This is a genomic window from Pseudomonas sp. GX19020, from assembly GCF_023371075.1.
Classification (GTDB): domain Bacteria; phylum Pseudomonadota; class Alphaproteobacteria; order Rhodobacterales; family Rhodobacteraceae; genus Pseudogemmobacter.
The window spans coordinates 229,856-278,273 of the sequence record NZ_JAMCCR010000005.1; the positions used below are offsets into that span (position 1 = coordinate 229,856).

Sequence of the window (48,418 nt, forward strand, 5' to 3'; positions counted from 1 at the left end):
CGCCGGGATGACACTGCTTGTCACCGCCATCTCGGTCGCGATCGGGACCGTGGTCGGGGTGATCTGCGGCATCTTCCGCTTTCAGGTCGGGCCCTGGTGGGCCATTCCGGTGACCTTCGTGCTGGATGTGTGCCGTTCGGTGCCGCTTCTGATCCAGCTCTCGCTGGCCTTCGCCTTTGTCACGGCGGTGCTGAAACTGCGGGTCTCGGGCTTCTCGGTCGCCTGCGGGGTTCTGTCGCTTTATACAGCCGCCTATTGTTCGGAAATCGTGCGCGGCGCACTGGAGTCGGTGCCGCCGAATACGCGGCGCGCCGGGCGCTCGCTCGGGATGAGCTGGCTGCAGGATATGCGCTATATCGCGCTGCCGCTGGCCAGCCGGGTCGCCCTTCCGTCCTGGATCGGGCTTTCGCTTGGCGTTATGAAAGACTCGGCGCTGATCTATGTGGTCAATGTGTCCGAACTGATGAAAAGCACCAAAGATCTGATCACCCGCCTGCAGGAGCCGCTTTTCCTGCTGCTGCTCTGCGGTGTGTTCTACTTTGTGATCAGCTTCCCCGTCGCCCGCTTCGGCAGCTATCTTGAAAAACGGTGGTCCAATGATTGAGATTGAAAAAGTTCGCAAAAGCTTTGGTCCGCTGGAAGTGCTCAAGGGCATCGACCTGACGGTGGCCAAAGGCGAGGTTCTGACCGTGATCGGCGGGTCGGGGTCGGGGAAATCGACGCTGCTGACCTGTATCAACGGGCTGGAGCCGATTGATTCCGGGCGTATCCTCGTGGACGGTGTCGAGGTTCACGCAAAATCCACGAATCTCAACAAGCTGCGCCAGAAGATCGGCATCGTGTTCCAGCAATGGAATGCCTTTCCGCATCTGACCGTGCTGGAAAACGTCATGCTGGCGCCGCGCAAGGTGCTGGGCCGTTCCAAAGCCGAGGCCGAGGCCGAGGCGGAAAAGCAGCTGAAACATGTGGGTCTTGGCGAAAAGCTCTCGGTCTATCCGGCGCGGCTTTCGGGCGGGCAGCAGCAGCGTATGGCGATTGCCCGGGCGCTGGCGATGGGGCCGTCCTATATGCTGTTCGATGAGGTCACTTCGGCGCTGGATCCGATGCTGGTGGGCGAGGTGCTCGACACGCTGCGGATGCTGGCTTCCGAGGGTATGACGATGATCTGTGTCACCCATGAGATGAAATTTGCGCGCGAGGTTTCCGACCGCGTGGCCTTCTTCCATCAGGGGATCATGGCCGAGATCGCGCCGCCCGAAGAGCTGTTCGGGGCGCCCAAAACCACCGAGTTGCAGAAGTTCCTCGCCGCCACTCATTAAGGCAGACGTAAAATGCAGAACGAGACCGATGTGATTGTCATCGGGGCGGGCGTCGTGGGTCTTTCCGCGGCGCTGGCCATTCAGGCGCGGGGCCTGCGCGTCACGGTCATTGACCGCGAAGGTCCGGCGGCGGGGGCATCGGCGGGGAATGCCGGGGCTTTCGCCTTTACCGATATTCTGCCGCTGGCAAGCCCCGGGATCCTGAAGAAGGCGCCGAAATGGCTGCTCGACCCTTTGGGGCCTTTGTCGGTGCCGCCGTCTTATGCGTTGAAGATCGCGCCCTGGATGTTCCGGTTCTGGCGTGCCTGTTCGCCCGCGCGGGTGAAACAGTCGACGGTCGCACAGACCGCGCTGATGGATCTGTCAAAGGCCGAGCTTGAGCCGTTTCTGACCCTTTCCGGCACGCTGTCGATGCTGGAGAAGAAGGGCAATCTTCAGGTCTATGAAAGCCGGTCCGAGCTTGATGCGAGCCTGCCCGGCTGGCGCGCGCGCGAAGAACACGGGATCGAATTCCGCCATATGGATGCGGGCGAGATGGCGGCAGTTCAGCCCGGTCTCGCGCCCCGTTTCACCCATGGCACCTTTACGCCGGGCTGGTATTCCATCTCGGATCCGAAGCTTTACACCCTGGCGCTGGCCGACCGGTTTCGCGCCAATGGCGGTGTGCTGGAGCGCGACGAGGTCACCGGGATCAGGCCTCTGACTGAAGGCGCCGAAGTGCTTTCGCACGGGAAGATACGCCATGCCGGGCATGTCGTGCTGGCGGCGGGGGCGCATTCGCATCTGATCGCGCGTTCGGTGGGCGACCATATCCCGCTGGAAACCGAGCGCGGCTATAACACCACCCTGCCGCGCGGGGCGTTCGATCTGAAGACCCAGGTGACCTTTGGCGGTCATGGTTTCGTGGTCTCGCGCCTTTCCACTGGCATTCGTGTCGGCGGTGCGGTGGAACTGGGCGGGTTGCACCGGCCGCCGAATTTCAGACGATCAGAGGCGATGCTTAAAAAAGCCCAGGCCTTCCTGCCCGGGCTGAAGCCCGAGGGCGGCGTGCAATGGATGGGCTTTCGCCCGTCCCTGCCGGACAGCCTGCCGGCGATTGGTCGCTCGAAGAATTCTGCCCGCGTTATTCACGCATTCGGTCATGGCCATCTCGGGCTGACGCAATCGGCCGGCACCGCCCGGCTGGTTGCCGACCTTGTGACTGGAAACGCACCCGCCCTCGACATATCTGCCTTCTCTCCCCAACGCTTCTGAGGCTCATGATGAGTGTTCATACTTTCTCCTGCCTGGATGGTCATACCTGTGGCAATCCGGTGCGTCTGGTCTCGGGCGGCGGCCCGCGTCTGATCGGCAAGGACATGCTTGAGAAGCGCGCGCATTTTCTGCGCGAATTCGACTGGATCCGCACCGGCCTGATGTTCGAGCCGCGGGGCCATGACATGATGTCGGGCTCGATCCTTTATCCGCCGACCCGTGATGATTGCGATGTGGCGGTCCTGTTTATCGAGACCTCGGGCTGTCTGCCGATGTGCGGCCATGGCACGATCGGCACGATCACCATGGGGATCGAGAACGGGTTGATCCAGCCGCGCTCGCCTGGTCAGCTGTCGATCGATGCGCCGGCGGGCAAGGTTGATATCTCTTACCGCCAGGAGGGCCGTTTCGTTGAAGAGGTGCGGCTGACCAATGTGCCGGGCTTCCTTTATGCCGAGGGTCTGACGGCAGAGGTCGAGGGACTGGGCGAGATCGTGGTCGATGTGGCCTATGGCGGCAATTTCTACGCCATTGTCGAGCCGCAGAAGAATTTCCGCGATATGGCCGATTTCACCGCCGGAGAGCTGATCGGCTTCTCGCCGAAGCTGCGCGCTGCGCTGAACGCGAAATATGAATTCGTGCATCCCGGCGACGCGCGGATCAGCGGGCTGTCGCATATCCTCTGGACCGGGGTGCCGACGGTCGAGGGCGCACATGCCCGCAATGCCGTATTCTATGGCGACAAGGCGATTGACCGCTCGCCCTGTGGCACCGGGACGTCGGCCCGGATGGCGCAGCTGGCGGCAAAGGGCCGCCTGAGCGTCGGCGATGAATTCTGGCATGAGAGCATCATCGGCTCGATCTTCAAGGGTCGGGTCGAGGCGACCTCTGACGCGGTACCGGGAAAATCGGCGATCATCCCGTCGATTGGCGGCTGGGCGCGGCAGACCGGGATCAACACGATCTTCATTGATGAGCGTGATCCCTATGCCCATGGGTTTGTGGTGAAATGATGGGCTCGCGGTTCATTCTTGAGGGCACGGCGAAGGGTCGCGTTCTGGCATCCGATGAGCCGCTGAGCTTCTGGGGCGGGGTCGATCCCGCGACCTCAAAGGTGATCGATGCGCATCACCCGCTGCATGGCGAGACGCTTGCCGGGCGGGTGCTGGTGATGCCGGGGACACGGGGCTCCTGCACCGGGTCAGGGGTGCTTCTGGATATGGCGCTGAACGGGCTTGCGCCCGCGGCACTGGTGTTTCGCGAGCCGGAAGATGTGGTGACGCTGGGCGCGATGATTGCGGCCGAGATGTTCGGCGTGGCGCTGCCTGTCCTGCGGCTGGAGCGCGCGGCCTTCGACATAGTCTCGCATCTGGAGGAGGTGGCCGTCATTCCCGGGGCCATCGAGGCCCCGGGAATGACCCTGCCGGTCGCCTCTGCCGCGGGATCGGCGCTGGCCCTGACGGCGGCAGATCTGGCCATGCTTTCGGGCGCGGAAGGCGAGGCCGTGTCGCAGGCGATGCGCATCCTTGTTGCGATGGCGGCAAATCAGGGCGCGACCCGGCTGATCGATGTGACCCAGGGCCATATCGATGGCTGCATCTATGCGAGCCCGGCCAATCTGACTTTCGCAGCAAAGATGGCGGATTTGGGGGCACGGGTGCGGGTGCCAACGACGATGAATGCGATTTCGGTCGACCGCGAGAACTGGCGTGCCCAGGGGGTGCCGGATCTGTTCGGCACCCCGGCGCAGCGGCTGGCCGATGCCTATGTGGCGATGGGCTGTCGGCCAAGCTTCACCTGCGCACCCTATCTGCTGGAAAGCGCTCCGGCCGAAGGCGAAGCCATTGGCTGGTCGGAAAGCAATGCGGTGATCTTTGCCAATTCCGTGCTGGGGGCGCGTACGGCGAAACACCCGGATTTCCTCGACCTTTTCATTGCGATGACCGGGCGCGCGCCGCTGGCCGGCGTCTGTCTGGACGAGAACCGGGCGGCGCAGCGCGTCATCGACGTGGCGGCGATCTCTGGCGCGGATGATCTCTTCTGGCCTTTGCTGGGCTGGCTTGCGGGCCGCGCCTCGCCAGACCGGATCCCCCTGCTCAGAGGTGTGGGCGCGGCATCGCGCGAGCAGTTACAGGCGCTGTGCGCGGCCTTTGGCACCACCTCGGCCGCGCCGATGCTGCATGTCGAAGGGGTCACGCCCGAAGCGCATCTTGTCGCACCCGATGCCGACGCGGCCCGGATCAGCCGCACTGATTTCACCCGCGCCTGGGAGGAGCTGAACCAGGGCGGCGAAGAGATCGACCTTGTCGCCATCGGCAGCCCACATGCCTCGCGCGAGGAATGCCGCGCCTTCGCAAGCGCGCTGAACGGTGGGCGGGTGCAGGTGCCGACCATCATCACTGCCGGGCGCAGTATTATTGCCGATCTGCAGGGCGAGGGCACGCTCGCGACCCTCGAAGCCGCCGGTGTGCAGGTGCTTCCTGACCTCTGCTGGTGCTCGATCTCCGAGCCGGTCTTCCCGCTCGCGACCCGCACGCTGATGACCAATTCCGGCAAGTACGCCCATTATGGGCCGGGACTTTCGGGCCGGCAGATCCGGTTTGACAGTCTGAGAACCTGTGCCGCTGCCGCCCTTACCGGCCATGCCGCCAAAACCCTTCCCTCCTGGCTTTCCTGAGGTTCCCCATGCGCTCGATCAAGACCATCCATGTGATTTCCGCCCATGCCGAGGGTGAGGTGGGCGATGTCATCGTGGGCGGGGTCCGCCCGCCGCCGGGTGACACGATCTGGGCCCAGTCGCGCTGGATCGCCGAAGATGAGACGCTCAGGAATTTCGTGCTGAACGAGCCGCGCGGCGGCGTCTTCCGCCATGTGAACCTGCTTGTGCCGCCAAAAGACCCGCGCGCCGATGCCGCCTTTATCATCATGGAGCCCGAGGACACGCCGCCGATGTCCGGCTCCAATTCGATCTGCGTTTCGACCGTGCTGCTTGATGGCGGCATCATCCCGATGGTCGAGCCGGAAACGCGCATGGTGCTGGAGGCGCCGGGCGGCCTCGTCCATGTCCGCGCCGAATGCCGCAATGGCAAGGCGGAGCGGATCTTTGTCGAAAACCTGCCCTCTTTCGCGGAACGGCTGGATGCGAAGCTTGAGGTCGAGGGCCTTGGCACATTGACGGTCGATACCGCCTGGGGCGGCGACAGTTTCGTTTTTGTCGATCCCAAAGCGCTAGGTTTCAGCCTGACGCCCGACGAGGCGCATGATATCGCGAGGCTCGGGGTAAGGATCTCGGAGGCCGGCACCGAGCAGCTGGGCTTCCGCCACCCGACCAATCCGGACTGGACGCATTATTCCTTCTGCCTCTTCGCGGGCGAGGTGACGCGGCAGGGGAATGAACTCCGCGCCGGTGCTGCCGTGGCGATCCGGCCCGGCAAGGTTGACCGCTCGCCGACCGGGACCGCGCTTTCCGCGCGGATGGCGGTGCTGCATGCGCGCGGCCAGATGTCTGAGGCCGACCGTCTGACCACTGTCTCGCTGATCGGGTCGGAATTTCAGGGCCGCATCCTTGGCACCTCCGATCTGGCGGGGACGCCGGCGATCCGGCCGGAAATCTCGGGGCGCGGCTGGGTTACCGGCATCCATCAGCATATGCTGGACCCGACCGATCCCTGGCCCGGCGGCTACCGGCTTTCCGACACCTGGGGTGCGCGCTGATCCCATAGCCCGGGCACGAGCCTCTGGGGCGCTTTGTCATTGAAACGTGCAGGGTTTGCCCATAATCAGGCAATGTCGGTTTCCGCAAGGAATTGAAAGGGAATCCGTTATCCCCCCGCCTGGGGGGATGAACCGGAACTGCCCCCGCAACTGTAGGCGGCGAGGATCCGCGCGACAAAGCCACTGTGGGAGAGCCCATGGGAAGGCTGCGCAGACCCTGTGACCCGCCAGTCAGGAGACCTGCCGACTCCTGTAACCAACTTGACCCGGACGGGGCGTCCGGGGAGGCGAGATATGATTTTGACCCGCAGATGCGCCACCGCATCCCGTGCCGCCAGCCTGCGCCAGTCGCGCCGGGCCAGCTTTGTGCGTCGCGGTTTTCACGCTCTCCATCCGCTCCATCCCCCATTCCACTCGGAGATCCCGGATGCGATATTTTCCCAATACCCGTTTCTCAATGGCCGCCTCACTGGCCGCGCTCTGCTTTGGCATGCCTGCTCTGGCCGAGACCGGCTATCCGCTCAAGCTGCAGAATTGCGGGCTTGAGCTGAGCTTTGACAAGGCGCCGGAAAGTGCTGTGACCGTTGGTCAGGCGACGACCGAGATCCTTTACACGCTGGGGCTTGGCGACAAGGTCGCGGGCACTTCGGTCTGGTTCACCGAAGTCCTGCCGGAGTTCAAAGATCTGAACGACGGCATCGAGCGGCTGGCCGATAATGACCCTTCATTCGAAAGCGTCGTCGCCAAACGCCCGGGTATCGTGACCGTGCAATATGAATGGCATGTCGGCCCGCAAGGCATCGTGGCAACGCGCGAGCAATTCGCCGATCTCGGCATTCCGGCCTATGTCCTGCCGTCCGACTGCATCGGGAAGGACAATACAGCAGGCTCGGACGGCACGCGGCTGGAGCCCTATACGATGGAGGGGATCTATCTCGGCATCGAAGAGCTGGGGACGATTTTCAACATCACCGACAAGGGCGCAGAGGTGGTCGCGGACCTGAAAGCGCGCGAGGCAGCGGCGGTCGCGGCGGCGAAGGCGCTTGATCTGAAAGAGGCCTCGGCGGTGTTCTGGTTCTCGTCGGCCGAAATGGATATCGACCCCTATGTTGCCGGAAACGGTGGGGCCCCGGCCTGGATGATGTCGTCTCTGGGGCTGAAGAACGTGGTCGAAAGCCCCGAGGAATGGCCGGTTGTGTCCTGGGAAACCATCGCGCGGGCCAATCCCGATGTGATCGTGATCGCCCGTATGGACCGCCGCCGGTTCGAAGCGGATGATCATGAAAAGAAACTGGAATTCCTGAAATCCGATCCGGTGGTAAGCCAGATGGAGGCCGTGAAGAATGGCCGCATCGTGATCATCGACGCCCATGCAATGGACCCGTCGATCCGCAATATCGCGGCGCTGGAAGAGCTGGCGGCGGCGCTGCCGGCCTTTGATCTGAAATGATCCGCCGGAAATGAAACGACCGGCCACCCCTGTTGCGCTTGCCGCCCATGTCGCTCTGCGCGCCATGGCGGGGGTGGCTGTTCTTGCGCTCGCCATTCTGACGGGCGTGATCCTTGGCGAGACGCCGCTGCCCTGGTCGACGGTCTGGGCGGCATTGGCGAATAATCTCTGGGCGGCGGGGCTGCCGGTCGATCCGATTGATCAGGGCATCATCTGGGCCTACCGCGTGCCAAGGACGCTGGTTGCCGCCGGATGCGGCGCGGGGCTGGCGCTGGCAGGTGTGGTGTTGCAGGCGCTGGTCAGAAACGCGCTGGCCGATCCTTATCTGCTGGGCGTCTCGGCAGGGGCCTCGACCGGGGCGGTGGCGGTGACGATCATGGGCGTCGGTGCCGGTGCCATCGGGATCTCGGGGGGTGCCTTTCTGGGGGCGGCTCTGGCCTTTGGGCTTGTTGCGGCCCTGGCCCGCGCGGCGGGCGGCGGCCCTGCACAGATGGTGCTTGCGGGCATTGCCGGATCGCAGCTTTTCAACGCGCTGACCTCTTTCTTCATCGCGAAATCCGCCAATGCCGAACAGGCGCGCGGCATCATGTTCTGGCTTTTGGGCAATCTTTCCGGCGTGCGCTGGCCCGATGTCACACTGGCTCTGCCGGTCGCGGTTGCCGGGTTCCTCGCCTGTCTCTGGCATGCGCGTGCGCTGGATGCGTTTTCCTTTGGCTCGGACGCCGCCTCATCGCTGGGGATCGCGGTGCGCCGCGTGCAGATCGTGCTGATCGGTGCGGTGACCCTGATGACCGCGACGATGGTCAGCCTTGTTGGCTCCATCGGTTTTGTCGGTCTGGTGATCCCCCATGCGGCGCGGTTCCTTGTGGGACCGCGTCACGGGCGGCTGATCCCGGCGGCGGCCCTGACCGGGGCCGTGTTCCTGATCGCGGCCGACGTGGTCTCGCGCATGCTGATCCCGGGCCAGGTGGTGCCGATTGGTGTGGTCACGGCGCTGGTCGGCGCGCCCGGCTTTGCGCTGATCCTGATCCGGGGGAGGGTGCGCGGATGAAGATCGCGGCGCATGAACTTGGCTGGGCCGCGCGCGGGCGCAACATCGTCGAGGGCATCACGCTTGAGGTTGCCAGTGGCGAGACGCTCGGGCTGATCGGGCCGAACGGATCCGGGAAATCGACGCTGCTCAAGCTCTTCGCCGGGATCGCGGCGCGGCCGCGCGGCACGGTCAGCCTGGACGGCACGGCCCTGTCGCGCATGAACCGGCGCGATATCGCGCGGCGCATCGCCTTTGTCGAACAGCAGGCCCAGACGACCGAGGCGCTGAGCGTGCGTGACGCGGTGGAGCTGGGCCGCACGCCCTGGCTCTCGCCGCTGGCGCCTTTTGGAGCGCAGGATGCTGCGATCTGTGCCGAGGCGCTGGCGCGCGTCGGCATGGCTGAAATGGCGGCGCGGTCCTGGACCACGCTTTCGGGCGGCGAGCGTCAGCGTGTCCATATCGCCCGGGCTCTCGCGCAGCGCCCGCAGGTCATGCTGCTGGACGAGCCGACCAATCATCTTGATATCCATCATCAGCTTTCCCTGTTGCGGCTGGTCTCCGACCTGCCGGTGACGGTGGTGATCGCGCTGCATGATCTGAACCAGGCGCTAGGCTGCGACCGGCTGGCGGTGCTGGAGGGGGGCAGGCTTGCCGCCCTTGGCCCGCCGCGCGAAGTGCTCAGCGCCGACCGCCTTGCCCGCATTTTCCGCGTCGGTGCCAGGACGCTGACCGACCCGACCGACGGTGTCACGCAATTCCGTTTCCACTGCCTTGAGGATCAGCCATGAAATCCGCTCTTGCCGCCCTTTTTCTGATGATCGCCACGCCCGCGCTGGCCGAAACGCATGAGGTGGAGATGTATAACCGGTCGGAAAACGGCCCGATGATCTATGAGCCATCCTATCTGAAAATCGCCCCGGGCGATTCCGTGCGCTTTATCCCGACCCAGCCGAGCCATAATGCCGCGACCATTGATGATATGATCCCCGAAGGCGCCACGCCGTTCAGATCGAAGATCAATGAGGATTTCACCGTCACCTTCGATGTGCCGGGCGCTTACGGGATCAAATGTTCGCCGCATGTGGCGATGGGGATGGTGATGCTGATCCATGTCGGCGATGTGGCGGAAACCGTATTGCCCGAGACCCTGCCCACACGGGCGCGTGAACGGTTTGACCTGATCCTGTCCGGGATTGCGGAGTGATCAATCACGATCTCGCCGAAGACATCCGTGACTACTGGTCGCGCCGTTCCGAGACATTTGACCAGGCCTTCGGCCATGCGATAGCGCCAGGGGCCGAGGCCGCCGCCTGGGCGCAGCCGATGCGCGATCACCTGCCGCCCGCGCCGGCGCGGGTTATGGAACTGGCCTGCGGCACCGGCGAGGTGACGCGGCTGATCCATGATCTGGGCCATGAGGTCACGGCGCTGGATTTTTCCGAGGCGATGCTCGCGGTTGCGCGCGCGAAACATGCGGGCAAGCCGCGGCTGCGCTTTGTGCTGGCCGATGCGCAGGTTACGATGGAGCCCGATGCCAGTCAGGATGCGATCCTGTGCCGACACCTGGTCTGGACGCTGACCCGGCCGGAAGAGGGTTTTGCTGACTGGTTTCGGGTGCTGAAACCCGGCGGGCGGCTTCTGGTCTATGATGGTGACTGGGCAAAGCCCGCGCGTTCGGGCCACTGGCCGGCGCGGTTGCTGGCGCTCTGGGACCGGATCTCGCCCGATCCGTTTTATGACGGCGCGATGGGCGCGCGCCATGCCGCGATCATGGCGGGGCTGCCTTTCGGCAGCGGCCTGCGCTTTGAAATGCTGGTGCCACTGCTGGAAAAGGCGGGGTTCACCGCCATCATGCGCCATTCGCATGAGCCGATTGCCCGGGCGCAACGGCGGGTCAACGGGCTGCGCAACCGGCTCAGAACCCGGGTTTACGACCGCTTTATCCTGACGGCGCAAAAGCCCGGCTGAGAGCGGCAGGGTCAGCCCTGGGGGTAAAGCCGTTCCGACCGGTCGAGATGCTTTTGCATCCGCTCCGCCGCGAGATCGGGGTTCTGGGCCGCGATCGCATCGGTGATCGCCTCATGTTCCGCAAGCGTCACCGTCTCATGCCCCGACCAGTGCAGAAGCGTGTCGTGATGTTTGAAGAGCCAGCCCAGCATGGCATGGGACAGCGCGGTGATTACCGGATTGCCAAGGATCGCCGCCAGCGCCGTGTGAAAATCGATATCGGCGCGCATGAAAGCCGCCGTATCGCCAAGTGCCGCACGCTGCAGGCCGACCAGCCCGCGCAGGCGTTCCACATCTGCAGGCGTCGCCTTTGTGGCGGTCATCCGGACCAGCCCGGTCTCGAACAGTTTTCGCGCATCGCGCAGATGCCCGAGATTGCCCGGCTCTGCCGCGATCAGAAGGCTCGCGATATCATTGATCTGATGCAGTGCCAGATCCGGGTTCAGCGGATTGACGCGGCTGCGTTCGCCATGGGAGATCGTGATCAGCCCCTGGGTGTGCAGCTGCTGCAAAGCCTCGCGCACGGCGGGGCGGCCGACACCCATCCGCGCCATCATGTCACGCTCGGAGGGCAGGGCGTCGCCGGGGCGCAACTGACCCGAGGCGATCATGGCGCGCAGTTGCTCGACCACCGAATCCGACAGCTTGCGCCGTGCGACCGGCGCGAGAGACAGATCGGAAGACCGCGGTTCTGGCTTCATCTCGGCCCTTACATTGCGATTTGGCGGCCGGATGTTCCGACGCAGTGGCATGATGATATAATGACCCGGGCGGCAGGGAAAGCACAGCCTGGTCAGGCCGCGCAAAACGGGTGACAAAACCTGCTGCCCGATGCATGTCAGAAGCGGTTTCGCGACGCGTGCCGGAACTGAGAACAGCGAAATGGCATTCGCCCATCGCAGCAGCGCTGGCGGCAGGCGGGCTAACGAGCCCGACCGCTCTGCGCTGCGCGGGATATGGGCATCACCCCGGCCATGCCGAAACCGCTTCTGACTGTCTGGAACCGGCGGGCGCCGACCAGTCACTGGATGTGAAAAGGCCGTGGCGGCGTTAAAAGCCAAGGGCGCGCGTCAGGACGAAATGCTGCCGGCTGATTTCCGGCCCCGGGGCTGGTATGAAAGCCTTGTCGTTGGCGACCGGTTCCAGGTCAGGCGCATCCATGTCCATCCGGGCAAGGTGCCGATGGTGTTGATCGAACGGAAGGTCGGCAGCGGCGCGGCGCCTGACATCAGTGTTGCGGTGCGCTGCTTTCGCCAAAGCCATGCATACGCCGCGACCATTGCATGGCCACCATAAAGCCCTTGGTCGAAGGCAGCATCACCAGCGCCAGGGGAATCACCGTCAGCGTCACGATCAGGCCGACAATGCCGGGCGTCAGGTCGGTATAGCTGAACAGACCATGGATCATGAACCCGGCGATATGGCAGATGATCAGCATGGTGATATAGGCGGGGCCGTCGTCGGCCCTTTGATGCCAGAGCTCTTCGCCACAGGCCGGGCATTGCCGTACCACTTTGAGATATGACGAGAAAATCGCGCCCTCGCCGCAGGCCGGGCAGCGGCACATCAGGCCACGGCGGATCGCCTGTTTCAGTGGGCGTTCAGGAAGCTCTGCGGCGGAATGCGACGTATCGGTCATGCTGTCCTCGGGTCACGGAAGCCTGCGGGCGCTGCTATTGGCCCGTTGCCAATGATGTAGGGCAGTTTCACTATAAAGACAAGATGTCCGCAATGTATGGGTCTGCGACGGAATGACCCATATATTTAATCCAGATTGTGCGGGCTGCGGCGCTTTGAGAGCCGTTGATAAGTGTCGCGATGTCTGTTCTCCATCCTGAGATGGAAGAGCGAACTGCGCGCGGGCGCGGGGGCAGGGGAAGGGCGCCTGAGACCGGGAAGGCGCCGCCAGGCGCGCCAGAGGCGGCGCAAAAGCTCAGACACGCTGGCTCCAGAGCTGGCCATAACGCTCCATCTCCCGGTGCAAAAGGGCGCCGTGGCGGTCATACCAGTCGGTCACCGAGGTGAATTCACGAATATGCGCCTTGCCGCCGGATATTTCGACCACAGGCCAGTTTCCGACCAGGGCATTGGAAATGCCGAACAGGTCGTCGCCCCACCAGCGCGCGGGGCCGAAGACATGACGCAGCCCCCGGCCCGATTTCATTGCCGACAGCACGGCATCCGGCGCGGTGCTGTCAGCGGCCTCGGCCGCCGCCCTCCACAGATCCAGAATAGCGGCATATTGCCAGGAGACCGAACTCCACTGACCTGGAAATCGGGTCTCATATTCGGCATGAAACCGCGCCGGGTCGCGAAAATTCACCTCGGGGGCTGCAAGGGCGGGGTCGTCGAAATCGGGAAACTGGAAGATCGCGCCTTCCAGGAATTCGGGCGAGGTATGGGCGATGATGCGGTCGTGGAAATCCAGCGTGCAGGAGAGGATCTGGCCGCGAAACCCCTGGCGGAAAAGCTGTTCGCAGATCGGCAGAATGTAATCGGGATAACAGGTGTCAAGGCAGACGATCTCTGGTTTTCCCGACAGCATCCGGCGCACCAGCGGCTCAAAATCGCTGGTGGCGGGGTCGAAAAAAAACGGCTCATCAGTCATGCGAATCCCGGCGGCGGCAAAGGCGGCCAGGTATGTTGCGATTGAAGGCAGGCCGAACACATCATCCTGGGCGCAGATCGCGGCAGAGCGAAGCCCGGGGCGGTTGCGCGCCAGCCAGTCGACGCCGGTGACATTATAGATCGGGTGAACCTCGGCAGGGGCGATGAGCGTTGTGGTCTCGGGGCTGAGATCCGAGGGCAGCAGGGTCGAGGCGAGCATCCCTGTCTCCTGCACCAGGGGCGCGGCACCGGGCCAGGTGTCGCCACCCAGCATCATGAGAAAGCTGACGCCATCGCGCCGGATCAGCTTTTGTGCGCCGATTCTGGCGCGGGCCGGGTCATATTCATCATCGAAAGCCAGGATTTCGACTGGCAGCTGGCGCCCGCCAATGCGGATACCGCCCGCCGCGTTGATCCATTCCGCCCAGAGTCGGCTGCCATCCAGACCCGGTTGGCCCCAGGCGGCGACCGGGCCGCTCAGGGGGCCAAGAAAGCCGACCTTTACCCGGTCTTCAGCGGCCCCGGCGGCGCGCGGCCAGAACCCGGCCGTCAGCGCGCTGACGGCAGCGCCCAGGGTGGCGGTGAGGATGTTGCGGCGGTTTGCGCCGCCAGGGCGGGGGCTTTTCAGCATGGCTGTCCGTTTCGGGGCTGCCGGTATCAGGGCCAACGCCCGGTCTTAAGTCAAGTAATTTCACGCTCAGGAAACTGGGTGCTGGCTATGCTGCTGAATTGCCTTGCAGGGCCTATTCCGGCTCAGACGAAAACACCGGTGCGAAATCGGCAGGGGCGAGGGTCGCATCAGCATCATAGCTGCGGATTGTCTCTGGCGTCACGGTTACGATGGCCGGGCCAGCATGGCGGATGTCAAGCTTCCCCTCAATCGCGCGGACCGCCATTTCCACCGCCAGCCGCCCCTGTAAAACCGGGAAATCCGAGGGGGCGGCCAGGATCTTGCCGCGCAGGATGCCGCGATGCACGGCATGGGTCATGTAATCCGAGAGGATGCCGATATCGTCGCGCCCGCGCGCGCGCAGGATCGACACCGCCGCCTCGGCCATCGGGCCGGAGCCGACGAGGTAATCGGGCCAGGGTGTGGCCTCCAGCACATCCTCGATGAGAAGCACCTGCTCTTCGCGCCCGGTATCGCCGTGCCGCACCTCGGTGATCCGGGCCGAACTGTCTGCAAGCGCCGCGCGGAACCCCTCATCGACGAAACGTACCCAGCCTGCGCCTTCCGGCCCGGGAAACCAGGCGACCGAGACCGGGGCACTGCCTTTCGGGTGACGCGCGGCCAGCGCTTTTCCGGCGGCGGCGCCCATCTCGCGCCAGGGCACAGAGGCCTTGGCGCTGATCCCTTCGGGCGCGATGTCATTCACCGCAGCGATTACCGGCATGGTCCGGGCGATCCGGGTCAGCACCGGCGTCATCCCGTCATAAGACACTGTGCCGATGATCAGCGCATCGGCCCCGGCGGCCACGCAGGCCTCGGCCTGTTCGATCTGGCGTGTGAGATTGGGATAGCCGCCGGCCTCATACAGCGTGAAGCCGACGCCGAGGCGGCGCGCCTCTTCTGCCATGCCGTGATTGACGCTGAGCCAGTAGGAATCCTTGAGATGCGGGTAGAGGATGCATAGCTGCCAGGGCTGCGCGGCGTGATCCAGCGGCTGATAGCTGAGCGGATGGGTCGGGCTTGCGTCATCCATCGGGTGGTCATGGACCAGAAGGGACCAAGGCGTCCCGGCCGGCTCGGCGCGAAGACCGCCGAAAGACCCGCTGAGGGCAAAAATCACGCCTGTCACGGCAATGAGGGCGGCGGTCGGACGGGTCATATGCATTTTTCGGATGGCCTCGCGGCGGTTACGTGCCAGTTTCGGCGGAAATCCCGGACAGGGAAAGAGGCGATTCAGGTGATGCAGGGTGATCTGGCGACAAGGGGAAGCAAAGGAGGCAGGGGGTTGGGCTCCCGGCTTCTGACGGCCTTTCTTGTCATCACCGGCCTGCCGCTGGCGGCGGCGCTGATCGGCTGGCTTGAACTCAGCGGCACCATCCGCGCCCAGGAAGAGGCGAGCGAGCGCACGATTCCGGCTTTGGCCGGGCTGCGCGGATTTGCCGAATCCAGCGCGCGGATCGTGGCACTGGCCCCTGAACTGGCCCTGGTGCAGACCGAGGCCGAGCGGCGCGAGCGTACCGCCTGGCTCTTTGACCAGGTGGATGTGCTGAACAGGCGGCTGGCGCCCTACAGAAACAGCGACCGCGAAGCGATCGCCGGGCTTGAGATCGCGATCCGCGATCTGCGCGGTGCGATTGGCGTGCTGGATCTGGTGGTGCAACGCCGCATTCTCGCGCGGCTCACGCTGCGTCAGCATATCGGCGAGGGCATTGCCGCCGCTGCCGAGCTTGGCGGCATTGCCGATACGATGGTCGCCAATGCCGAAGCCGCCGCATCCGCGACGATTTCCAGCCTTTACGAGATCGGCCCCACCAGCGGGGAAGCGGGATTTGCCGCGCTCGACAAGCTGATCGAGGTCGATCTTTTCCAGCTGAGCCTGATGTTCGAGATGCGCGCCCATGCCTCTGAACTGGGGCTGTTGCTCAACCGCCTCGCCACCGTGCCGGACCGGCCTTCAGGCGCGACCGAAGAGCTTGCGGGGCTGCGCCGGGCGATGGAAGAACGCCTCGCTATCGTCTCGCGCCGGGTGCAGACGATTGCCGATCCGGTACGCGCCAACCGGGCGCTGGCGCTTTTGACGGTGATCCGCGCCGGGGCGCCGCGTACGCCCGGCGCCAGGGCGCGCGGCGCGCCGGATATACTGGATGCGACAGCTGCGGTTCTGACGCTGGAGGGCCGCATCGCCTCGGCCGGGGATAATGTGATCGAGGCGGTGGGCCGGATCGACAAGAGCACCGGGGTGCTGGCAGCCTCTGTGAGCGCACGGGCGACCGAGGCCGGGACGGGCGTCCTGTCGGCGATCCGCTATGCGCAAAGCCTGCAGGCCTGGGGGGCGGTGACGGCGCTGATCACCTCGCTTGCGGTGTTCTGGTTCTATGTGCGCGGCAATATCTCGCGCCGGCTCGACCGGTTGTCTTTGTCGATGACGCGGCTGGCGGGGGGGGCGATCGGCGAGGAAATCCAGCCCCGGGGCCAGGATGAGATTGCGGGGATGGAGCGTGCGGTGGCGGTGTTCCGCGCCCAGGCGATCCATAATGACGCGCTGGAGGAAGAGCGGGCGCGCCACCTCGATGAATTGCACCGGCACCGCAACGAATTGCGCGATCTGGTCGATGAGCGGACCCATGCCCTGCGCGAAGAGGTCGCGGCGCATGACATCGCCCGGGAAAAAGCCGAAGCTGCGGATCGCGCGAAATCCGAATTCCTCGCGATGATGAGCCATGAGATCCGCACGCCGATGAACGGGATGCAGGGGATGATCCGCTCGCTGCCGCGCGACGGGCTGACGCCGCAGCAGCTTGATCAGCTTTCGGCGCTGGAGCTGTCGGGCGAGCGGATGATGGGGATCCTCGGCGATATTCTCGACTTCATCCGGCCCGACCGCGATGAGGCGCGGGCGGCCAGCGCCGATTTCTCGCTGTCTGAACTGGTCGCGGATGCGGAATGGCTGCTCAGACCGGTGGCCGGGGAAAAGGGGCTCGCGCTGCAAATCACCCTGGCGCCGTATCTGCCCGGGCACGTGACCGGGGATCGCGGGCGGTTGCGGCAGATCCTTGTGAACCTTCTCTCAAATGCGATCCGCTACACGCCGGGGGGCCATGTGGCGCTGGCCGTGACCGCGACCCCGGCCGGGCCTGGCCGGGTGATGCTGCGGTTTCGGGTCAGCGATACCGGCCCCGGCATCGCGTCCGAGGCCCGTGAGCGGATCTTCGAGCCGTTCGAGCGTGGCGAGACGCCCGCTGCACGGCAATTCGGTGGCACCGGGCTGGGTCTTGCGATCTGCCGGCGCTTTGCCGCGCAGATGGGCGGGCGGCTCTGGCTGGAAGATGCGGCCCCTCCCGGCGCGGTTTTCGTGCTGGAACTGGAGTTGCCGGTCGCAGCCGCGCCGGCGCCGGCGCCCGTGGTGGCCCCGGTTGATCTGCGGCCGCTTTCCCTGCTGGTGGTCGAGGATCACCCGGTCAACCGCATGGTGGTGGCGGCGATCCTGACGCCGCTCGGGCATCGGTTGCAGATGGCCGAAACCGGGCTGGCCGCGGTCGATCTGGCAGCGGCGGGTGATTACGACGCCGTGCTGATGGATGTCGATCTGCCCGATATTTCCGGCACCGAGGCGCTCAGGCGCATTCGCGCGTTGCCCGATCCCGCCCGGGCTGGCGTGCCGGTGATCGGGATCTCGGCCCATATTGCGGGCCGCGAAACCGAGGCGAGCCTTGCTGCAGGCATGGCGCTGATGCTGGCGAAACCGCTTTCACCGCAGCGGCTTATGGCGGCGCTGGCGGATGTTTGTCGTCAGGGGGATCCGGTCTTGCAGGGCGCGCTGGCAGATCTGCCGCCCGATGTGGTGGCAGATCTGGCGGGGCTGTTTCTCAGCCGACTTGATCTTGCGCTGCCCCTGATCCGCGCGGCGGTTGCGCGCGGCGATATGGCCACCCTCGCGCGCGAGGCGCATCAGCTGGCGGGCGCTGCGGCGAATTTTGATCTCGCCGCCCTGACGGGCTGTCTTCAGGAGACCGAGCGTGCAGCGCGGGAGGGGGGTGACCCGGGACCGGCGCTGGCGCGGCTTGGCGCGCTTGTGGGCCGGGCCAAAACTGCGATACGGGCGGATCTGGCGGCCTTGTCGGCTCAATCCAGCGCGGCGGTGAACAAATAGCCTTCGCCATGCGCGGTGGCGAGGATGCGGGGGCTGCGCGGGTCATCACCAAGCTTGACCCGCAGCCTTTGCACCAGCACGTCAACGCTGCGGATATTCACCCCGCTGCGGCGGGGCGAGATTGCGCTTGCCAGCCGGTCACGGTCCAGCACCAGGCCCGGCGCGGTGACAAAAACCCTGAGGAGTTCATATTCCGCACGGGTCAGGGGGATCACGGCCCCCTCCGGCCCGGTCAGCGCGCGGGTCGCAAGGTCAAAGGTAAAGCCTTCAAACCGCAGCGATTTCCGCTCCAGAAGCCGCAATGCCTGGGTGCGGCGCAGAAGGTTCTTGATCCGCGCCAGCAGCTCGCGCCGATTGAAGGGCTTGCAGACATAATCATCGGCGCCAAGTTCCAGCCCGATGATGCGGTCGACCTCATCGGTGCGGCCCGAGATCAGGATGATGCCGATCTCTGAGCGCGCGCGAAGATCGCGGGTGATCTCCAGCCCGTCGCGGCCCGAGAGGTTGATATCGACCAGCAGAAGATCGGGCGTATCGCTCGCGAGCAGATATTCCGCCTCTTCGGCGGTATCGCATTCCGAGATCCGGTAGCCGAATCCTTCGAGATAGCTGGCCAGCGTTTTGCGGGTGACCGGCTCGTCCTCGACGATCAGGATATGCGCGGGCCGGGGGCGCGGGCCTTGCGACGCTGATCGGGGGCTGGCGGTCATCTCGCTCCTGGCCGGAATAAGGGGATATTTCTTTCTGTTAACAATCTTTCACAATTTAATCCAGCCTGTTCATCCTAAAGGGCTTACCCGGTAACAACCTCTGGCTAGCCTGAGGGTCAGGAGAGGCCGAACCTCCCGACCACCGCCGCAGCGGGAAAACCCGCGCGGGCCTCACAACAGGGAAAACCACATGACCAGAACCAGCCGCCTGTCGCGGTCGGCAAGGCTTGCCCTTGCACCGATCTTTGTCGCCGCCAGCCTTGCAGGCGCGGCACAAGCCGAGGATTCCTCAGACCCGATCACCATCCCGATCCATAACTGGTCCAGCCAGATCGTCATGAGCCATGCCGTGGGCCAGATCTTCGAAGGCATGGGCAATTCCGTTGAATATGTCTCGACCGACAGCCAGGCGGTCTATGAAGCGATCCGGCTGGGCGATGCCGCGCTGGAAGTCGAGGTCTGGGAGGGTGCATTCGGCGCCTCTTTTGATGCAGCGGTGGCGAAGGGCGGCATCCATGAGGCCGGCAACCATAATGCAGTGACGCGCGAAGACTGGTGGTACCCGCTCTGGACCAAAGAAGCCTGCCCGGGCCTGCCCGACTGGGAGGCGCTGAATGCCTGCGCCGCCGTTTTCGCCACACCTGAGACCGGCGAGAAGGGACGTTTCCTGGGCGGCCCGGTCGACTGGCTGAAACATGACGCCGAAAAGGTCGATGCGCTGTCGATGAATTTCACCGTGGTCAATGCCGGCTCGGCAGCAGCACTCTGGGCGGAACTCGCAGCAGCGGAAAAGGACAAGACGCCGATCGTGCTCTTCAACTGGACCCCGAATTTCGCCGAAGCCGTCTGGCCGGGTGAGTTCGTCGAATTCCCGAAATGGGAACCGGGCTGCGACACCGATCCGGCGGTCGGTCTGCATCCGGACAAGGTCTATGATTGCGGCAACCCCGCAGACGGCTATCTGAAGATCGCCGCCTGGGATGGGATGCCCGAAAAATGGCCGGCCGCCTATGCCGTCCTGCAAAAGGTCAGCTTCACCAATCCGCAGATCGCGGAAATGGCCAAGCTGGTCGATGTCGACGGGATGGAGCCGGAAGATGCGGCGGCCGAATGGCTGAGCGCGAACGAGGCCATCTGGAAACCCTGGCTGGAATAAGCCCGCAGTCTTTGTGACCCAAGGATAGCCTCTCAGGCCCGCCCCCGTTCTGGCGTTCAGGGGCGGGCTGCTTCAGCCCGGAGACCCGTATGACTGACTTCCCGCCCCGCCCGCAACCTGTCATCTCCTGCCGCAATGTCTGGAAAGTGTTCGGACCCCGCCCCGAGGCCGCGCTGGCTGCTTTGCGCGCGGATCCTGGCGCGCGCCCTGAAGGGCATGTGACAGCGGTGCATGATGTCTCACTCGATATCATGCCAGGCGAGATGCTGGTGGTGATGGGGCTGTCGGGATCCGGGAAATCGACATTGGTCAGGTGCCTGTCGCGCCTCAATGAAATCACGGCGGGCGAGATCCTGATCGAGGGCCAGGATATCGGCAAGCTGAACGAGGCGGCGCTGATCGATCTCAGGCGCCGCAAGATGGGCATGGTGTTCCAGAGCTTTGGCCTGCTGCCGAACCGCAATGCATTGGAAAACGTGGCTTTTCCGCTGGAAATGCGCGGGCAGCCCCGGGCGGCGCGGATTGAACGCGCCCGCGAAATGCTGGCGCTGGTGGGGCTTAAGGGTCGCGAGGGCTATTTTCCGCGCGAACTGTCCGGGGGCCAGCAGCAGCGGGTCGGCATTGCGCGCTCGCTTGCGGTCGAGCCGGATATCTGGTTCCTCGACGAGCCGTTTTCGGCGCTTGATCCGCTGATCCGGCGCGAGATGCAGGATGAGTTCCTGCGCCTCAAGGGGATGCTGAAAAAGACCATCATCTTCATCACCCATGATTTCGACGAGGCGCTGCGCCTTGCCGATCGTATCGCGATCATGAAGGACGGGCGGGTCGAACAGATCGACACGCCGGACCGGATCGTTCTGCAGCCCGCGACAGACTATGTCGCGCGCTTCACCGCCGAGATCGACCGCGCGCGGGTTTTGCATGTCTCGGGCCTCGCCGGCCCGGTGGCGGGTCGCGCCATCGAGGGGCCGGCACTGCCCGGGGGCCATACGCTGCGTGATCTGGCGCGCCGGCTGGTCAATGACAGCCGCGACTGGATTCCGGTGGCGGATGGCACCGGCCGTGTCACCGGTATGCTGGAACGCCGCCACGCCCTTGATATTTTGCTGGGCGAAGCGGCATGAGCATGGTGGACCGGATCGATCTTTCGTCGTCTTCGCCCCGGCCGCGTGCCGTCTGGCTGATGCTGGGCCTTGCAGCCGTGCTGATCCTTGGCCGCGATCTTCTGCCCGCAGAGCTGCTGCGGCTGCAGGACTGGCTGGTGCTGCCCTTCGCGCATTGGATCAATGCGGGTTTTGCCTTTCTGCGCGATGATCTGGGGCTGATGCAGGTCACCCGCGCCTTTGCCGCCATGCTGGAATGGCTGCTCGATGTGACCGCGAATATCCTTTACGGCAAGAACCGCTGGCCGAGGCTTGGCCCGCTGCCCTGGTCGGTGGTGGCGATCTCGATGGCGGCGCTTGGCTGGTGGCTCGGAGGGTGGAAGCTTGCCGCGCTTGCGGGGGGGACATTCGTCTGGATCGCGGTCATGGGCCAGTGGCAATGGGCGATGGAGACGCTTTCGGTCATCGTGGTTGCGGCGCCGTTCTCGGTGCTTGCCGGGATGCTGCTTGGCATCGCCGCCTGGCGCTGGACGGGGGTGCAGCGGGTGCTGAACCCGATCCTCAATGTAGCGCAAAGCCTGCCGCATTTCGCCTATATGATCCCGGTTGTTGTTTTCATCGGGGTCGGGCCGAAAGCAGGGGCGATTGTCACCATCATCTTTTCGGTGCCGCCGATGATTCGGATGACCGAACTGGGCCTGCGCAAAGTGCCAGAAGAGGTGATCGAGGCCGGTCGTATGTCCGGTTCTACGCCCTGGCAGCTTTTGACCCGGGTGCGGATCCCGACGGCGCGCAGTGACATCCTGATCGGCGTCAACCAGGTGATTATGCAATGCCTGGCCATGGTGGTGCTCGCAAGCTTTATCGGCATGCCGGGGCTGGGGCAAAAGCTGCTGCAACTGTTGCAGGCGCTGAAGATCGGGCTTTCGGTCGAGATCGGCATCACCATCGTGCTGATCGCGGTGGTGCTTGACCGGCTGAGCCGGGCCTGGGCGAAACGCCAGCCGCTGCATCACGCAGAGGGGCTGTCCTGGGCGCGGCGTCACCCGGTTCTGCTGGTCTGGGCGGTTGCGATTGCCCTGGCCTTTGCCCTGTCGCTGGTCTTTCCGCTGCTGGCCCAGGTGCCGCGCCGCGACGCGCTGAGCATTGCGGCCCCGGTCGATGCGTTGGTCGACTGGCTGATCCGGCTGGTCGATCCGGTGACGACCTGGCTGAGGTGGTTCCTGATCACCTGGGTGCTGATCCCGCTGCGCGATGCGATCCTGTGGCTGCCCTTCAGCGCGGTGCTGCTGGCGGTCGCGGCGGCAGGCTGGGCGGTCGGCGGCTGGAGATCGGCGCTGGTCATGCTGGGTTTCATCGGCGCCATTGCCCTTTCGGGCTGGTGGGACCGGGCCATGATCACCGTCTATATGGTCGGGTTCTCGGTCTTCCTGGCGGCGCTGATCGGATTTCCGCTGGGGATCTGGGCATCGGCCTCCGAGACCCGCGCGAACCGGGTGCTGCTGGTCTGCGACTCGCTCCAGACCTTCCCGAGCTTCATCTATCTGATCCCGGTCGTGATGCTGTTCGGCGTCAATGACGTGGCCGTGGTGATGGCGGTGGTGACTTTCGCAGCCGTGCCCCTGGTGCGCTATACGATCGAGGGGCTGCGCGGTGTTGCACCGGAACTGATCGAGGCGGCGCATATGAGCGGCACGACAAGGCGACAGATGCTCTGGCATGTGCAATTGCCGATGGCGGCGCCGGTGATGCTGGTGGGGGTGAACCAGTCGGTGATGTTCTCGCTGTTCATGGTGATCATCGCGGCCTTTATCGGCACCCAGGATCTGGGCCAGGAACTGCAACGCGCGCTTTCGGCCAGCGATGTCGGCAAGGGGATGGTGCTGGGGCTGGCGGTTGCCTTCCTTGGGCTGGCGGTCGATCACCTGATCAGCCGGCAGGCTCAGCGGATGGGGAAGGGGGCCGGCGCCTGACGCCGACCCGCTTTCCGCCTGCGGCGCCGGCGGATGTCAGCCGGCGCGCCGTGACAGCGGCGCGCCGGAAAATCAGATTGTTGCGAAGCGGGCAGGGGGTCAGCTCTGGCTGCCGAACCGGCGCCAGGCCCAGGCCAGCGCCGCCATCACGGTGATGATCACCCCATAGGTCAGCACTGTCGCATCCAGCCCGATCCGGGGGATGGCAAAGCCGGCCGCGACCACTGGCAGACCAAAGGCCAGGTAGCTCAGCGTGAACAGGGCGGCAAAGAGCTTGCCGCGCTCATCCGGCGGGCAAAGCGGCACGATGGTGCGCAAAGAGGCGTAGAAGCAGGTGCCGAACCCGGTGCCTGCAAGCGTCAGCGCGATCAGGTAAAGCGGCAGCACCCGAAGCCAGATCCCGGTCAGCGTCAGCGCTGTGCCAAGCGCCAGGGCGAAGGTTCCGTAAAGCATCACCTGGCGCGGCGTGTAGCGGCGGGCAATGAAACAGGCCATTGCGCCCATGCCTGACAACAGCGTCACAACCAGCGCCTGGGTCACAAAGCTGGTGATCCCGAAAAACACCGAAATCACAGGCGCCCCCAGCGAGAGATAGAGCCCTCCGGTTGCCCAGCCGGCAATGATGGCGGGTGTGCTCTGCCAGAAGGCCGCGCGCGTTGGCACCGGAATGCCCACCTGCGGACGCAAAGACTGTAAAAGCCCGGCATGGCGCGGCGAGGTCTCGGGCATTTTCCAGACAAGCGCCGCAAATCCCAGACAGATCAGCGTGATCGCAAGAAAGACATCAAGGCGTGCGTCAATGGCATGTTCCATCACCACGCCGGCCAGCGGCGCGCCTGCTGCCATACCGGCCAGCGGGATGACCGAGTTGCAGACCTGGGCAAGGCCGGGGCGGCTCGCGGGTTCAAGATCGGTGACGGCGGCTGAGGCCGAAGTCAGCAACAGCGCACAGCCAATCCCCTGGGCCGCGCGGGCGATGAAGAGACCCGCCGGCCCGGTGGCCAAAGCAAAGCCCAGCATCGAGCCCGCCAGCAGTACGAAGCCAAAGCTCAGCACCGGCCGCCGCCCGATATGGTCCGAGGCCGAACCGCCGGTCAGCAGCGTCGCCAGCAGCACAATCGCATAGACGGCGAAAATCGCGGTCAGCGTCGTGGCCGAGAACCCCATCTCGCGTTGCAGCACCGGATAAAAGGGCGAGGGCGCGCTGGAGCTGGCCATCATCACCCCTCCCGCCAGTGCCGCAATGATAAACCCCGCGCGGCGGCGGGAGGATCTGGCAGAGCCCGGCTGGGCGGAAATGGTCATGGGAGGCTTTCGTGGAGGTCTTCAGGAGGAATGGCCAGGCGGGCCGTGATGGTTCGATATTCTTCGAACGGATTTCTACTGACAAACCCGAGACTGTTCAACTATATTCGAACCATGGCCGATCAAGACAGTTTCACACCGCTCAGTCTTTACCACCCGCCCGGCGAGGATCTGGTTCTGACCGATATCCTTTTCGCACTCAGCGACCCGGCGCGCCTCGAGATCGTGCGCCAGATCGCCAGCGGCGCGCTGGAAATGGCGCAATGCCATCTCCAGAACCCGGATGCGCCGAAATCGACCAAATCGCATCATATGAAAGTGCTGCGCGAAGCGGGGGTCATGCGCAACGAACCGGCAGGGCGCGGGCGGCTTCTGAGCCTCAGGCTTGAAGATCTCGACCGGCGGTTTCCCGGGCTGATGCGGGCGGTTCTTGCCGAAGATCCGGGCTGATCCCTGCGGCTTACGGCTCTTCCGGCGTCTGAATGGTCTTTTAAAGACGGGCAGGTCAGGCTTCGACAGTCACAAAGATTGACCACAGCCAGAGCCTGCGCCTATCGTGAGCCCATGGTCCCGGATCCAGGACGGGCCGGGAGAAACAATCGCACGGAAACCATCGGAGGGCAGGTTCGCTTTGCCCTGGATTTTCTGCCTGCGCGGCCGCCGCCATCGAAAGGGCCCGGTGCTGTGAGTAGCAATGTGCAATCCGTCAGGCACAGTGAGGATGTTCACCACCAGGCCACGCTGCTGCAGGCCTGGGAACAGGATTACATCCAGCTGCATGCCGGGGCCTTTACCGGCTCGCTCAGCACCTTCCGGCTGGGCGCGGCGCGGCTGTTTTCGGAACGGATGAATCGCTCGGTCTTGCAGACCGGTGCGCTGCCGGCTGGGCGGCTGGCCTTTGGCCTGCCGGTCAGGGCAGGGGGGCGCAGCTGCATCTGCGGCGAAGAGGTCGGCGCGAACAGTCTGCTCGTTTTTTCCGGGCGGTCGGGGTTTGAATTCCTGTCACCCGATATATTCGAATTTCTGGGCATCGAGATCGATGTGAATGGTTTTGCCGATCCGGTGTTCGAGGCGATGTTGCGTCAGCTTGATACGGTCCTGTCCTCCGGGCGCCGCAGCCTGCCGATAGCAGGCGCGCGGGCCGCAAAGCTCGGGCGGCTCCTGCACGGGATCTTGCATGAAGAGGGGCTCGATCTCAGGCTTGAGGAACTGCCCGCTGCTGCCGCCGCCTTCAGCCGCGGACTGGTGGGCTGGATCCTTGACATGTTGCAGCCAGCCGGCACCGCTGAGGCAGGACGCAGCACCATCCGGCACTGGGATACGATCAATGCGATCCGCGAGCTGGTCGCCGATGGCCAGACCTGCCCGGTCTCGGTCGCTGAGCTGACGGTGGAGCTGGGGCTGTCACGCCGCACCTTGCAGAATGCCTGCCAGGAGGTGGTCGGCCTCAGCCCGGTGCAGTATCTGCGCGCTCTGCGGCTGTCTGAGGCGCGGCGGATGCTGCAGACAGACCGCCCCGTAACCGAAGCCGCGACGCAGTTCGGCTTCTGGCATCTCGGGTATTTTTCGCGCGATTACCGGCAGATGTTCGGCGAATTGCCCTCGGTCACCCGTGCCGCTGCGGCGCAGACAGGCCGACGCCTCCCGTCAGGCCGATGACGAGGCTCGCCCCGTCCCGGGTTTCGGAACATTTTTCGCCCTGGGCCGCGCAAAAGCAGAGCTGAAGAAGCGCGCGGCGGACATGACGAGCGGTGCGCTGATCGGTTGCGCCGATCTTGAGGCGCGTATTCCGCTGCGGCATCCGTTGCGCAGGATCCGGCAGATTCCCGCGCGGACTCAGTTTCGCCATGGTTTCGCCGTGTGACGGACACAGGCAATCCCCAGCTCAGCAAAATGATCCATCGACACATAAACCAGTTTCTTGCTGATATCGCCTCAACCCAGAGAAGGGCCCGGAGAATGAGGACTCAGGGGATTATCCTGCTTCTGACAGCGGCCGTTCTCGGTGCCTGGTTCATGGCCACGAGCTGGGGCGTCTGACGGCTGACCCGGAACCTGCGGACGGGGATGGTCAGGGACGGGCTGTTGCGACGATCGGTTGAAGCTGCCGCCGATATTATCCGGGGATAAGCAGCGGCGCGGCGCGTTTGCCCCTCTTCTGGGCCTGTCGCGCCGAAAAATTGCCCGGGCGCTGGTGGGACGAGCGCGCGCCCTTCATCGCGGAGAAAGGCGCGCAGCTCCTGGCCGGATCACCGGGCAAAGATCCGGAAGGCGGTTCTGGCAGGGTCTATCTCAGGTCCAGGGCGCCGGCATCCTTCAGCAGGGGCGTAATCAACACCACTGCCTCGGTCCGGTTGCGCACATTCAGCTTGGCGAAAATGCTTTTGGTATGGGTCTTCACCGTATTGATGTTGATCCCGAGCGTCAGTCCGATTTCGTGATTGGGCGCCCCTGACCGCATCAGCATCAGCACCTCCATCTCGCGCGGGGTTATCCCTGCCGCGCGCAGCCGCCAGGGAAGCCCTGTCTCAGCGGCGCCAGAGACGGGTGCGGGGACGGCGGGGCGCGCGCAGGGCAGTGGCACCGCCTCTTTCAGCCCGACCGACCTGATGTCATGCCGCAGCCGGTCAAGCTCATGGTCGGGCTGCGCGACCAGACCGGCCAGCACCGACCGGCAAAAGAGTTCTGATGCGGTGCGGCCCTGGCTCTTTGCCGTTTCAGATAAAGTGGTCAGCATCACCTCTGGATCTCCCCCGAGCAGTCCGGCCCGGGCCGCCCGCGCCAGTAAGACACCAAAGGGTTCCCAGATCTGCCAGATATCGGGGCCAAACCGCAGACGTGCATCGCTTTCCTGTCGCAGCACCCTGCCAAGCCCATCCTGGGCCGCAGAGATATCGCCACCCCGCAAGGCCCGGTCTGCAGCTTCAATACTGAGGCGGAACTCCATGCGCAGATCCTCTTCCTCGATCGCGGCACGGTGGAAGCGGCGGAGAAGCGTTGTTGCCTCATAGTCACGGCCCTGCTGATCATAAAGCCGGACCAGGCCGACCACAGGTATGAGCTTTCGTTCCCAAAGACCCGGAACCTGGGTGTTCTCACTTTGCAAGGCGGCCAGCCACAATGCTTCGGCCTTGGTGGCCTCACCCATCATCTGCGCGAGCTGCCCCTGCAGCGCGGACGGGAGTGCGACCATATAAGAGGTATCACTGAAATGCTGCCTTGCGATGGTCATCGCCATCGCAAGCACCCTTTCAGCATCTGCCAGCCGGCATCTGTCGAGATAGGAAATGCCGGCGATGCAAAGAGAATGCACATGGCCCCAATGGCAACCGAGTTCATCATATATGGTATGTGCGCGCCAGGTCAGGCGTTCGGCACGGTCAAGATCCCCCTCATGCAAAGCCACATAGGCATGGATCGACAACAGATCGACCTGACCAAAAGGAAGTGCGTCAAGCCCATCATCCGGGATGGCATCTATATGCCGGCGCGCGGCCACCATATCGCCGCCATAGGCTCCGATCAGGGCCCGCATCAGATCGATCCGGCCCGTGATATTCATGCGCGTTTTTTCAGGAGCTTGGCCCAGGGGCCCGCGGTCATGGTGGCCCTGGGCCAGCGTCTGCAATATCTGCTCTGCCTTCAGGAACTGGCGCAGATTGATGTAGCGCCAGACCATCAGGAACATGAGCAGTGGCCGGGCTTCGCGGCTTTCGCGCGGCAGCTGAGCCATCCAGTGCGAATAGGTGTCAAACCGCCCGTAGCTGAGATAGTCGAAGGTGCAATACCCTTCAATCAGCGCTGCCGCCTGTTCGGGTCGGTTGGCCCGGAAGGCATGATGCACGGCGTCAAAAGGCATATTGGCGCGGATGAACCATTCCGAGGCGCGCAGATGCAGGGCCGGCAGCTCGGTGGGCGCGCGGGCCCGCAAGCGGGCCTGCAGGAATTCGCGAAACAGCTGATGATACTTGTACCACCGATGCGACCCGGCCATTTCGGTCAGGAAAAGCTGATCGCTTTCAATTTGTGCAAGGAGCGCAGCAGAGCCTTCCTGCCCGGTCACCGCATCGCAAAGCTCTGGTGTCAGCGCCTCCAGCACCGAGGTCAGTTCCAGAAACTGGCACAGTTGCTCTGGCAGACCGGCGATCACCTCGTCGAGAAAATACTCTGCATATTCGCGCTGACTGCCGGCGGGTGCGCTGCGCAGGAAACTGCTGTTCGGCGCGTTTTCAATCAGCGAGGTCAGCCGCAATCCCGCAGCCCAGCCCTCGGTTGACTGCTGCAGGATCCTTGCTTCTTCATGCGACAGATCCTGTCCGATGCCAGAGCGGAAGAAGGACTGCACTTCGTCTTCCGAGAATTGCAGCTCGCGCGAAGACAGTTCCAGCAATTCTCCGGCGAGCCGGTAGCGCCCCAGCGGAAGGGCAGGGCGGTTGCGCCCGGCAACGACCAGCGTCAGGCGCTCGAACCCTGCCGCAAGAATGCGGGTCAATGTCCTGGTTTCGGCATCTCCCTCGATCAGATGGAAGTCATCGAGGATGATTGTCAGCCGGATCTGTCCGCCTGCGGGTCCGGCTGCATCCCGCAATCGGGCCAGCAGGCGCATATCAGCATCCGCCCCCTCATCGCGCGTCGAAGACGTCGTCTCGTCGGGCTGGTCCAGCCGGTTCAGCGAATGCATCAGGCAATCTGCCAGCGGCAGATGTTCGCGATGCCTGTCCGAGGCGGCATACCAGGCAACCGGCTGGCCATCGGCGCGCAGCGCATGGGCCCACTGGCTCAGCAGGCTTGTCTTGCCGGAACCCGCCGGCGCATGTACGACCACCAGCCGATAGCGTCCAAGGTCACGGGCATGATTGCTCAGGCGCGGCCGATCCAGCAGCCCGGCATGCAGCCGGGGCGCGGTGCTGTTTCTGTCGCTGAGCCCTGTAGGTGTCACGGAATGGCTGCCTCCCTGTCGTCTCACACTTTCGGGTGAGAGAAGATTTTTTGCAAGGCCACCCTTTGGGATCATGTGTCGCAGACCAGGCCTGGCTAGGCTGTCAGCCATGCTGTGACGCGAAAGATCAAGTGAGGCGACTGAAGTGAAACTTGCGGAATATGTCGGATATGATGCGACCGGGCTGGCCGAGCTGGTCGCCCGTGGGGATGTCTCACCCGTGGAGCTTCTTGATCTGGCACTCACGGCCGTCGAACAGGTGAACCCCGCGCTGAATGCGGTGGTTCATACTTTCCCTGAGGAAGCCCGCCGCTTCATCGATGAGGATCTGAGGGCCGGGCCATTCCGCGGTGTGCCGTTCCTCCTCAAGGATCTGACGCAAAACTATGCCGGACAGCCGACCGGTGCCGGAACGCCGTTGCGCAATGGTCACCAGCCCGCAGAGGACACTGAGCTGGTGCGTCGCTACAAGAGCGCCGGCTTTGTGACTTTTGGCAAAACGGCCGTGCCGGAGCTGGCAATGGACTGGACCACCCGCTCGCGGCTTCATGGCGAGACGAACAATCCGTGGAATACCGCACATACTGCCGGCACCTCCAGTGGCGGTACAGCGGCGGCTGTGGCAGCAGGGATCGTCCCGGCGGCGCATGGCAATGATGGCGGCGGCTCGATCCGGGTGCCGGCATCCTGCTGCGGCGTCTTCGGGCTGAAACCGTCGCGCGGGCGCAATCCGGCCGCACCGGCCGGCGAGACATGGGATGGGATGCTGGTCGAGCATGTGCTGACCCGTTCGGTTCGCGACAGCGCCGCGATCCTCGATGCTACTGCCGGGCCAACGGCGGGCCAGTTCTACAACAGCCCATCGGGCGGTAATTTCGTCACTGAACTGCGCCGCGATCCGGGCCGGTTGCGGATCGGCGTGCTGACCGACGCGCCTTATGGCGCACCGACCGACGGGGATTGCCTCGCTGCCGTTGAGGACGCCACCCGGCTGCTGAACAGCCTTGGTCATGATTGTGCCCCGGCCAGCCTGCAGCTGCCTGAAAACGGCTGGCCGGGATTTGAAGCCTATATCCTGACGGAATATGCGGCAGATATGCGGGTTGAGGCAGCCCAGCTCGGGCGTGCGCTGACCGAGGCGGATTTCCCTGCAACCCTGAACGAGATGATCGCGGCCGGAAATGCGCTCTCTGCCGTCGATCAGCGCATGGCAACCGCGGCGGTTCATGGTGTCGCGCAAGCGGTGAACCGGATGTTTGATGGTTTCGACGTCATCCTGTCGCCGACGCTGGCCCGGCCGCCACTGCGTCATGATGAATTCCCCCATGATGTGGACATGCGCGAGCACTACCGCTTTTACCTCTCCTGGATGCCCTATACCCATATCTACAATATCAGCGGCGCGCCGGCGATCTCGGTCCCGCTGCATTGGAATGCCGCCGGGCTGCCGGTCGGTGTGCAATTTGCTGCCGCCCCGGCGCGTGAGGATCTGCTGATCCGCCTTGGCAGCCAGCTGGAAACCGCCCGCCCGTGGTGGAACCGCCGTCCGGCCGTCTTTGCCACCTGAAATCAAGAAACGCCAACAGGGAACCCCGATGTCACATCCTAACAGCCGTAAGCGCCTGCTGACGCTTTCGTCGGCACTGAGCCTCTCTGCCATCCTTGCTGCCGCACCTTCACTCGCGGATGAGATCACGCTGGCGCGTGGTGTCGATGCCGACAGCCTTGATCCGCATCGCGCCAGCACCACCCAGTCACTGCAAGTGACCAGCATGATCTATGACACTTTGCTGACCATGGCGGCGGATGGATCCATCCATCCGGGGCTGGCCGGCGGGTATGAGGTCTCGGAAGACGGGCTGACCTATCGCTTTGCGATCCGGGACGGTGTCGCTTGCCACGATGGCAGCCCGTTCGACGCGGCCGCCGCGAAAATCAGTTTTGACCGGGCGATCAACCCCGAGACACTGAACCCCAATCTCTCGGCCTGGGGTCCGGTGGTGGCAACGGCGGTGGAAGACGACAGCCTGGTGGTGACGCTGAGCGAGCCTTACGGTCCTTTCGCCTCGTTCCTGACCAGCATTCAGGCGGGCTTCCTCTGCCCTTCGGCGCTCTCCGGGGGCGAGTTCACCCCGATTGGTACCGGCCCGTTCAGGCTGGAAAAATGGGTGCGCAACGACGCCATCGTGCTGACGGCCAATGACGCCTATACCAATGTGCACCCGCTGGTGGAAAATCCGGGCCGCCCGCATCTCGACCGGGTGACCCTGCGGGTGATCCCCGAGGCTGTGGCCCGGATGGCAGCGCTGCGCTCGGGCGAGGTGGATATCGTCGAACCCTCGCTGGAAGAGGCGGTCGATCTGAAAGATGATCCTGATTTCCGCGTCTATGCGGCGGAATATTCCGGCCAGCAGGTGCTGGCGGCCTTTACCTGGCGGGTCGCCCCGCTGGACAATCCAGAGATCCGGCGCGCCATCGGCATGGCCCTGAACAAAGAGGCCTATGCCGAAATCGCCTATGAAGGGCTGGTATCGGCCACGAATTGCACCGTCGCCCCCAATCTCTTTGCGGTGGATCAGGAAAAATGTGCCGAATGGGGCGTTTCCTATGATCCTGATGCGGCCCGTGCGGTGATGGAGGCTGCGGGTTATTCCGCCGCCAATCCGCTGAAAGTGAACCTGCAGGTCCACAAGCTGCCGGGCTTTGACCAGATGCACCAGATCATGCAGCAGGACCTGGCAGAAATCTATGTCGAGGCCGAGATCCAGACGCGTGAGGTCGCAGCTTTCTTCGACTTCATGACACAGGAAAACCTGAAGACGGATATCAAACCGACGATCTGGACCATGGGCATGTCCGGCGTCGATCCCGATTACATGTATTTCCTGTGGAAACAGCCCGGCTTTGTCAGCATGGGTGTCAATGACACGCTGGATGCAATTCTTGTCGAGCAGCGCAGGCTGACCGGCGAGGCCCGTGCGGCGAAAGTGCAGGAAGCCGAAGAATACCTGCTGAGCAATGGCTATGCCGTGCCGCTGGTTTCGCCCGGCTGGAACTGGCTCATGGCTTCTTCGGCCAGGGTTGAGGGTTTCAAGCTTGGCCATATGGTGTCGCTTGTCTTCAACGATGTGACTCTGGCCGACTGACGGACAGGCGATCTGCCCCTGCGCGTCGCCTTTCGGGCGGCGCGCCAGTTGTTTTCTCAGGCTTCCCTCACCCCTTCCGCGACGAAAGTGACCGATGCTGTTTCTTGTGCTCCGACGGCTGCTGATTGCCTTTGCGACCATCCTTGTGGTGATCGCATTGTCGGGTGTGCTGATCCATATCGTGCCCGGCGATCCGGTGACAGCGATGATGGCACAGTCGGTCTCGGCAACGCCCGAGGCGATGGCCGATATGCGCAGCCGTCTGGGACTGGATCTGCCGGTCTGGCAACAGGTGCTGCACTATGTCGGCAATGTGCTGCAAGGTGATCTGGGCACCACGATCCGCGGCGGCGAGCCGGTGGCAGAACTGCTGCTGCTTCGGCTGCCGAATACTTTTGCACTTGCGGCGGCCGGGCTGTTCACCGCCCTGCTGATCGGCGTGCCGCTGGGCTTTATCGCCGCGCTGAACCGTGGGCGTTTTACCGATATGGCGATCATGATGATCGCTGTGCTCGGGGTCTCGGTGCCCGGCTTCTGGATGGGGCTGGTGCTGATCCAGGTCTTTGCACTGAAGCTTGGCTGGCTGCCGGTCGCCGGATCGGGGCTGCGCGGCATCCTTCTGCCCGCGCTGACGCTGGGTCTGTGTTATGCTGCACTGATCGCGCGAATGACCCGCTCGGCACTGGTCGAGATCCTGTCGGAAGATTATATCCGCACCGCCCGTGCCAGAGGCCTGCGCGGCTGGCAGGTGCTGCTGGTCCATGCGCTGAAACCGGCGCTGATCAGCATCGTTACCGTGGTTGGGCTTGTCTTTGCCTATCTGATGGGCGGCCAGGTGGTGATCGAGAATGTTTTCTCCTGGAATGGCATAGGGCGGCTGGCGGTGCAGGCGATGCTGGAGCGCGATTATCCGATGATACAGGGGTTCATCGTGGTTTTTGCCACCTCGGTCGTGGTGATCACCGCGCTGATCGACATTCTTTACACCCTGCTTGATCCCAGAATGCGGAGACGGACATGACCGCCATTCCGGCACCAAAACGCATGAGGCGCAGGGTTCCTCCCGGGCTTTGGCTGGGCGGAGCGCTGTTGCTGCTGCTGGTTGCGGCAGCGCTGCTGGCCCCCTGGATCGCGCCCTATGATCCGACGAAGATGGGCGTCGGAAAGCGGCTGCTCGCACCGAATGCCAGCTTTCTGTTTGGAACGGATGAATTTGGCCGCGATCTGTTCAGCCGTGTTCTCGCCGGCGCGCGGCTCTCGCTTGGCATTGGCGCGGTGGCGGTGCTGTCCGGGCTGGTGATCGGTGGCACGATCGGCCTTGTCGCAGCCTTTGCGCCTGGCTGGCTCCGCGCGGCGCTGCTGCGGGTGGTGGATGTGCTATACTCTTTCCCCGACACGCTGATCGCACTGTCGCTCGTGGCTTTTCTCGGGCCGGGCATCGGCAATGCGACACTGGCCATCGCGATCTCTCTCGTCCCCTTCTATGCCCGTGTGAGCTATGGCCTGGCCGCAGCCGAGGCCGCACGCCCCTATATCGAGGCAGCCCGGCTGGGCGGGATTGGTCACACGAGGCTGGTGCGGGTGCATGTCATGCCCAATATCGCCCAAAGCCTGATCGTGATGGGCAGCCTTGGCTTTTCATCTGCCATTCTTTCGGCGGCGGGCCTCTCCTTCCTCGGGCTTGGTGTGCAGCCGCCCTCGCCGGAATGGGGCGCGATCCTGTCCTCGGGGCGCAACTATATCAGCAAAGCCCCCTGGATCCTCATTTTTCCGGGGCTCGCCATCGTTCTGACGGTCATGGCGCTGAACCTGATCGGTGACAATCTGCGCGATCTGATCGATCCGCGGCAGCGGGGGCGGACATGAACGCGCTGGAGATCCGCGACCTGACGGTCACGTTCGGAGGCAGCACAGATGCGCTGACGGTTGTAGATGCCGTGAGCCTGTCGGTTGCTCCCGGTGAAATCCTGGCCCTTGTCGGAGAATCCGGCAGTGGCAAAAGCATGACCTCGCTTGCGGTTATGGGTCTGTTGCCGCCGGCGGCGCGGGTCGAAGGCCGGATTACCGTTGGCGGTGCCGCGGTAAGCGGACTTGGACGCCGGGCGCTGGAAGATCTGCGGGGCCGGCAGATGGGCATGGTGTTTCAGGAGCCGATGACCTCGCTTAATCCGGTGCTGACCATCCGCCGTCAGATGACCGAAGGTCCGCGCCGCCATCTCGGACTTGGGCGGGCCGAGGCAGAAAAACTGGCCTGTGCCGCGCTGGCCGAGGTTGGCATTCCCGATCCTGTGGCTGTGATGGGGCAATATCCCCACCAGCTTTCGGGCGGCATGCGGCAGCGGGTGATGATCGCCTCGGTGCTGGCGCTGAAACCGGCCCTGCTGATCGCGGATGAGCCGACCACCGCACTTGATGTCACGGTGCAGGCGCAGGTGCTGGATCTGCTGGTTGCCCTGAAGCACCGCAGCGGTTCGGGTATCCTTCTGATCACGCATGATATCGGAGTGGTGGCGGAAACTGCTGACCGGGTTGCGGTGATGCAGCGCGGTCGCATCGTCGAGACCGGCCCGGTGGATCAGGTGCTGTTTGCACCGCGACACGACTATACGCGCAAACTGCTGGCGGCCCATCTGGATGTGAATGAGGCGCTTGCCATGCGTGCCGAAGAGCGGAAGACCTGTCCATGACCGAACCATTGCTGCGACTTGAAAACATACGCCGCACCTTCCGCAGCGGATCGCGTGTGGTCACAGCAGCTGGTGGCGTGTCCCTGCAACTGGCGGCAGGTGAAACGCTGGGCATTGTCGGCGAAAGCGGTTCCGGGAAATCCACCATCGGGCGCATCGCGACCGGGCTTGAAACTGCCGATGCAGGCAGGGTGCTGATCGATGGTGCGGATCCTGCCCGGCTGGGGGGACCCGCGCAGCGGGCCGTCCTGCGCAAGGTGCAGATGATCTTTCAGGATCCCTATTCCTCGCTTAATCCGCGGCTGACGGTGGGGATGCAGGTGGCCGAGGGGCTGGCCGACCGCAAGAGCCTGGGGCGCGATGCCCTGCGCCAGCGTCTTTCAGAGCTTTTCGTCGATGCCGGGCTGGAACCTGGCCATATCGACCGCTATCCGCATGAGTTTTCCGGTGGTCAGCGCCAGAGGGTCGCCATCGCCCGCGCTCTTGCTCCCGAACCCCGCATGATTGTTGCGGATGAACCCGTCTCGGCGCTGGATCTGACGGTTCAGGCCCAGATCATTGACCTGATGATCCGCACACAGGCACGGCGCGGGCTGTCATGGCTGTTCATCTCGCATGACATTTCAGTGGTGGCGCGGCTTTGTGACCGGGTGGCGGTGATGTATCGCGGGCGCATCGTCGAACAGGGACCGGCAGCATCCGTCATCCGCATGGCGGGACATCCCTATACCCGCAATCTGCTGGAAGCGGTCCCACGGCTTGATCATCGCCGGACCGGCGCGAAATCGGCGCCTCATATTCTGCCAGAACATGGGGACGATGATCAGTTTGAGGAAGTGGCGCCCGGTCACCTGGTAAGGCGCGCTCGCTGAAGCGCGCCCGGCCCCTGTGCGAGCCGCTTCATCGTAGTCTGGAATGACGCTGCCTGCAGCGTGAGGTCAGGCTGGGTCCCCTCCCGGCGGATTTGCCAGGTTCATCGGATCAAGCGGCCCGAGGAAGCTTTCAAGGAAATGATAGCACGCCCGGCGGGCCGCATCGCGCGAAAGCATGGTGGGATCGATGCCCTGCTCCAGCCAGAGCCCGTCACTCAGCGCGATGAACAGAACCGCGACGGAATGGGCATTGACGGTGAGGCCGCGGCTGCTGGCGGTTTCAGTGACGGCGCGGGCGACCTGGAACAGAAAGTCCTGATAACGGGCGCGGTGGACATTGCGCAGGGCAGGGTTGTTGGCAATTTCCCCCCAGAGAGCGAGCCAGATCCGCAGGCTGTCTGGGTTGAACACTGCGGGCGCGAAATTGGCCTCAACCAGATGTACCAGGCCGGAAGCCTCACCGCGAAGGGCGGCGCCGCCAGGCGCTACCGCGCTGGTAAACCTGTCATACATCGTGGCATAGCAGGCCGCGAGCAGCCCGTCTTTCGAGCCGAAATGATGGTTGATCAGGCCGCGTGAGACCGCGGCCTCGGCACAGATATTGTCAATCGTGAAGGCCGTGATGCCGCCGCGTGCAAGGCAGGCCAGCCCGGCTTCAACCAGCATGGCAGCGCGGGTCTCACTGGAATAGCGTCGAAAACGGGGGCCTTCGGTGCTCTGGGTCATGCCTGCCGGGGGCGGCAGCCGCCCCCGTCCTTTCAGCTATGGATCGGTCCGGACATTCAGCCGGCGGTGAAGCGGGTAGGGTCCGGGTGCCCGTCCGCCAGAATGACCGGCTTCAGCCCGGTGTCGTGAATCGCAAGATAAGGCTCGAAACAGATGAAGATAAAGCCGCCCGACAGTTCCATCAGATCCTCCATTTTGTTGAAGATCTCTTTGCGCTTCGCAATGTCCTGTTCGGTCAGCGAGGCCTGGTAAAGCGTTTCATACTCCGGGCTGTTGAAGAAAGACCAGTTATATATGCCGATCTGATCGGGGCGGAACCAGACCAGATTCTCGGTAGGCTCGATTCCGCCGGCGAAATTCATCAGGACAAGCTCGATTTCCTTATACCCTTCGCCGGCGGTCCTGTCGCCAAGCGCCCAGTAGGCCGCGTCCTCACTGGGCTGGATCTCGATATTGATGCCGACCTCGGAAAGGCTGGCCTGAATGATCTGCGCGGTCGAAAGCGAGGTCTGGTCTGTCAGGCAGTAAAGCTGCAGCGTGATCCCTTCGGCACCGGCCTCGGCCAGCAGGGCGCGCGCCTGATCGGTATCGCGCGGATCATAGATGTTCTTCTCGCGCCCATATTGGCCACCCGATTGCACGACGCCGGTGGCGCGGCTGGTCAGCCCGTCATAGACGCCCTCGATCACTGCCTCGCCATCATAGGCCAGCTGGATCGCGCGCCGCACCCGCTCATCCTGCAGCTGGGTCGCATTCATATTGATCGTCAGCCAGGCATAGCGGGTTGAGGGCGACTCGATCAGGCTGGCACCTGCGGGCGGTGCGGCCTTGAGGCCGGCAAATCCGCTGACCGCGAGGGCCGAGAAATCGAACGCATCGGCCTCATAGGCCAGCAGCGCCGCCTGGTCATCGGTGACGATGTAGAATTCCACCGTTTCGAATGCCGGCGCCTCAAGCGGCCAGTCCGGGTTGCGGCGCAGGGTGATCTTTGCGTTCTGCTCCCATGTGTCGAACAGATAGGGGCCGCATTGCGCGGGAAATTCGGTGGTGAACGTGCCGCCCGCCGCCTCGGTCGCGGCTTTGCAGACCAGATGACCGCCGTAATAGGGCAGGGCGATCACTTCAAAGGGCCGGAAGGCGTCTGTCAGGTGGATGATGCCGGTCTTTTCCCCCGTCACTTCAACATGGTCGAGTTTTTCAAACTGATAGGCCCAGGCGCTGTCAGAGCCTGCCAGGCGCTCAAAGGAATATTTCACATCCTCTGCGGTGACGGGCCCGAAATCGCCGGTCCATTTCAGCCCGTCATGCAGGGTGAATTCCAGCGTGGTCGGGCTGGTCCATTCGTAGCGGCTGGCGGCATAGGGAGAGACGGTCTGATCCTCGCGCATGTCGGGCAGCCGTACCAGGGTGACCGTGCAGCAGCGTTGCAGGATGTCGTCTATCGCGCCGACCATGTTATAGGGATCGATGGCCTGAAAATCGCCGGCAACCCGCAGGCGCAATATATTGCCGGATTGTGACCAGGCGAGGTTCGGGATTCCTGCCGTCAGGGTTGCCAGAAAGGCGCCACCGGCTTTCAGAAGGCTGCGGCGATCGGTGCTCCAGGTCATGATGTCTCTCCACTGTCGGTTTTTGTTTAATTGGCCCGGTTTGTGGGCAAGTCAGGGAAATCAGGGACGGCGAGATGGCAGCTGACAGACCGCCCGGGGGCGATCTCACGCAAAGCGGGGCGCGTCTCGCGGCACAGGCTCATCGCCCGCGGGCAACGGCTGTGGAACTCGCAGCCTTTCGGACGACGCAGGAGGCCGGGGATCTCTCCTTTGATCGCCAGATCGGCGCGGCGGCGGCGCGGATCGGGATCCGGCTCTGAGGCGATCAGGCTGGCCGTATAGGGATGCGCGGGCCTTGCGAAGACCTCTGCGGCAGGCCCGGTCTCGACCAGCCGCCCGAGATAGAGAATGGCGATGCGGTCGGCGGTATTGCGCACCACCGCCAGATTATGGGTGATGATCAGAAAGCTGACGCCGCGGCTTTCCTTGAGATCCGAGAGCAGGTTGAGGATCTCTCCCTGGATCGAGACATCAAGACCCGCCGTCGGTTCATCCGCAATGACCAGAGCCGGATCAAGCGCCAGCGCGCGCGCCACACTGACCCGCCGGGCCTGGCCGCCCGACAGCTCATGCGGATAGCGGTCTGCCATAGCGGGCGGCAGGCCGACCCGTGCCAGCATCTCCCCGGCGCGCGCCTGCCGGTTGGCGGGGGCCGGGCCATGGATCACGAAAGGTTCGGTGATCAGGTCACCGACCCGCATCCGGGGTGAGAGTGAGGCGACAGCGTCCTGAAACATCATCGCGGTCTCGCGCCGCAGCCGGCGTATCTGCGCGGGGCCGACAGTCTCGCCGTCAAAGCGCAGCTGGCCGCCGCTTGCGGGCACAAGGCCAAGCATGGTGCGCGCAAGGGTGGTCTTGCCGGAGCCGCTTTCGCCGACGATCCCCAGCGTCTCGCCCCGGTTCAGGGTCAGTGTGATGCCGTTGAGGATGTTGATCACCGGACGGCGAAACGGCAGCAGGGCCGACAAGAGATCGCCCGGCAATGCCATATCGACGCGCAGATCGCTGACCTCGTAAAGCACGTTCATGGCGTCACCTGATGACACAGGACCGCGTGGCTTTCGCTCAGCCGCACGCGCGGGACGGGGTGGGCACAGCCGGGGGCTGCCTGTGGGCATCGGCTGGCAAAGGCGCAGCCGGCGGGCGGTGCCGTCAGATCGGGCAGGCGGCCCGGTATCGTGGGCAGGCGCGCGACCGGGCCCTGAATATGGGCCGGATCACAGGCGATCAGTGCACGGGCATAGGGGTGGCGGGCATTGTGGTAGATTTCATCGGTGGTGCCCTCTTCGACCACCTCGCCGGCATACATGACATAGACACGGTCACACAGTTCTCCCACCACGCCCAGATGATGGGTGACGATGACGATGGAGCCCTGATACTGCTGGCGCAATTCGCGAAACAGGTGGATGATCTGCGCCTCCATCGTCACATCCAGCGCGGTGGTCGGCTCATCGGCAATCAGAAGATCCGGCTGCATCATCAGGGCCGCCGCAATCGCCGCGCGCTGGCGCATGCCGCCCGACAGCTCATGCATATAGCGCCTGAGCACGAGCTCCGGGTCGGGGATGCCGACGCTTGCCAGCATAGCACGCGCACGGGCCAGCTTTTCGGCGCGCGACACATTTGCGCGATGCTGGAAATCCACCAGTTGCTGGCCCAGTGTCAGCACCGGGTTGAAGGCGCTCATCGGGTCCTGGAAGATCATCGCCACCCTGTCGCCGCGCAGCTCCCGTCGCCGCGCTTCGGTGGTGGTGATCATGTCCTCGCCCCTGATCCGCAACTCACCCGATAGGGTGGCGCCAGGGGCCGGCAGGCCGATCAGGGCCGAGGCAAGTGTGGATTTGCCGCAGCCGCTTTCGCCGACGATGCCGATCACCTCGCCGGCCCGCGCCGTCAGGCTGGCGCCGCGCAGGGCCTGGACCGGGCCATAAGACAGCCGCAACTCTGTGACTTCCAGAAGAGCACTCATGCCTGCCTCCGCTTCAGTTTCGGATCAAGCGCATCGCGCAGGCCCTCGCCCAGGAAGGTGAAGCCGATGGTCGCCAGCACCAGGGGAATGCCGCCTGCGATCACCAGCGTCGGCTGCTGCCGGAGCGAGGTATAGCCGTCATAGAGGATGTTCCCCCAGGAGGGCGTCGGCGGTTTGACACCAAGGTTGAGGTAGGAGAGCCCTGCCTCAAGCATGATGACCACCGGCACATCCATGGACAGCACGATCACCAGCGGCCCGACCACATTGGGCAGGAGATGGCGCAACAGAATGCGCGCAGTCGAGGCGCCCATCGTGCGTTCAGCCTCGATGAAATCGGCGTTCTTCAGGCCCAGAACCTGCGCCCGGATCAGCCTTGCATAGCCCGGGATCGAGACCAGCACGATCACCAGCAGCAGTGTCTGGGTGCCCGGTCCCATGACGGTGATCACGGCGAGCGCGAAGAGGATCATCGGCAGGGATGAGAGGGAATCCAGTACCAGCACCAGAAGCCCGTCCAGCCAGCGCGGCCCATAGCCCGCGATCAGCCCGAGGATAAGGCCGATGGCCCCGGCGATTCCGGTGGCGCCAAGGGCGATGGCCAGCGCGTTGCGGGTTCCCATGATCAACCGCGAGAAGGTATCGCGGCCCAGCTGGTCGGTTCCCGCCAGATGAGTGAGGGTTGGACCGAGGAGCTTTGACTTCACGTCGATTTTCAGCGGGTCAAAGGGGGTGATCCAGGGCGCCAGGATCGCAATCAGCAGGAAGCTGCCCACCAGGACCGCGCCGGTCGCGCCCATCGGATCCGACATCAGCCTGGAGAAAGCGCCTTGCGGGCGCACCCGAGAGAGGGGATCAGCGGGCGCCGGCTCAGCTGCGGAAGACATCGCGAACCCTCGGATCAAGCCGCGCGATCAGCAGATCGGCAGCAGTAACGATGAAGAGGTAAAAGGCGGTCATGAAAAGCACCGTGCCCATCACCAGCGGGTAATTCCGTTTCGCCACCGCCGAGGTGATCAGCGAGCCGATCCCGGGCCGCGAAAACACCGTCTCGACAAAGACCGCCGATGACAGGATGGAGCCGAACCCGACTGCAAGGATCGCAATGGTCGGGATGATCGCGAGGCGCAGCGCGTAGCGGGTAACGATCTTGGTCTCGGACAGGCCAAAGGCGCGGGCGGTGCGGATATGGCTGGCGCCCATCACCTCCAGCATCGAGGCGCGCACCAGCCGGGCCAGATAGCCGACCCAGGTGATGCCGATGGCGAAAGCCGGCAGGATCACCGCGCGGATCTGGCTGCCGAGATCTCCGGCCTGACCCGCACCGATGGCGGGCAACCAGTTCAGCCAGACCGCGAAAATCAGCAGCGAGTAAAGCGCGATGACGAAAGAGGGCACGGCGATCATCGAGACCGACAGCACCCCCAGAAGCCGGTCAATCCAGGTGTCGCGCCAGACCACCGCGACACAGCCAAGCGCCACCCCGAACACCAGCGCCAGGCCAAGCGCGACCAGTCCGAGGATCAGCGTATTGGGAAACACTTCGAGGATCTGATCCAGCACCGGCCGCTTTGACCAGACGTCATAGCCCAGATCACCCCGCAGCGCGTTCGAGAAGAAGTTCCAGATCTGGGTCTGCAACGGCTGATCAAGGCCCATTCTGGCGTTGAGTTCGGCCTTCAGCTCGGGCGTGGCCCTTGGTCCGAGCGCCAGGGATGCCGGATCGCCCGGCACCAGAAACACCATCGCATACATCGCAAGCATAACGATCACGAGTATCAGTATCGCAAGCCCGATGCGCCGGATGGCATAGCTCAGCATCTGCGGCACCTCTGGCACAACGACCCGTCAGGTTCGGGCCGGACGTCCTTTGCGCGCCATACCCGGCGCAGAGGCGCGCTAAGCGGAGGATCAGCTTCGGGGTCAGAGATGGTCACGAGCGATCCTCTCATCCCAGTTGCGCGTAAAGATCACTGTGCCATTCTCGCGGATGGTCACCGTCATCTCAACACGGAAATGGGTGGCGTCGCAGGTCAGCCGCCCTTCGCTTTCATGGCTGGCGGTCAGGCCCTTGCGCTCGATCTCCACCCGGAATTTGGTGAGGGTGGTGGCTGAAAGCGGGTCTCCGTCGGTGATTTCATAGCGCGACAGGCATTCGGCGCGGTGGATATGCCCGATATCGGGCATCTCGCTGATGCCGGTCCAGCGCGGAAAATCGACGGTCATGCGGCCGGTCAGCAGATCATGGCGCACTTCGCGCCGGGCCGCAGCCTCCACTGGATGCGAGATTTGCGGTGTGTTTTCCGCAGAAGCCGGCGGGTCAAACGCGCGCAGGGTGCCATCGCTCGCCTGCGGTGCCCGCACAGGCAGCATCAGACGGCTCTCGCCGGTCTGAATGGTCAGCGTGGCAGGCTCGGGCGAGGGCCAGGCAATCGGCCAGTAAGTGGTGGAAATTGAGATTGCCAGCCGGTGACCGGCAGGAACCGCAACCGCAATATCCTCCATCTCGACGGTTGCATCGGTGAAGACACCGGGCACCAGCGCCTCGGGGAATTCATGGCTTTTGCGATGCGTGAGGTTCAGGATGCCGATGCCGATCCGGGTCGAAGAGCCGTCCGGCGCCACATCATTAAGCCTGACCGAGACCAGCGCCATCGGCTTGTCAGAGGCAAACCGCAACATGACCTGTGGCGCGCCCAACAGCTCGATCCGCTCAGGCAGCGGGTCCGAGAGGAAGACGAGGCTGCCGCCATCATCCATGCGCTGATCGGTGGCCCAGTCGGCATTCTCGCCGTAGCGCCCGACCTCGCCGGCGGTCAGGCCCACCCACAGGGGCGAGCAGACCGGCAGGCCCTGCACCGGCCCGGCTTCCTCGCCCAGCTGGTGGCCCGCATTCAGATGCAGGATGCGCGGCGTGACATGTGGCGATGGCCAGGACGGCTCGCCGATCCAGCGGCCGGGGCGCTCCAGGTAGCAGGTGCGCGGCGGCACGGGTTCCTGCATCCAGGTGCGGTAGAGCGGCTCGTCCATGATGCCGGTCTCGCGGCCTTTCATCCAGTGATCGCACCAGCGCAGCACTTCCTGCAGCCAGCCGATGGCGGGCGCGACCGACACATCATAGGGGTAGGAATGGGCCCAGGGGCCGACCAGCCCCAGCCGTGGCCCCGAAAGCCCGGCCAGCAGGCGCGGCACCGCTTCGGAGTAATTGTCGGCCCAGCCCGAGACAGCATAGACCGGAATGGTGATTTTTGAGAAATCCTCGCAGACCGAGCCCTGTTTCCAGTAGTCATCGCGGCGCTGGTGGCGCAGCCAGGTGAGCATCCAAGGGAAATTCGCCTCGATCCGCTGCATCCAGATCTCGCGCCAGCGCGGACCGACGATTGCCTCATCCGGCGGCAGGTCATTATTGGCGAACATGGTCGAGGACCAGTCGAAATCATCCTTTGACAGGCAGCCGCCGACCCGGTGGATATCGGTTGCGAAGCGGTCATCGGTCGAGCCGACGGTGATCACGGTCTTCAGCGCCGGCGGCTGGCGCGCGGCGATCTGCAATCCGTTAAATCCGCCCCAGCTGATGCCGATCATGGTGACCTGGCCATCGCACCATTCCTGCGCGGCGATCCAGGCGATCAGCTCGCAGCCGTCGATCTGTTCCTGCACTGAATATTCGTCAGTGATGATGCCGTCGCTTTCGCCGGTGCCACGAATATCGACCCGGATCGCCGCATAGCCATGGCCTGCCAGATATTCATGCATGGCATTGTCCCGGGTGCGGGTGCCATCATGCTTGCGGTAAGGCAGATATTCGAGCACCGCAGGCGAGGGCATATCGGCCCCGTCCGGTCCGACCGGCAGCCAGAGCTTTGCCGCCAGTCTGGTCCCGTCATTCAGCGGGATAAACAGGTTCTCGATGATGCGAACCGGGTTCTGGAACTGGCTGTGATCGTGCATAGCGGCTCCTTTGTTGAACAACAATGCAATAAAGAATTTCTAGTGGCAAACGATTTTTTGCGTCTGAAAGCCTGAATATTCTCACTGAATTGAGCAGGCATTATTCTTATATAGCTGCATCGAACGGGCTTGACCCGCTGAAATTTCCACCGCTACTGTATATATGTTCAACAAGGATGGTCCGATGTCGCAGCCAACCGCCAGGAACCCGCGCTATGATGTGCTGTTTGAGCCGCTGGCGATCGGGCCGAAACTCGCAAAGAACCGCTTTTTCCAGGTCCCGCATGCCAGTGGCATGACAAATGCCGCCCCGCATGTGCGCGCGGCCTTCCGCGCCATGAAGGCCGAGGGCGGCTGGGGCGTGATCTCGACAGGCGCCTGCTCGGTGCATCCTTCTTCGGATGACAGCCCTTTCCCGGCGGCAACGCTCTGGGATGAGGCCGATATCCGCGCGCATGCGCTGATGACCGACGCGGTTCACGCGCATGGCGCGCTGGCCGGGGTCGAACTCTGGCATGGCGGAGCGGTGACGATGAACCGCACCACGCGGCTCGCCTCGCTGTCGCCCTCGGGCGTGCCCTGGATGGCGGGGCATCCGGGCTTTATGTCCTCGGCGCGGCCCCGAGTGATGGACAGCAGTGATATTCGCGATCTGATCCGCTGGCATGCGGAGGCAGCGGTCCGGGCTGAACAGGCGGGGTTTGACATCCTCTATGTCTATGCCGGCATGGGCTATTTGCCCTATCAGTTCCTGCTCTCCGACTATAACAAGCGCACCGATGCCTATGGGGGCAGCGCCCGTAACCGCGCGCGCCTGCTGATCGAGCTGATCGACGCCGTGCGCGAGGCGACGCATGGCCGCCAGGCGGTGGCCCTGCGTATCTCGCTGCAGGAGTTGCGCGCCCGCCCGTCCGACACTGCCGAAAGCGAGGCGCATGAGGTGATCTCGCTTCTGGCCGATGCGCCTGACCTGTTCGACGTCAAGATGGACTATTCTTCGACCGACTGCTCGGTCTCGCGCTATTCGCCCGAAGGCAGCCATGAGGCGGTGATTTCCTTCGTCAAGCAGCTGACCGACAAGCCGGTCGTCGGGGTAGGGCGCTTTACCTCGCCCGATACGATGGTATCGATGCTGCGGCGGGGCGTACTGGATTTCATCGGCGGCGCGCGGCCGTCAATCGCCGATCCGTTCCTGCCCGAAAAGATCCGCACCGGGCGCGAGGACGAGATCCGCGAATGTATCGGCTGCAATCTGTGCATTTCGTCCTGGCATGACGGGGTCTGGGTCCGCTGCACCCAAAACCCCACCGCGGGTGAGGAATGGCGGCGCGGCTGGCATCCCGAGAAGGTGCCGGTGACCGCCCCCGCCATCCAGGGTGAGGCCGAGAATGTGCTGGTGATCGGCGGCGGTCCCTCGGGGATGGAGGCGGCGCTGACTCTGGGGCGCCGGGGCTATCGGGTGACGCTTGCCGATCAGGCGCGCGAGTTTGGCGGGCGCCTGCGGTTCGAGGCGCGGCTCCCAGGCCTTTCGGCCTGGAACCGGGTGACGGAATACCGGCTCGGGCGGCTGTCGCAGATGCCGAATGTGTCCCTGTTCCCTGAAAGCCCGATGCAGGCGGCGGATGTGCTGGAATTCGGCGCGCAGCATGTGGTCGTGGCGACCGGTGCGCGCTGGCTGCCGGTGACCTGTGGCATGAATGAGCTGCCCGCCGGCCGGGTTGACGGCCCGCGTGTCTATACCCCCGATGATCTGGCGGCAGGCGCCCGCCCCGAGGGGCCGGTGGCGGTGTTCGATTATGACAACTATTATATGGGGTCGGCGATTGCCGAAATGCTGGCCGATCAGAGCCATGCCGTCACCTATATCACCAATTCCGGCGCGGCGGCGGCCTGGGGCATCATGACGAATGAGCAGCCTCTGGTGCATCAGAGCTTTGCCCGCCGCGAGATCGCCTATCGCACGCTTGAGGTGGTGACGGACTTTGACGGTGAGACCCTGACCCTTGCCCAGACCTTCTCTGGGGCAAAAAGCAGGATCGCCGCGCGGTCGCTGGTGATCACCGGTCTGCGCGAAGGCGGATCGGCGCTGCATGAAGCGCTCGCGGCCTCGGATCTGGCGGCGGCGGGGGTGCGCAGCCTGCATCTGACCGGGGACGCCAATGCGCCGGGCGCGATTGCCCATGCAACATATCAGGGACATCGTACCGCGCGCGAGCTGGGCCTTGAGGCGCATCAGATCAGGGTGGGCCGTGACGCACCCTTTGCCCCGCGCGATTTTCTGGCGGAGGCTGCCGAATGACGGACGCCTCCTCCTCCCCCCGCCGTACCCGCCGCGCCGCCCGTCAGATCGGAGCGCTTGACCAGCCGCCCTTCGGCCAGCAGCCCCGAACCTATGATCCGGTCCGGGTGATATCCGACGACCAGGTCGCACAGATCCATGAGGCAGCGCTGAGCGTCCTGCGCGATATCGGCATGCGGGTGCTGGAGCCCGGCGCGCGTGAGCGGTTCCGCCAGGCCGGTGCCGTGGTCGAAGATGAGACAGTGCGCTTTCCGCCCGGCCTGATCGAAGAGACCCTGAAAACCGTGCCCGCGCATTTCACGCTGCGCGCCCGCAACCCCGCGCGCAATCTGCGGCTTGGCGGCGGCGATCATATCTTCGCCTCGGTCGGCGGACCGGCCTATGTGATGGACAATGACCGCGGCCGGCGCGACGGCACATTTGCCGAGATGTGTGATTTCCTCAAACTCGTGCAGCAGATCAATGTCCTGCACCAGGAGGGCGGCGGCCCGTTCGAGCCGCTGGACCTGCCCGCCCATACCCGACACCTCGATATCTGCCTCGCGCAGATCACTATCCTCGACAAGAACTGGCAGACCCAGACCCTTGGCCGCCAGCGCACCATGGACGGGATCGAGATGGCCGCGCTGTCGCTGGACACCACGCCCGACGGGCTGACCGCGGTGCCCACGCTTCTTGGTATCATCAATACCAACTCACCCCTGCAGCTTGATATCCCGATGGGAGAGGGGCTGATCACCATGGCCGAACATGGTCAGGTCAACGTGATCACCCCCTTCACACTTGCGGGCGCCATGAGCCCGGTGACGCTCGCGGGGGCGCTGACGCTGCAACATGCCGAGGCGATGGTGGGGATCGCACTGACCCAGCTGGTGCGGCCGGGGGTGCCGGTGATGTATGGTGGCTTCACCTCGAATGTTGACATGCGTTCGGGCGCACCGGCCTTCGGCACGCCGGAATATACCCGCGCGGCCCAGGCTTCGGGCCAGCTCGCACGCCATATCGGCGTTCCGTTCCGCTCCTCCAATGTCTGTGCCGCCAATGCGGTCGATGCCCAGGCGGCGTATGAATCGCAAATGTCGCTCTGGGGGGCCCTGATGGGCGGCGCGCATCTGGTGAACCATGCGGCAGGCTGGCTGCATGGCGGCCTGACCGCCAGCTTTGAAAAGCTGATCCTCGATGCTGAAATGCTTCAGATGATGGCAGAGTATTTCCGTCCGATCGAGGTCAGCCCGGCGACACTGGCGCTCGATGCCATCGCCGAGGTGGGCCCCGGCGGCCATTTCTTCGGAACCTCTCATACGATGGAGCGTTATGAGCGGGCTTTCTACCGTCCGCTGGTCTCCAACTGGGACAATCACCCGCAATGGCTCGAGCGCGGTGCAGTCGAGACCCGCGAGCGCGCAAATACATTGTGGAAGCAGATGCTCGGGGATTATGAGGCGCCGCCGATGGATCCCGGTACGCTTGAGGCGCTGAACAGTTTCGTCGATCGCCGCAAGGCCGAGGGTGGCGCTCCGATGAACTGACCTCTCTCTGATCACCGGATTCGGCCCGTCCTGGGCCGGGATTCGGTGATCGTTTGGGCGAGTTCTGCCAGGCCTCTGATTTTTCTTCCGAAATTTGGGGTGGTTTGCGCAAGATTCTGTCAGGTGCAGGGGGTGTGGCCGGTTTGGCCTGATCGGTGCGGCAGAATTATCTGCCTTATTTCATTGGGCTTTCGCATATCTTCGCGGGTATTTTATGACTTTCTGGAAAAAAGGGT

39 protein-coding genes and 1 riboswitch (1 of these 40 only partly in view) are annotated in these 48,418 nt (G+C 64.0%); of the genes, 25 read left to right on the forward strand and 14 right to left on the reverse strand.

Features of this window, described 5'->3' with window-relative positions; translation table 11 throughout:
- From M3484_RS11440 to M3484_RS11490, 11 genes are all read left to right on the forward strand, one after another.
- Nucleotides 1-604: the 3' portion of an amino acid ABC transporter permease gene (locus M3484_RS11440; protein ID WP_092902913.1), read on the forward strand. Its footprint begins 50 nt before the window's first position; the window shows 604 of its 654 coding nt (coding positions 51-654); its start codon lies off the left edge, out of view; it ends in the stop codon at nucleotides 602-604.
- The gene (locus tag M3484_RS11445; RefSeq protein WP_092902911.1) at nucleotides 597-1,319 is read left to right on the forward strand and encodes an amino acid ABC transporter ATP-binding protein; all 723 of its coding nucleotides are present in this window, start codon (nucleotides 597-599) and stop codon (nucleotides 1,317-1,319) included. The genes M3484_RS11440 and M3484_RS11445 overlap by 8 nt, the downstream gene beginning before the upstream one ends.
- Before the next feature lie 12 nt (nucleotides 1,320-1,331).
- A complete protein-coding gene (locus M3484_RS11450) occupies nucleotides 1,332-2,573 on the forward strand; it encodes an NAD(P)/FAD-dependent oxidoreductase (RefSeq protein WP_249496956.1) in 1,242 nt (413 codons plus the stop codon).
- A gap of 8 nt (nucleotides 2,574-2,581) precedes the next feature.
- Complete coding sequence (locus tag M3484_RS11455; RefSeq protein WP_092902907.1) at nucleotides 2,582-3,586, forward strand: 4-hydroxyproline epimerase; 1,005 nt, start codon at nucleotides 2,582-2,584, stop codon at nucleotides 3,584-3,586.
- Nucleotides 3,586-5,250, forward strand: a complete 1,665-nt coding sequence (gene lhpI / locus M3484_RS11460; protein WP_502942453.1) for a cis-3-hydroxy-L-proline dehydratase — start codon at nucleotides 3,586-3,588, stop codon at nucleotides 5,248-5,250. Before M3484_RS11455 ends, lhpI begins: the two co-directional genes overlap by 1 nt.
- An 8-nt stretch (nucleotides 5,251-5,258) precedes the next feature.
- A complete protein-coding gene (locus M3484_RS11465) occupies nucleotides 5,259-6,287 on the forward strand; it encodes a trans-3-hydroxy-L-proline dehydratase (protein WP_249496958.1) in 1,029 nt (342 codons plus the stop codon).
- A 60-nt stretch (nucleotides 6,288-6,347) separates the two neighbouring features.
- Nucleotides 6,348-6,549: riboswitch (cobalamin riboswitch) on the forward strand.
- 195 nt (nucleotides 6,550-6,744) lie between these two features.
- On the forward strand, nucleotides 6,745-7,737 hold the full coding sequence (locus tag M3484_RS11470; protein WP_249496988.1) for an ABC transporter substrate-binding protein: 993 nt from the start codon (nucleotides 6,745-6,747) through the stop codon (nucleotides 7,735-7,737).
- A 64-nt stretch (nucleotides 7,738-7,801) separates the two neighbouring features.
- Complete coding sequence (locus tag M3484_RS11475) at nucleotides 7,802-8,788, forward strand: FecCD family ABC transporter permease (RefSeq protein WP_092903124.1); 987 nt, start codon at nucleotides 7,802-7,804, stop codon at nucleotides 8,786-8,788.
- Nucleotides 8,785-9,558, forward strand: coding sequence for an ABC transporter ATP-binding protein (locus M3484_RS11480; RefSeq protein ID WP_092902899.1), 774 nt, complete (start codon nucleotides 8,785-8,787; stop codon nucleotides 9,556-9,558). Before M3484_RS11475 ends, M3484_RS11480 begins: the two co-directional genes overlap by 4 nt.
- Complete coding sequence (locus M3484_RS11485) at nucleotides 9,555-9,974, forward strand: pseudoazurin (RefSeq protein WP_249496959.1); 420 nt, start codon at nucleotides 9,555-9,557, stop codon at nucleotides 9,972-9,974. Before M3484_RS11480 ends, M3484_RS11485 begins: the two co-directional genes overlap by 4 nt.
- Entirely contained in the window at nucleotides 9,971-10,738 is a 768-nt protein-coding gene (locus tag M3484_RS11490; protein WP_249496960.1) for a class I SAM-dependent methyltransferase, read from the forward strand. Before M3484_RS11485 ends, M3484_RS11490 begins: the two co-directional genes overlap by 4 nt.
- Nucleotides 10,739-10,749: 11 nt before the next feature.
- Here the strand turns inward: M3484_RS11490 and nanR are convergent, their stop codons facing one another.
- The 4 genes from nanR to torT all read right to left on the reverse strand — a co-directional run bounded on the left by nanR (nucleotide 10,750) and on the right by torT (nucleotide 15,213).
- Nucleotides 10,750-11,478, reverse strand: coding sequence for a transcriptional regulator NanR (gene nanR / locus M3484_RS11495; RefSeq protein WP_249496961.1), 729 nt, complete (start codon nucleotides 11,476-11,478; stop codon nucleotides 10,750-10,752).
- 527 nt (nucleotides 11,479-12,005) lie between these two features.
- On the reverse strand, nucleotides 12,006-12,416 hold the full coding sequence (locus M3484_RS11500) for a DUF983 domain-containing protein (protein ID WP_249496962.1): 411 nt from the start codon (nucleotides 12,414-12,416) through the stop codon (nucleotides 12,006-12,008).
- A 294-nt stretch (nucleotides 12,417-12,710) separates the two neighbouring features.
- Nucleotides 12,711-14,015 carry an ABC transporter substrate-binding protein gene (locus M3484_RS11505; protein WP_249496963.1) on the reverse strand — a complete coding sequence of 435 codons (1,305 nt, stop codon included), beginning with the start codon at nucleotides 14,013-14,015 and terminating at the stop codon, nucleotides 12,711-12,713.
- Nucleotides 14,016-14,127: 112 nt separating this feature from the next.
- Nucleotides 14,128-15,213 carry a TMAO reductase system periplasmic protein TorT gene (gene torT, locus M3484_RS11510; protein WP_249496964.1) on the reverse strand — a complete coding sequence of 362 codons (1,086 nt, stop codon included), beginning with the start codon at nucleotides 15,211-15,213 and terminating at the stop codon, nucleotides 14,128-14,130.
- Between the two features lie 126 nt (nucleotides 15,214-15,339).
- Here torT and M3484_RS11515 point away from each other — a divergent pair, with 126 nt between their 5' ends.
- Nucleotides 15,340-18,204, forward strand: coding sequence for an ATP-binding protein (locus M3484_RS11515; protein ID WP_249496965.1), 2,865 nt, complete (start codon nucleotides 15,340-15,342; stop codon nucleotides 18,202-18,204).
- Here M3484_RS11515 and M3484_RS11520 read toward each other — a convergent pair.
- Complete coding sequence (locus tag M3484_RS11520) at nucleotides 18,177-18,914, reverse strand: response regulator (RefSeq protein ID WP_092902885.1); 738 nt, start codon at nucleotides 18,912-18,914, stop codon at nucleotides 18,177-18,179. The two genes, M3484_RS11515 and M3484_RS11520, sit on opposite strands and share 28 nt — an antisense overlap.
- Before the next feature lie 190 nt (nucleotides 18,915-19,104).
- Between M3484_RS11520 and M3484_RS11525 the strand changes: the two genes are divergently transcribed.
- The 3 genes from M3484_RS11525 (at nucleotide 19,105) to M3484_RS11535 (ending at nucleotide 23,146) form a co-directional block, all read left to right on the forward strand.
- On the forward strand, nucleotides 19,105-20,070 hold the full coding sequence (locus tag M3484_RS11525) for an ABC transporter substrate-binding protein (protein WP_092902883.1): 966 nt from the start codon (nucleotides 19,105-19,107) through the stop codon (nucleotides 20,068-20,070).
- Nucleotides 20,071-20,159: 89 nt separating this feature from the next.
- Nucleotides 20,160-21,194, forward strand: a complete 1,035-nt coding sequence (locus tag M3484_RS11530; protein WP_249496966.1) for a quaternary amine ABC transporter ATP-binding protein — start codon at nucleotides 20,160-20,162, stop codon at nucleotides 21,192-21,194.
- Complete coding sequence (locus M3484_RS11535) at nucleotides 21,191-23,146, forward strand: ABC transporter permease (protein ID WP_249496967.1); 1,956 nt, start codon at nucleotides 21,191-21,193, stop codon at nucleotides 23,144-23,146. Before M3484_RS11530 ends, M3484_RS11535 begins: the two co-directional genes overlap by 4 nt.
- 99 nt (nucleotides 23,147-23,245) lie before the next feature.
- Here the strand turns inward: M3484_RS11535 and M3484_RS11540 are convergent, their stop codons facing one another.
- The gene (locus M3484_RS11540; RefSeq protein WP_249496968.1) at nucleotides 23,246-24,451 is read right to left on the reverse strand and encodes an MFS transporter; all 1,206 of its coding nucleotides are present in this window, start codon (nucleotides 24,449-24,451) and stop codon (nucleotides 23,246-23,248) included.
- Between the two features lie 114 nt (nucleotides 24,452-24,565).
- Between M3484_RS11540 and M3484_RS11545 the strand changes: the two genes are divergently transcribed.
- Nucleotides 24,566-24,901 carry an ArsR/SmtB family transcription factor gene (locus M3484_RS11545; protein WP_249496969.1) on the forward strand — a complete coding sequence of 112 codons (336 nt, stop codon included), beginning with the start codon at nucleotides 24,566-24,568 and terminating at the stop codon, nucleotides 24,899-24,901.
- A gap of 246 nt (nucleotides 24,902-25,147) precedes the next feature.
- Nucleotides 25,148-26,110 (forward strand): helix-turn-helix domain-containing protein, encoded by a 963-nt coding sequence (locus M3484_RS23790; RefSeq protein WP_249496970.1) that lies wholly within the window; start codon nucleotides 25,148-25,150, stop codon nucleotides 26,108-26,110.
- 628 nt (nucleotides 26,111-26,738) lie between these two features.
- Here M3484_RS23790 and M3484_RS11555 read toward each other — a convergent pair.
- A complete protein-coding gene (locus tag M3484_RS11555; RefSeq protein WP_249496971.1) occupies nucleotides 26,739-29,390 on the reverse strand; it encodes a winged helix-turn-helix domain-containing protein in 2,652 nt (883 codons plus the stop codon).
- Nucleotides 29,391-29,535: 145 nt separating this feature from the next.
- On the opposite strand from M3484_RS11555, the gene M3484_RS11560 reads away from it, so the two are divergent.
- The 6 genes from M3484_RS11560 to M3484_RS11585 all read left to right on the forward strand — a co-directional run bounded on the left by M3484_RS11560 (nucleotide 29,536) and on the right by M3484_RS11585 (nucleotide 36,095).
- A complete protein-coding gene (locus M3484_RS11560; protein WP_249496972.1) occupies nucleotides 29,536-30,957 on the forward strand; it encodes an amidase in 1,422 nt (473 codons plus the stop codon).
- Nucleotides 30,958-30,985: 28 nt separating this feature from the next.
- Nucleotides 30,986-32,536, forward strand: a complete 1,551-nt coding sequence (locus tag M3484_RS11565) for an ABC transporter substrate-binding protein (protein WP_249496973.1) — start codon at nucleotides 30,986-30,988, stop codon at nucleotides 32,534-32,536.
- A gap of 94 nt (nucleotides 32,537-32,630) precedes the next feature.
- A complete protein-coding gene (locus tag M3484_RS11570) occupies nucleotides 32,631-33,557 on the forward strand; it encodes an ABC transporter permease (protein ID WP_249496974.1) in 927 nt (308 codons plus the stop codon).
- Nucleotides 33,554-34,402 (forward strand): ABC transporter permease, encoded by an 849-nt coding sequence (locus M3484_RS11575; protein WP_249496975.1) that lies wholly within the window; start codon nucleotides 33,554-33,556, stop codon nucleotides 34,400-34,402. Before M3484_RS11570 ends, M3484_RS11575 begins: the two co-directional genes overlap by 4 nt.
- Nucleotides 34,399-35,223 carry an ABC transporter ATP-binding protein gene (locus M3484_RS11580; RefSeq protein ID WP_249496976.1) on the forward strand — a complete coding sequence of 275 codons (825 nt, stop codon included), beginning with the start codon at nucleotides 34,399-34,401 and terminating at the stop codon, nucleotides 35,221-35,223. The genes M3484_RS11575 and M3484_RS11580 overlap by 4 nt, the downstream gene beginning before the upstream one ends.
- Nucleotides 35,220-36,095 (forward strand): ATP-binding cassette domain-containing protein, encoded by an 876-nt coding sequence (locus M3484_RS11585; RefSeq protein ID WP_249496977.1) that lies wholly within the window; start codon nucleotides 35,220-35,222, stop codon nucleotides 36,093-36,095. Before M3484_RS11580 ends, M3484_RS11585 begins: the two co-directional genes overlap by 4 nt.
- 66 nt (nucleotides 36,096-36,161) lie before the next feature.
- Here M3484_RS11585 and M3484_RS11590 read toward each other — a convergent pair whose 3' ends face one another.
- The 7 genes from M3484_RS11590 to M3484_RS11620 all read right to left on the reverse strand — a co-directional run bounded on the left by M3484_RS11590 (nucleotide 36,162) and on the right by M3484_RS11620 (nucleotide 44,354).
- Nucleotides 36,162-36,821 carry a TetR family transcriptional regulator C-terminal domain-containing protein gene (locus tag M3484_RS11590; protein ID WP_249496978.1) on the reverse strand — a complete coding sequence of 220 codons (660 nt, stop codon included), beginning with the start codon at nucleotides 36,819-36,821 and terminating at the stop codon, nucleotides 36,162-36,164.
- Between the two features lie 56 nt (nucleotides 36,822-36,877).
- Nucleotides 36,878-38,431 (reverse strand): ABC transporter substrate-binding protein, encoded by a 1,554-nt coding sequence (locus tag M3484_RS11595; protein WP_249496979.1) that lies wholly within the window; start codon nucleotides 38,429-38,431, stop codon nucleotides 36,878-36,880.
- Between the two features lie 26 nt (nucleotides 38,432-38,457).
- A complete protein-coding gene (locus tag M3484_RS11600; protein ID WP_249496980.1) occupies nucleotides 38,458-39,459 on the reverse strand; it encodes an ABC transporter ATP-binding protein in 1,002 nt (333 codons plus the stop codon).
- Nucleotides 39,456-40,403, reverse strand: coding sequence for an ABC transporter ATP-binding protein (locus M3484_RS11605; RefSeq protein ID WP_249496981.1), 948 nt, complete (start codon nucleotides 40,401-40,403; stop codon nucleotides 39,456-39,458). The genes M3484_RS11600 and M3484_RS11605 overlap by 4 nt, the downstream gene beginning before the upstream one ends.
- Nucleotides 40,400-41,290, reverse strand: a complete 891-nt coding sequence (locus tag M3484_RS11610; protein ID WP_283258400.1) for an ABC transporter permease — start codon at nucleotides 41,288-41,290, stop codon at nucleotides 40,400-40,402. The genes M3484_RS11605 and M3484_RS11610 overlap by 4 nt, the downstream gene beginning before the upstream one ends.
- A complete protein-coding gene (locus M3484_RS11615; protein WP_092902846.1) occupies nucleotides 41,274-42,224 on the reverse strand; it encodes an ABC transporter permease in 951 nt (316 codons plus the stop codon). Before M3484_RS11615 ends, M3484_RS11610 begins: the two co-directional genes overlap by 17 nt.
- A gap of 102 nt (nucleotides 42,225-42,326) precedes the next feature.
- Complete coding sequence (locus M3484_RS11620; RefSeq protein ID WP_249496983.1) at nucleotides 42,327-44,354, reverse strand: CocE/NonD family hydrolase; 2,028 nt, start codon at nucleotides 44,352-44,354, stop codon at nucleotides 42,327-42,329.
- A 184-nt stretch (nucleotides 44,355-44,538) separates the two neighbouring features.
- Here M3484_RS11620 and M3484_RS11625 point away from each other — a divergent pair, with 184 nt between their 5' ends.
- Entirely contained in the window at nucleotides 44,539-46,653 is a 2,115-nt protein-coding gene (locus M3484_RS11625) for an oxidoreductase (protein WP_249496984.1), read from the forward strand.
- Nucleotides 46,650-48,182 (forward strand): trimethylamine methyltransferase family protein, encoded by a 1,533-nt coding sequence (locus M3484_RS11630; RefSeq protein WP_249496985.1) that lies wholly within the window; start codon nucleotides 46,650-46,652, stop codon nucleotides 48,180-48,182. Before M3484_RS11625 ends, M3484_RS11630 begins: the two co-directional genes overlap by 4 nt.
- Nucleotides 48,183-48,418 lie beyond the last annotated feature (236 nt).

What these genes read in the sequence shown, in the direction of transcription:
- M3484_RS11445 (WP_092902911.1), top strand. Translation starts at nt 597, where the DNA reads ATGATTGAGATTGAAAAAGTTCGCAAAAGCTTTGGTCCGCTGGAAGTG.
- M3484_RS11450 (WP_249496956.1), top strand. Translation starts at nt 1,332, where the DNA reads ATGCAGAACGAGACCGATGTGATTGTCATCGGGGCGGGCGTCGTGGGT.
- M3484_RS11455 (WP_092902907.1), top strand. Translation starts at nt 2,582, where the DNA reads ATGAGTGTTCATACTTTCTCCTGCCTGGATGGTCATACCTGTGGCAAT.
- lhpI (WP_502942453.1), top strand. Translation starts at nt 3,586, where the DNA reads ATGGGCTCGCGGTTCATTCTTGAGGGCACGGCGAAGGGTCGCGTTCTG.
- M3484_RS11465 (WP_249496958.1), top strand. Translation starts at nt 5,259, where the DNA reads ATGCGCTCGATCAAGACCATCCATGTGATTTCCGCCCATGCCGAGGGT.
- M3484_RS11470 (WP_249496988.1), top strand. Translation starts at nt 6,745, where the DNA reads ATGGCCGCCTCACTGGCCGCGCTCTGCTTTGGCATGCCTGCTCTGGCC.
- M3484_RS11475 (WP_092903124.1), top strand. Translation starts at nt 7,802, where the DNA reads ATGGCGGGGGTGGCTGTTCTTGCGCTCGCCATTCTGACGGGCGTGATC.
- M3484_RS11480 (WP_092902899.1), top strand. Translation starts at nt 8,785, where the DNA reads ATGAAGATCGCGGCGCATGAACTTGGCTGGGCCGCGCGCGGGCGCAAC.
- M3484_RS11485 (WP_249496959.1), top strand. Translation starts at nt 9,555, where the DNA reads ATGAAATCCGCTCTTGCCGCCCTTTTTCTGATGATCGCCACGCCCGCG.
- nanR (WP_249496961.1), bottom strand. Translation starts at nt 11,478, where the DNA reads ATGAAGCCAGAACCGCGGTCTTCCGATCTGTCTCTCGCGCCGGTCGCA.
- M3484_RS11500 (WP_249496962.1), bottom strand. Translation starts at nt 12,416, where the DNA reads ATGACCGATACGTCGCATTCCGCCGCAGAGCTTCCTGAACGCCCACTG.
- M3484_RS11505 (WP_249496963.1), bottom strand. Translation starts at nt 14,015, where the DNA reads ATGCTGAAAAGCCCCCGCCCTGGCGGCGCAAACCGCCGCAACATCCTC.
- torT (WP_249496964.1), bottom strand. Translation starts at nt 15,213, where the DNA reads ATGACCCGTCCGACCGCCGCCCTCATTGCCGTGACAGGCGTGATTTTT.
- M3484_RS11520 (WP_092902885.1), bottom strand. Translation starts at nt 18,914, where the DNA reads ATGACCGCCAGCCCCCGATCAGCGTCGCAAGGCCCGCGCCCCCGGCCC.
- M3484_RS11525 (WP_092902883.1), top strand. Translation starts at nt 19,105, where the DNA reads ATGACCAGAACCAGCCGCCTGTCGCGGTCGGCAAGGCTTGCCCTTGCA.
- M3484_RS11530 (WP_249496966.1), top strand. Translation starts at nt 20,160, where the DNA reads ATGACTGACTTCCCGCCCCGCCCGCAACCTGTCATCTCCTGCCGCAAT.
- M3484_RS11535 (WP_249496967.1), top strand. Translation starts at nt 21,191, where the DNA reads ATGAGCATGGTGGACCGGATCGATCTTTCGTCGTCTTCGCCCCGGCCG.
- M3484_RS11540 (WP_249496968.1), bottom strand. Translation starts at nt 24,451, where the DNA reads ATGACCATTTCCGCCCAGCCGGGCTCTGCCAGATCCTCCCGCCGCCGC.
- M3484_RS11545 (WP_249496969.1), top strand. Translation starts at nt 24,566, where the DNA reads ATGGCCGATCAAGACAGTTTCACACCGCTCAGTCTTTACCACCCGCCC.
- M3484_RS11565 (WP_249496973.1), top strand. Translation starts at nt 30,986, where the DNA reads ATGTCACATCCTAACAGCCGTAAGCGCCTGCTGACGCTTTCGTCGGCA.
- M3484_RS11570 (WP_249496974.1), top strand. Translation starts at nt 32,631, where the DNA reads ATGCTGTTTCTTGTGCTCCGACGGCTGCTGATTGCCTTTGCGACCATC.
- M3484_RS11575 (WP_249496975.1), top strand. Translation starts at nt 33,554, where the DNA reads ATGACCGCCATTCCGGCACCAAAACGCATGAGGCGCAGGGTTCCTCCC.
- M3484_RS11580 (WP_249496976.1), top strand. Translation starts at nt 34,399, where the DNA reads ATGAACGCGCTGGAGATCCGCGACCTGACGGTCACGTTCGGAGGCAGC.
- M3484_RS11585 (WP_249496977.1), top strand. Translation starts at nt 35,220, where the DNA reads ATGACCGAACCATTGCTGCGACTTGAAAACATACGCCGCACCTTCCGC.
- M3484_RS11590 (WP_249496978.1), bottom strand. Translation starts at nt 36,821, where the DNA reads ATGACCCAGAGCACCGAAGGCCCCCGTTTTCGACGCTATTCCAGTGAG.
- M3484_RS11595 (WP_249496979.1), bottom strand. Translation starts at nt 38,431, where the DNA reads ATGACCTGGAGCACCGATCGCCGCAGCCTTCTGAAAGCCGGTGGCGCC.
- M3484_RS11600 (WP_249496980.1), bottom strand. Translation starts at nt 39,459, where the DNA reads ATGAACGTGCTTTACGAGGTCAGCGATCTGCGCGTCGATATGGCATTG.
- M3484_RS11605 (WP_249496981.1), bottom strand. Translation starts at nt 40,403, where the DNA reads ATGAGTGCTCTTCTGGAAGTCACAGAGTTGCGGCTGTCTTATGGCCCG.
- M3484_RS11610 (WP_283258400.1), bottom strand. Translation starts at nt 41,290, where the DNA reads ATGTCTTCCGCAGCTGAGCCGGCGCCCGCTGATCCCCTCTCTCGGGTG.
- M3484_RS11615 (WP_092902846.1), bottom strand. Translation starts at nt 42,224, where the DNA reads ATGCTGAGCTATGCCATCCGGCGCATCGGGCTTGCGATACTGATACTC.
- M3484_RS11620 (WP_249496983.1), bottom strand. Translation starts at nt 44,354, where the DNA reads ATGCACGATCACAGCCAGTTCCAGAACCCGGTTCGCATCATCGAGAAC.
- M3484_RS11625 (WP_249496984.1), top strand. Translation starts at nt 44,539, where the DNA reads ATGTCGCAGCCAACCGCCAGGAACCCGCGCTATGATGTGCTGTTTGAG.
- M3484_RS11630 (WP_249496985.1), top strand. Translation starts at nt 46,650, where the DNA reads ATGACGGACGCCTCCTCCTCCCCCCGCCGTACCCGCCGCGCCGCCCGT.